Origin of the sequence: Brenneria sp. L3-3C-1, assembly GCF_016456245.1 — a bacterium.
In the GTDB taxonomy this organism is placed as follows: Bacteria; Pseudomonadota; Gammaproteobacteria; order Enterobacterales; family Enterobacteriaceae; genus Brenneria.
Genome location: NZ_JAEMHF010000002.1, coordinates 115,344 through 173,014 on the forward strand (window position 1 = coordinate 115,344; position 57,671 = coordinate 173,014).

The following is a 57,671-nucleotide window of genomic DNA, read 5'->3' on the forward strand; positions in this document are numbered from 1 at the left end:
CAGACACGCTACCGCCCTTGGCTTATAGCAACCAATGCGCTGTAAAAGTACGGAACGCCATCCTGCTGGCTGAGGCTTTGGATGCGTAAATCACGCCAATTACGCGACATCGCGATGCTTATCCAAAGCTGAATTATAATTAACAAAATTTTAACAATTATGTTTTATTAAAATAAGGTGACACTCATTACAAAAACCGAATTTTGTACCCTCATAGTATTGACGAGTAATTGCAGAGCACAAGGATAAGATGTTTTAAGCAGAGTTTTTCAGAATAAGACTACGCGTATCCATAACTGTGCTGCCTCCATTAGAACAAAACACTAACTTAAAGGATGAAATCAGTAGGTTTTGGTGAAAGTTTTATTAAAGATAACAGCATGTACAGCCGTAAAATCATGGTTACCATTCAGACACATTCTATGCACCGTTTGACAACACTTCAAACATTACGCGCTGGGGCAAAGCCATAAGGCTAAAAAATGTATAAATACGCGTTATTTTTAATCAGTTTTATAGCCACTGGTTAACATCACGGCTCAGATCGCGCTTATGTCCTGTTCTCCTGTTGAAATTAAGTGATACGAGTACAACTTGAGCACAACAGTTTTCATCACCGAAAAACCGACAACAAATCCTCACAAATTCTGGTTCATCGGTGTTTGCCCTGATACGCTAACAGACGTCATATGCAAATAAAGGTGAAATAAAAAGTATGGAGTGGATCGCAGATCCAACGATATGGGCCGGTCTGGCCACACTCGTCGTACTGGAACTGGTGCTGGGAATTGACAATCTCGTATTTATTGCCATTCTTGCCGAAAAATTACCCAAAGAACAAAGAGATAAGGCCAGAGTCGTTGGCCTGTTGCTGGCACTGGTAATGCGGCTGATTTTGTTATCGTCGATTTCCTGGCTGGTTTCTCTGACCACCCCACTCTTCACGCTCCTTGGGCATGCATTCAGCGCCCGTGATGTCATTATGCTGGTTGGCGGCGTGTTCCTGCTGTTTAAGGCCACGGTAGAACTCAACGAACGGCTGGAAGGCAAGGATCAGCAGCAGCAGGCACAGCGTAAAGGCGCGCGTTTCTGGCCTGTCGTGGCGCAAATCGTCGTACTGGATGCTATTTTCTCGCTCGATTCAGTTATTACCGCCGTCGGTATGACCGACCACTTGCTAGTGATGATGTCTGCGGTGACGATTGCCATCTTCCTGATGCTGTTAGCCAGCAAACCGTTGACCCGCTTTGTCAGCGCACATCCGACCATCGTCATCTTGTGTCTGAGCTTTTTGCTGATGATCGGTTTCAGCCTGGTCGCGGATGCATTCGGCTACCATATTCCCAAAGGCTACCTCTATGCCGCGATTGGTTTCTCGGTACTCATTGAGTTGTTGAATCAGGTATCGCAGTTTAACCGTCGCCGTTTTCTTTCCTCTTCCGTTCCCTTGCGTCAACGTACCGCTGAGGTCGTTCTGCGTATTCTGCGGGGAGATCATGATGAAGCGGAGTTGGACAACCAAACGTCAGCCATGATTGCGGATAATGCGCATACCGGCCAAGAGGTGTTCAACCGGCAGGAGCGCCGTATGATAGAGCGCGTGCTTGGCATGGCGCAGCGAACCATCAGCAGCATTATGACGTCCCGCCATGACATTGACCCGGTGGAGTTGAATACTTCTCAGGACCAACTGGCGCAGATATTAAAAACCAATCAGCACACCCGTCTGGTCCTAATCGACAGTAACACTTCAGATGAGCTGCTGGGGATAGTGAACGTCACAGACCTGTTGCAGCAACAGCTAAATCATGAACCTTTTGATCTGCGTATTCTGGTCCGCCAGCCACTGGTTTTTCCTGAACAGCTTTCGCTGTTGCTGGCCCTTGATCAATTCAGGGAAGCACGAACCCACTTTGCGTTTGTCGTTGATGAGTTTGGTTCGGTGGAGGGCATTGTCACACTCAGCGATGTGATGGAAACCATTGCCGGCAACCTGCCATTGGCCGGGGAAGAACTGGATGCCCGCCATGATATTCAACAGAATGAGGACGGCAGTTGGACGGCGAATGGTTATATGCCCCTGGAAGATCTGACCATGTACATCCCGCTCACGCTGGATGAGAAGCGTGAATACTACACGCTGGCGGGATTATTGATGGAGCATTCTCAGCGTATCCCGCAGGCCGGCGACACCCTGTCTATTGATGGCTACCAGTTCACCATTCTCTCCGTAGAAAGCCATCGTATTGTGAAGGTGCTGATCACCCCGAGCGGCGGGCCGCAATCTGATTTCGAGGTCTGATGATATAGCCGCCATCGTTCCCATTTCCTCTACGTTGGCGGCGCAGGCCTGAATCATTTCTCCCGACAGGTTTGTCATCAGTGGATTGAAAACCTCCATTTCTCAATCTGTCTTAAAAATCTCAGCGTTATCCCCGATGAGAAAATCATGACCATCGCGCAACAGTTGGAACAGATTGGTTTTAAGAAAGGGATGGAACTAGGGATAGAAAAAGGCATCAAAAACCAGTGTACGGCAAATTACCGGCCTTACCCACGACGACGTGGCGCAGTTAGCGAAAGAAGCGCATCAATCGTAAAACCTATGCTTACAGCCGATCGAGTAATTGTTTCAGATCCTTACCTTTCTGACTTTGCTGATTTTCGTCGGCCCAGTCATTCAGCCGTTTTTTCAGTTCGTTTTGCAGACGCTTACGCAGCAGTTGATCCACCTGCAACTGATAATTCAGCTTGTCCCACGAACCGTACAGCCGTAACGGAATCGCCGTATCCCGCAATACCTCAATCAACTGCTCATCGCCCTGCCAGCCAGCGGTAACCCGCACGTTCAGGTTGGTATCGCAGGTTCTCGCCAGAAGGTTAATCTGCCCGGCCCCGGTCAATGCCAGAAATTCAGAGCTGCCGCTCAGTTCATTTATCTTCAATTTGCCTGCGTTCAACTGCACGTTTGCCGTCAACTGCCGCACCTCGGTATAACGTTCGTAGCGTTCCTGACCTCGCACACTGTTGCTACTGCGCACGACGGCCATCTGCACCATCTGCTGAATGTTCAATCCGTGGAAACGCAGATTGCTGGCTTGCAGCGCCGCGCTCCCCCGCCACTGCTGCATCAAGGCCGGCAGAGTAAAGGAATCGCCGCCGAACTCGCCGCGCATGGAGAGCTTACCGCTCAGGCTTTCCGGCAAGGCAAATGCCGCCGTCAGCGGTGCGATATCGATATTATCCAGTTCCGGCTGAATAGTGATGACGGGAGATGCGGTGATATCCATCTTGCCAGGCAGAGAAAAATGTCCCGCTCCCAATTTTCCACTCAGCGTGGCGATATCCAATAGCCCCTGCTGATTGGTTGCCTGAAGAGTGAACTGACTGACATCAAGGCCACGGTAAATCAGCGAGTCGGCTTGCAATGACAGTCGAGCGGTAAATCCTTGCAGGTCGCCCGCCCCCTTATTTGGCAGCGCTTCTTCAGCAGAGATTACCGGTTTTCCCGCTTTAATCTGACCGGCAGAGGCGCCGCGATCGGCGGCAAGTGTGATACCAAGCAGTGAATCCAAATCAAGCTTGTCAGATTTCAAATCCGCCACATACTCGGGAATATCCCCAAACGTCGCGCTGCCGCTGCCCGTCAGTTGACTTTCATTGGCGCTCAGCGCCAGTTGGTCGACGGTGATTTTTTCAGGCTGTCGCTGATAGCCGGCTTGTAAACTGCCGCTGCCGCTAATCCCGCCTTCGGGAATACCCGCACCTTGAATTTGGTAGTCCAGCTTGCTGATAGTCGCATTAACCTGCTGTGGGAAGTGCTGCATATCCATATCCGCGGACAGAGAAAAAGCCACATCCCGCTGATCGCGATTAACCCGGCTGGCGAGAGTAATACTCACCTGGCGGTTATCATGCCGTTCCATCAATAAATTGATATCGCGGACGTTTAGTTGTTCATGGTCATTACGTTGCAGAATCAACAGACTGTCGGCGATCCTGAGTTTATCGATATCTAGTCGCCAGCCTTGTTCTTCGGCGGGCGCGGGCGAACCTGACGGGGCAATGGGCGCATTGCTGGGCTTTTTCGCTTCGCTTTCCGGCGTCAGTTGGATCACCGCGCCTTTCAGCATCACCTGCTTGACCGCCAGCCGGTGGGACAACAGCGGCAGGAGCTGTACATCAAGCCGCATATTTTCCGCGCTAACCACCGGCGCCGTCGAACCCGGCGCGCTTAACGACATACCGCCGGACAGAATGCTCAACTGCGGCCAGACATGCCAGCGCAAGTCGCCATCCAGCCGTAGCTGATAACCGCTACGCTCCTCGACTTGCCTAACCATATAAGCGCGAAAGTCATTGGGATTCACCAGCACTACCAGCGCCGTCATTCCTGCCACCAGCACAACAAGCAGAATTGCCAGCGTTGTCAGAAATCGTTTCATGCCATCCTCATTGTCATTCGCCTTAAGCCATAGTCAGTCTTTGTCGATCCGGCTCGCCACCGCGCCCTGCTGATCCCTATATTTGGCATCCTGACGACGGTTGTAGGGACGCGCCGCCGGCCCCGATAGCGGCTCAAAACTCAGCGCGCCAATCATCATGCCGGGACGTAGCGCCAGCGGCAACTTACCTGAATTATAGAACTCCAGCACAATTCTTCCTTGCCAACCTGGATCGATGCGGTGCGCGGTGACGTGAACCATCAGCCCTAAACGCGCCAGCGAAGAACGCCCGTCGAGCCAGCCGACCAGGTTATCCGGCAAAGTCACCGACTCCAGCGTGACCGCCAGCGCCAATTCCCCCGGATGCAGAAAGAAGGCTTCGCCTTCCGGCAGATTGATTTCATCGCTCATTACGCGATCCAACGCCGCGCTGACTTCATCTTTCGGACCGCTTAAATCAATAAAGGCCGCCGTATGCCCGCGGAATACCCGGAACTGATTGCCCAAACGGACATCAACGGTCGCGCCATTAATTCTTTCTGTTGGCGGGCGGGGCGTAATTGACAACCGGCCATCATCCAGCCAGGCCTCGATATCACGATCACACAGTCTCATCTTCTTCTCCACTCGACATCGGTATTAGGTAACAAAACCCCAAAAGATTACTCAAAGAACTGGCTTATCTTGGCTTTCAGAATATCAATCGCAATGCGGTTTTTCCCGCCGCGCGGCACGATAATATCGGCGTATTGTTTTGACGGCTCGATGAATTGCAGGAACATGGGACGCACCGTTTTTTGATACTGCTCCATCACCGAATCCATTGAACGGCCCCGTTCGTTGACATCCCGGCGCATGCGGCGCATCAGGCAGATATCCAGCGGCGTATCGACAAAAATGGAAAAGTTCATCTCGTCACGCAGACGGGCTTCCGTCAGCAGCAGAATGCCTTCCAGAATAATCACCTTCTTCGGCTCAAGGTGCACGGTTTCCTGCATACGGGTATGTTCAACATAGCTGTACAAGGGAAGTTCTATCGCCTGACCGGCTTTTAACATTTGCAGATGCATCAGCAGCAGGCTGTGGTCCATCGCGTTCGGGTGGTCGTAGTTTGTCTTGACCCGCTCTTCCATCGTCAGGTGGCTTTGATCTTTGTAGTAGCTGTCTTCGGGTATCACACCAATATGTTCGTCACCCACCTGGTCACGCAATTCACGGTACAACGTGCTGGAAATAAGACTTTTACCGGAAGCAGACGCACCCGCTATCCCGATAATGACACACTGATGAGACTGATCAGTCATGGTATTAACGACCTGATTAACATAAATAAAGAGAGGGATACACCAACGGTGCTGTGACGCGGCAATTATAGGGAGTTAGCGCTGTTCACGCCAGCCTTTAGGCCGACGTCGACGTAAACAGCGCAACTCGGGTGGATAATGCCGCTACTGCATACCTGTTTCGTAGCGGCAGGCAACGGCTTACACCGCGCGAAAAGCGATCTCCGTCGGAATAACCTCGCCCTGCCAGTAAAGCTGTGCGGCGACCTGGCCGGCCAGTTCACGGTATAATGAGGTAAATTCGCTCTCAGGATGGCTGACCACCGTCGGTTCCCCGCGATCCAGATCTTCACGCAAAGAGATATGCAGCGGCAGTTGCCCCAATAGCGCGCAGTGGTATTTTTCCGCCAGTTTTTGCGCGCCGCCAGTCCCGAAAATGGGTTCCAGATGACCGCAGTGGCTGCAAATATGCACGCTCATGTTTTCAACGATGCCCAGAACCGGCACGCTGACTTTCTCAAACATGGCGATCCCTTTCATGGCATCCATCAACGCGATATCCTGCGGCGTGGTCACCACCACCGCGCCGGTGACCGGAATACTTTGCGCCAGCGTCAGTTGGATATCCCCGGTTCCCGGCGGCATGTCCAGCACCAGATAATCCAGATCCGGCCACAGGGTGTCTTGCAACAGTTGCAGCAGCGCTTTGCTGGCCATCGGCCCGCGCCACACCATGGCGTTATCATCGGTAACCAGATAGCCAATCGAATTGGTCGCCAGTCCGTGCGCCATAATCGGCGCCATATGCTGGCCGTCCGGCGAGGTCGGACGTTCGCTCGCCGCCCCCAGCATGGTCGGAATCGACGGCCCGTAAATATCGGCATCCAGAATACCGACATTGGCTCCTTCCGCCGCCAGCGCCAGCGCCATATTCACCGCGGTGCTGGACTTGCCGACGCCGCCTTTGCCGGAGCTGACCGCGATAATGTTCTTCACGCCTTTCACGCCGGCCTGATCGTTCACCCGGCGCAGCGTGGCGATATTATGCGTCAAACGCCACTCTACCGCGTTGGCGCCTGACAGGCGCAGCAGCTCATCACTCACCGTCTCTTTCAACGCTTCCAGACCGCTCAGCCAGGCAAACGGCATCGTCAATTCAATATGCAGCACATCATCCAGCAGCGCGCAGTGGTGCAGCGCATTCAGCGTCGTCAGATTATTTTTCAACGTCGGGTGCTGAAACGTCGACAGTACCCCGGTAACCATGGCGCGCAGCGCTTCCGGACGCTGTTCGGGGAAGTTAGGGTTCATTCCGGCTCCTTGAAATTCTCATTATTTAACCGATAAAAAACGGTTATAGCATACCAGAAGCACAGCGCGACTTGCGCGATCGGGCGTAAAAAACCCTGACGGAGGTACTGAATCATCCGTTCGGGCCGGTCAGACTTCCCTATAGCGACAGGTTTAGACGCGGCAGCGGTTTACGCCGCAAGCCGCTATCGGTTAACATCGGTTTCCCTCTATCACAAAAGAAAGCAAGTTCCTCATGACTCAAGTCGCAAAGAAAATATTGGTAACGTGCGCGCTGCCTTACGCTAATGGTTCGATCCACCTCGGTCATATGCTTGAACACATTCAGGCGGATATCTGGGTTCGTTACCAGCGAATGCGCGGCAACCAGGTTTATTTTATCTGTGCGGACGATGCCCACGGCACGCCGATCATGCTGAAAGCTCAGCAGATGGGAATCGCGCCAGAGCAGATGATTGCGGCGATGAGTCAGGAACATCAACAAGATTTCGCCGGTTTCAACATCAGCTATGACAACTATCACTCGACCCACAGTGAAGAGAACCGCGAGTTGTCCGGTCTGATTTACCGTCGGCTGAAAGAGAACGGTTTTATTAAAAACCGCACTATTTCTCAGCTTTACGATCCGGAAAAAGGCATGTTTCTGCCCGACCGTTTCGTGAAAGGCACCTGTCCAAAATGTAAAGCCGCCGATCAGTACGGCGATAACTGCGAAGTTTGCGGCGCGACCTACAGTCCGACTGAATTGATCGACCCGAAATCCGCGGTATCCGGCGCCACGCCGGTGATGCGCGAATCAGAGCATTTCTTCTTTGATTTGCCGGCTTTCAGCGACATGCTGCACGCCTGGACGCGATCCGGCGCGCTACAGGAACAGGTCGCCAACAAAATGCAGGAGTGGTTTGACGCCGGCCTGCAACAGTGGGATATCTCCCGCGATGCGCCCTACTTCGGTTTCGAAGTGCCTGACGCGCCGGGCAAATATTTCTACGTCTGGCTGGACGCGCCCATCGGCTACATGGGTTCATTCAAAAACCTGTGCGACAAACGCGGCGATATGGATTTCGACGAGTTCTGGCGCAAAGACTCCAGCGCCGATCTGTATCATTTCATCGGCAAAGACATCGTCTATTTCCACAGCCTGTTCTGGCCGGCCATGCTGGAAGGCAGCGGTTTCCGTAAGCCCACCAACCTGTTTGTGCACGGTTATGTAACGGTCAACGGCGCCAAGATGTCCAAGTCACGCGGCACGTTCATCAAGGCCGATACCTATCTGCAACATCTGGATGCCGACTGCCTGCGCTATTACTACGCGGCGAAGCTCTCTTCGCGCATTGACGATATCGACCTCAATCTGGAAGATTTCGTTCAGCGTGTGAACGCGGATATCGTCAACAAACTGGTGAATCTGGCCTCGCGCAACGCCGGGTTTATCAGCAAGCGTTTTGACGGCAAGCTAGCGGATAAGCTGGCTGACGCCGCGCTGTACCGCACCTTTACCGATGCCGCGGAAACTATCGCCGAATCCTACGCCAGCCGCGAATCCGGCAAGGCAATCCGTGAAATCATGGCGCTGGCCGATCTGGCAAACCGTTATGTGGACGAGCAGGCGCCGTGGGTGGTGGCAAAAGCAGAAGGCCGCGATGCCGATCTTCAGGCGATCTGTTCCATGGGCATCAATCTGTTCCGGGTATTGATGACCTATCTGAAGCCGGTGCTGCCGGCGCTGGCGGAGCGTGCGGAAGCGTTCCTGAATCAGGAACTGAAGTGGGATGAAATCACCACGCCGTTGCTTAATCATCAGGTGAACACCTTTAAAGCCCTTTTCAACCGTATCGATCTGGATAAGGTTAACGCCATGGTGGATGCGTCCAAAGAGGATATGGCGACGGCAAAAGTCGTGACCGGCCCGTTGGCGGACAACCCGATTCAGGAAACCATCAAGTTTGACGATTTTGATAAGGTGGATATGCGCATCGCCCTGATCAAACAGGCTGAGTTGGTTGACGGTTCCGACAAGCTGCTGCGCTTAACGCTGGATCTGGGCGGCGAAACCCGTCAGGTGTTCTCCGGTATCCGCACGGCTTATCCCGAACCGTCCGTACTGGAAGGCCGTCTGACGGTAATGGTCGCCAATCTTGCGCCGCGCAAAATGCGTTTTGGCGTATCGGAGGGCATGGTGATGGCCGCCGGCCCGGGCGGGAAAGATATTTTCCTGCTCAGCCCGGATAGCGGCGCTCAACCGGGTATGCAGGTCAAATAATCCCCACTCAGGCCGAACATCTGTTCGGCCTGTTATTTTCCCCACTTTTCCTCATTTCGCCGCGCTGATTTTTGTTCATCATTCCGTTACACGCCATATCCCAAATTAAACACATATTTAACTCGCCACCCCAATAAATGTGATTCAAATCACATAAACCATTCCCACGAATAAGTAATCAACGACTTTAAATAGTTAAATTTTGATTTCGCGCAAAACCCACAAATTGTGTGTTGATAAATTGCCTGCAATAAAAACGACACATAATAAAACAGGGAAACTAATGCAACTGAATCGAAGAGGTTTCTTTAAAGTTTGCGCGGGAGGGATGGCCGGCACCACGCTCGCGGTATTGGGTTTCACACCAACGGAAGCAATGGCATCAGTACGTCAATACAAGCTGTTACGAGCCAAAGAAACGCGCAACAACTGCACTTATTGTTCCGTTGGCTGCGGCATTCTCATGTACAGCCTGGGCGACGGGGCAAAAAACGCCAAACCCTCTATTTTCCATATTGAAGGCGATGCCGACCATCCGGTCAGCCGCGGTTCGCTATGTCCCAAAGGCGCCGGTCTAGTGGACTATATTCACAGTGAAAACCGCCTGCAATACCCGGAATATCGCGCGCCGGGCGCCGACAAATGGCAGCGCATCAGTTGGGATGAGGCCATCGACCGCATTGCCCGGCTGATGAAGGCCGACCGCGACGCCAACTTTGAACGCACCAACGCCCACGGCGCCACCGTCAACCGCTGGCTGACGACCGGAATGCTGTGCTCCTCCGCCGCTAGTAATGAAACCGGCGTTCTCGACCAGAAATTTACCCGTGCGCTGGGTATGGTCGCCATCGACTGTCAGGCGCGCCTGTGTCACGGCCCTACCGTCGCCGCGCTGGCGCCGACCTTTGGTCGCGGAGCCATGACCAACAACTGGGTCGATATCAAAAACGCCAACGTGGTGATCGTCATGGGCGGCAACCCGGCGGAAGCCCACCCCGTCGGTTTTAAATGGGCTGTGGAAGCCAAAACCCATAACGATGCGAAACTGATCGTCGTTGACCCGCGCTTTAACCGCTCGGCCGCCGTGGCGGATCTGTACGCGCCGATCCGCGCCGGCTCAGACGCCGCGTTTCTGCTCGGTATCGTCAACTACCTCATCACCCACGATAAGATTCACCGCGAGTACGTCGTCTCTTACACCAGCGCCAGCCTGATCGTGCGCGACGATTTCAGTTTCGATGAGGGGCTGTTCAGCGGTTACGATGAGCAAACCCGCCAATATGATAAATCCAGTTGGCAGTATGAACTGGATGCATCCGGCTTCGCCAAACGCGACGTCACCCTGTCGCATCCGCGCTGCGTGTGGAATCTGCTGAAGAAACACGTGGAACGCTATACCCCGGAGATGGTGACCTCCCTGTGCGGCACCTCCGCGAAAGATTATGCGGAAATCTGCCGTACGCTGGCGGAAACCTGCGTCCCCGACAAAACCGCCACTTTCATGTACGCGCTGGGCTGGACGCACCACACCAACGGCGCCCAGATTATCCGCGCGGCGGCGATTATCCAACTGCTGCTGGGCAACATCGGCATGGCGGGCGGCGGTATTAACGCCCTGCGCGGCCACTCCAATATTCAGGGGTATACCGACCTCGGTTTGCTGACCACCAACCTGCCCGGCTATATGCCGTTGCCGTCCGAAAAACAGGTTGACCTGAAGACCTATCTGGGACAAATCACGCCGACCGCCCTGCTGCCCGAACAGGTTAACTTCTGGAAAAACACCCCAAAATTCTTTATCAGCATGATGAAGAGTTTCTACGGCGAACATGCCCAACCCGCAAACAACTGGGGCTATGACTGGTTGCCCAAGTGGGATCGCAGCTACGACGTCATGGCGCAGACCGAACTGATGATGGAAGGCAAAATGAACGGTTATATCGTTCAGGGCTTTAATCCTGTCGCCGCCTTTTCCAACAAAAATAAAGCCACGCAAGCGCTGTCCAAACTCAAGTTCATGGTGACCATTGACCCGCTGGCGACGGAAACCTCCACCTTCTGGCAAAACCACGGCGAGTTTAACGACGTCGATACGCAGTCCATCCAGACAGAAGTGTTTCGCCTGCCATCATCCTGCTTTGCCGAAGAAAACGGCTCTATCGCCAACTCGGGACGCTGGCTGCAATGGCACTGGGCGGCGGCCGAGCCGCCGGGAGAAGCGCTGCACGACAGCAAGATCCTCGGCAAATTACTGATGCGCCTGCGGGAGCTTTATCAGGAAGAAGGCGGCGCGTTTCCGGAGCCGTTGATGAATATCAACTGGAATTATCAGGATCCGCAAGACCCGACGCCGGAAGAAGTCGCGCGCGAAGCCAACGGCATGGCGCTGACGGATCTCTATGACGACAGCGGCGAACTGATGCTGAAAAAAGGCCAGCAAATCGCGGACTTCTCGCAGTTGCGCGATGACGGCACCACCGCCAGTTTCTGCTGGATTTACGCCGGTAGCTGGACCGAAGCCGGCAATCAGATGGACAAACGCGACAACGCCGATGCCGGTCTGGGCTGTACGCCAAACTGGTCATGGGCCTGGCCGCAAAACCGCCGCATTCTGTACAACCGCGCCTCGGCCGATCTGCAAGGCAAGCCGTGGGACAGCAAACGCAAGCTGCTGGAATGGAACGGCCGGAAGTGGCAGGGGATTGATGTGCCGGACTTTGCCAGCGCCGTTCCGCCGGGTAAAGATACCGGGCCGTTTATCATGCTGCCGGAAGGTCTGGCGCGGCTGTTCTCCGTGGATAAACTGGTGGATGGCCCGTTCCCTGAACACTATGAACCGATTGAAACCCCAATCGGCACCAACCCGCTGCACCCGTCCGTGGTGTCAAGCCCGGCGGCGCGTCTGTTTGCCCGCGATGCGAAAACCATGGGGTCAGCCAAAGACTTCCCTTACGTTGCAACAACCTACTCGATTACCGAACTGTTCCGTCACTGGACAAAACACGCACGGCTGAATGCCATTGTACAACCAGAGCAATTTATCGAAATCGGTGAAAATCTGGCGCACAGCAAAGGCATCAAAGCGGGCGATGAGGTCAAAATCTCCTGTCAGCGCGGCTACATCAAGGCCAAAGCGGTGGTGACCAAGCGCATCAAAACGCTGCACATCGCCGGTCGTAGCGTGGAAACCATTGGCATTCCGTGCCACTGGGGTTTTGAGGGCGCCACCCGTAAGGGGTTCCTGGCTAACACGCTCACCCCCAGCGTCGGCGACGCGAATACACAAACGCCTGAGTACAAAGCGTTTTTGGTTAATGTAGAGAAGGTGTAAGGGTAGCCAACCATGTCAATGCAATCTCAAGATATTATTAAACGTTCGGCCACCAATGCCTTCACGCCGCCGCCGCAGGTGCGTAGTGATAAAAGCGAAGTGGCGAAACTTATCGACGTCACCACCTGTATTGGCTGTAAAGCCTGTCAGGTCGCCTGCTCTGAATGGAACGATATTCGTGATGAAGTCGGTCACAATGCCGGGGTTTACGATAACCCGGCCGACCTCAGCGCCAAGTCCTGGACGCTGATGCGTTTTTCCGAGATCGAAGAAAATGACCGCCTGGAGTGGCTGATCCGCAAAGACGGCTGTATGCACTGTAGCGATCCCGGCTGCCTGAAAGCCTGTCCGTCCGCCGGCGCAGTGATTCAATATGCCAACGGCATCGTGGATTTTCAGTCCGAACACTGTATCGGCTGCGGCTACTGCATCGCCGGTTGCCCGTTCAATATTCCACGGCTGAATAAAGACGATAACCGGGTTTACAAATGTACGCTGTGCGTTGACCGGGTCAGCGTCGGGCAGGAGCCTGCCTGTGTGAAAACCTGCCCGACCGGGGCGATCCGTTTCGGCACCAAAGAAGAGATGAAACACCTGGCGCAGGAACGCCTGGTCGACCTGAAAAAACGCGGTTATTCACACGCCGGTCTTTACGATCCGCAAGGCGTCGGCGGCACGCACGTGATGTATGTGCTGCACCACGCCGACAGACCATCGCTGTATCACCATCTGCCGGATAATCCGCAAATCTCCACCCCGGTCAATCTGTGGAAAGGCATTCTCAAACCGCTGTCGGCGCTCGGGTTTGTCGCCACCTTTGCCGGACTGATGTTCCACTACGTCGGCATTGGCCCCAATACGGAAGAAATGGAGCACGACAATGAAGGGGAGAACAAACATGAGTAAGCAGAAAATGATTTTGCGCACCAAATTCATCGATCGCATCTGTCACTGGATCGTGGTGATCAGCTTTTTTCTGGTTGCGCTGTCCGGTATCGCCCTGTTCTTTCCCACCTTGCAGTGGCTGACGCAAACATTTGGCACGCCGCAGATGGGGCGGATCATGCATCCTGTTTTCGGGGTATTGATTGTTATCTGCCTGATCCCGATGTTTATCCGTTTTGTCGGCCACAATATTCCGAAACGCGGCGACCTGCCCTGGTTTCTCCATATCGTTGAGGTATTGAAAGGCAACGAGCATGAAGTGTCCGATGTGGGCAAATATAACCCCGGGCAGAAAATGATGTTCTGGAGCATCATGGGCTTAACGCTGGTATTGCTGATTACCGGCATCATCATGTGGCGCCCGTACTTCGCGCATCTATTTCCCATTGACGTGGTGCGTTATGCCATTCTGATTCATGCGACAGCGGCTATCGTGCTGATCCATGCCATTCTGATCCATATGTATATGGCATTCTGGGTCAAAGGGTCGATTAAAGGCATGATCGAGGGCAAGGTTTCCGAACAGTGGGCGAAGAAGCACCATCCCCGCTGGGCGCGCAGCCTGAAAGAAAAATCCCAGGTGAAAAAATAACCCCGTTACGCTCCCCGCCAACGCCCGGCATAAATATTCGGCGTGCCTCGGCGTAAGCCATTACGCCGAGGCGGGCGTTCCCGCGAATGCGCCGCAGGACGTGGAGTCGGCGAATAGGCAAACTAAAGGTTATAACTTACGCCCAAAAGTCATAACGTTACCCCATTCCTCCATTATCGCTTAGCAGTTATGATGCGCTATCGTCTTAAAATAGACATCCAGACATAAAGATAGCCATAAATTGTGTATAACACACAACATTGCTGAGACACCATGGAGCTGATAATGAAGAAATTCACCCCCGCCCTGCTGGCATTAAGCCTGATCGCGTCGTTACCTGCGTTTGCCGGCCAGACAACCGCAATTGCCCCTATTCCTGCCAGTCTGGCTCAGCACGACGGCCCGGTACGGATCGCGGTTATCCGCAATCTGGGTTCTGACGACAACACCACCCAGTTTATCTCCGGCGTACTCGAAGAAGGCAAAAAGCTGGGCTTTAAGGTCAGCACCTTTCTGAGCAACGGCGACGATGCCCGCTTTCAGGACTTCGTGAATCAGGCTATCAGCCAGAAATACGACGGCATCATTCTGTCACAGGGACGCGATCCCTATTCGACCGAGCTAATCAAACGCATCGTCGACAGCGGTATTGCGGTATCGGTGTTTGATACCGCCGTTAACGGCGAGATCCCGGGTGTTACCGTCACCCAGCAGGATGATGCCTCCCTGACCGATGAGTCATTCGGTCAACTGGTTAAAGATTTCAACGGTAAAGCCAATATCATCAAACTGTGGGTCGCCGGCTTTCCGCCAATGGAGCGTCGTCAGGCCGCCTATCAGCAAATCCTGAAGGCCAACCCCGGCATCAAAGAGCTGGAATCCATCGGCGCCGTCTCTTCCGATGTGCAGGGCGATACCGCCAACAAAGTCGGCGCGGTGCTGGCCAAATATCCGAAAGGCAAAATCGACGCCATCTGGGGCACGTGGGACGCGTTCAGTCAGGGGGCTTATAAGGCATTGAAAGAAAACGGCCGTACTGAAATCAAACTCTACAGCATCGATATTTCCAATCAGGATCTGCAACTGATGCGGGAAGCCAATAGCCCGTGGAAAGTGAGTGTGGCCGTCGATCCTAAGCTGATTGGCAAAGTAAACCTGCGTCTGGTCGCCAACAAAATCGCCGGCGAACCGACTCCCGCCACTTATGAATTCCGCGGCGCATCCATTCCTCAGGCGCTATTAGCCAGTCAGCCTGGCCCGGTAAACGTTGCCGGTCTGAGTAAAATTATTCCCGGCTGGGGCCAAACCGATGATTTTATTGCGCCCTGGTTTGCTACATTGGAAGCCAAACAGGCTAAATAACAGGGAGATAACCTATGGCATCCACGCCTCTGCCAACGCCGGAATACAGCCGCAATATGCGGTTAATCGGACACAGCGATCAGGGAGGCCGACCTGATGGCGTACAGGTGATGGTTCATCGCGGTTATGCCTATATCGGGCATATGGTTTCACAGGGGGTATCGATTGTTGACGTGTGCGATCCTAAAAACCCGAAGCCCGCCGGGTTTATCGCCGCGCCGCCGGGAACCTGGAATATCCACCTTCAGACGCACGACGATCTGCTGCTGGTCGTCAATGCCCGGGATCTGTTCGCCGATGCCAGCTTTGCCGAAGAAAAAGTCTACTACACCCGCGCCGTCGCCGAGACGATAAGCACCCGGCAGCAGGGAAAAAGCTGGAGCGCCGGGCTGCGTATTTTCGATATTTCGACGCCGGATAAGCCGCGCGAAATCAGCTTCCTGTCGCTGGACGGTATTGGCGTTCACCGTATCTGGTACGTCGGCGGCCGCTGGGCCTATGTTTCCGCCCTACTGGACGGATACAGCGATTACATTTTTCTGACTATCGATTTGGCCGATCCGCAACGCCCTCAGGTCGCCGGGCGCTACTGGCTGCCGGGGATGCATAGCGCCGGCGGCGAGCAGCCGACCTGGCCGGAAGGTAAACGATATGCGCTGCATCACGCCATTATCAGCGGCGATACGGCTTACGCCAGCTGGCGCGACGGCGGCTTAACGCTGCTGGACGTCCGCGATCGCCACAAGCCTCAGCTTATTAGCCATCGTAACTGGAGCCCGCCTTTCGGCGGAGGAACACATACCGCGCTTCCGCTGCCCGATCGTGATTTGTTAATCGTTCTGGATGAAGCGGTGCTGGATAATCAGGAAGATGGCGAGAAGCTTATCTGGGTGTTTGATATTCGCGAACCGGCCAATCCGGTCAGTATCGCCACCTTTCCACAGCCGACCGAAACGGATTATGTGAAAAAAGGCGCGCACTTCGGCCCGCATAACCTGCACGAAAACCGCCCGGGCAGCTTTATCAGCTCAACGCTGATTTTCGCCACCTATCAGAACGCCGGCGTCAGGGCTTACGATATCAGCAACCCCTATCGGCCGAAAGAAACCGGCGCGCTGGTGCCCGCCGCGCCGCAACGCATGATAGACAAGCGCCCCGGCCGGCCGTCGGTGATTCAATCCTGTGATGTGTTTGTAGATGCCGAAGGCATTATCTACAGCACCGACTACAACGCGGGCCTGTCGATCATAGAGTATCGCGGTTAAGTCATGCGCTCAGCCCCGTTGCACACCTGTCTCTTATACACAAATGCAGGGACTCATGACGGTTTTTCCGTTACCCGGCGTAAGAAATTATGCTGAGGCGAACTTGGGCGCCGAGTGAGCAGCATGGATGCTGCGAAAACCAGTGCCGCGTCGGGAACGCGTCACTGGTGGCTCGAATAGCGGTCATGGGCGCCGAGGGAACCGCGTCAGTGGCATAATTTCAGCCGGAAGCCAGAGGTCAAGGAGCTGCGGCGCTGAGCGCTCCTTGTCGGGCGCGTGCTTCGACGCGGCATGAAAATACCTTTCTTTTCGCGCACGAAATAGCTCTGAACTCACAGGGACTATTATCGGTAAATTTGTGACTAATAGACAGTGCACGAGGTGCTGAACGCCAGGCTCCCGCTGAAACTCAATCCAGCGCCAACACGCTCACCCACATCGGCCCCTGCCCCACCGCATAACGCGCCAGCGGCTGTAATCCGCCATCAGCCCCGTTAATACGATACACCTCGATATGATCCGATTTCTGTCCGGCGGAAATCAGGAACTCGCCGTTATGATCGATATTGAAGCCGCGCGGCTGTGTTTCCGTCGGCTGATGGCCGGTCAGAGACAGCGTGCTGCCATCTTCGGATACCTGGAAAATGCTCAGCAGGCTGGCGGTGCGATCGCTGATATACAGAAAACGGCCATCGGGCGTGATGTGAATATCCGCCGCCCAGCGCGTATCGGCAAAATCGGCGGGCATGGCGTCCAACGTCTGGACTTTCTGCAATTGGACGTTCGGCGCGTCGAGCTGATAAACGTCCACCGAACTGTTCAGTTCATTGACGCAATAGGCAAAGCGTTGGTTGGGGTGGAATGCCATATGGCGCGGCCCCGCCCCTGCAACGGCGGCCATGGCCGGCTGACGATGTACGCTCAGTTCGCCCGTTTCCCCCAGATCGTATAAACGAATGCGATCTTCTTTCAGGCAAGGCGCCCAGATCACCGCATTGTGCGGGTCGATATTGGTTGAGTGGCCCCCCTCCAAACCGTCCAACTGCTGGATCGGCTCGCCAACAATGCCATTCGCGTCAATCGGGCTGACGCTGACGCAAGCGCCGCTATAGGAGGCGCTGAACAGGAAACGGCCGTCCCGATCGGTAGAAAGATGGGTCGGGCTGCCGGGCAAGGATGCGGCGCCCGCGTCCGTCAGCAGACCCCGATCGTCAATGCGGTAGTTGATGACGCGAAACTCGGGGCGAACCCCCACATACAGATGGCGTTTATCAGGCGCAATCACCATCGGTTGTACCTGCCCGGGCACATCAACAACCTGTAATAATGTCAGTCCGCCTTGCGCGCCGAGTTGCCACACATGGATCTGCTGACTTTCCGGGCTGGCGACATAAACTACTTGCTGCATCGTATTCTCCTCATTCATGCGACGTTCACTGCTCAAGCATAGGCAGAGTTTTTTATCAAAAACAGAGATAAGTCATACGACTCATATTTTCGCAACCTGACTTCCAGTGTAACATCATCGTTAATAGCGTTATTCTACAGACACTTTGCGAGACTACTATGACCTATCGCGTAATTGCACTCGATCTCGACGGAACCTTATTGGATCGACAGAAAAAAATCCTGCCGGAATCACTTACTGCATTAGCGCTGGCACGTCAGCAAGGTATAAAAATCGTGATCGTTACCGGACGTCATCACTCAGCCATTCACCCTTTTTATCAGGCGTTGCAACTTGATACCCCGGCCATCTGCTGTAATGGGACTTATGTGTATGATTATCGGTCAGGTCAGGCGTCTCATGCCAATCCGCTGACCGCCGATCAAGCCAAACGCGTGCTCAGCCTGCTGCAAGAGTTTGATATCCACGGCCTGATGTATGCCGACGACGCGATGTATTATCAGAATCCTACCGGGCATGTTATCCGTACTCAGGCATGGGCCTCGACATTACCGGAATTGCAGCGTCCGCTGTTCAAACAGGTTGAAGATCTGGTTTTGCAAACGGATGACGCATTGTCTATCTGGAAATTCGCCACCTCTCACGCCGATATCCCTACCTTAAACAATTTCTCCCGCGTCGTGGAGCAACAGCTCGGTTTGGCATGCGAATGGTCGTGGCAGGATCAAGTCGATATCGCCCAAACCGGCAACAGTAAAGGCAAGCTGCTGCAACAATGGGTTGAAGAACAAGGCATTAGCATGAAAGAAGTGGTCGCCTTTGGGGATAACTTCAATGACCTCAGCATGCTTGAAGGCGCCGGACTCGGCGTGGCGATGGGCAACAGCGCCGATGAAATCAAAGCCCGCGCCGATCTGGTTATCGGCCACCATGAACAGCCCGGCATTGCCGAGGTGATCCGCACCCGAGTCTTGTCGTAACGGCTTATACCTCGCTCCACCTCAACGCCGGACAAAGCGCTCAGGGCCTTGCCCGGCACGTCGCACCTTATGGTTAGAGTACGCTGCCGAACGTTTGCCGCAAATGCGCTCCCGCGCCCAACAACCCCGGCTGTTGATGCGTAATCAGAAAAACCGGAATATCGGCAAGGTAGTCTTTAAAACGCCCTTTGTCCTCAAAGGCGGCGCGAAAACCGGAAGCCTGAAAAAAAGACAGAAAGCGCGGCACAATCCCACCGGCGATATACACGCCGCCAAAAGTTCCCAACGTGAGCGCCAAATTACCGCCAAACCGCCCCATCATCGAACAAAACAGCGACAGCGCCCGATGGCAGTCAACATCATACTCCGCCGCCAGCGCGCGCTCGGACACCGCCCGAGGCAGCAGATTTTGCGGCTCGCGCCCATCGGCCAGCACCAACGCGCGATAAAGATTGACCAGTCCCTGCCCGGAGAGCAACCGCTCTGCGGAAACATGCCCCCACTGCCGACGCAAGACTTGCAATATGCGATCTTCTTCATCGCTGCCGGCGGCGAAGTCTACGTGTCCGCCTTCCCCCGGCAGGCTGATCCAACGGTTATCCACCCGGAGCAAATGCGCGACCCCAAGCCCGGTTCCCGCCCCATAGACGGCAACGGGCTGGTTGGCGACCGGCTCCCCGCCTCCGATCTGGATAAGCGAGGTTTTCTCCAGCACCGGAACCGCCATGGATACTGCGGTAAAGTCATTGATGACCTCAAGGTGCTGCAATCCAAGCCCGGCCTTCATCTGCGCAATAGAAAACTCCCAACTATGATTGGTCATGGCGACCCAATCGCCGGTAATCGGACAGGCAATCGCCAGGCATGCCGCCTCGACGGTGACGGCCTGATCGCCCAGATAGTCGCGGATAAGCGTCTCAAGGCTGGGAAATTGCCGCACCGAATACGTCGCCAACTGTGATAACGAGCCTGTTGTCATGTCGCACAGGGCCAAACGGGTATTTGTCCCCCCCACATCGCCAACCAGCGCATAATGCGTCATTGTGTTACTTCCCCAAATTGAAAAGATAATGTGGTTACGATAACGCGACCTTATTCAAATCGCGACAACACAGCACACAATATTCAGGGAAGAAATCAAAGCGGATTTTTTCAGACAGGATTTTAAAAAAAATAATCAGTATGTTAAGCCGTTATCGAAACGCTTTTTACCTGCGCATAAAGTTGCTGCTGCGGATGCAAGGCCAGATCGTCGCGCGCCCACGGCGAGATCCTTGCCCATAGAATCTGGTTGCCGACAACCAGCTTAACTTCTACCTGGTCGTCAACCTCAATGCACTCCACCACATCGGCAGGGAGAATATTACGGATACTGCTCACTTCGGGCGGCGCGAGCACCAGCGATACATCGGCGGCGTTAATGCGGATACGCAACGGCGTGTCCGTAGGCGCGTCCACCTTTCCCACCCACAGATGCCGATCGCCCAGCGACAGCGCGGTCATCGCGTAACGGTCGTGGTGCGCAAGCACACGGACGTTCAATATGCTGCTTTGCTCTTCCCGCGGCAGCCAGGGGCGTAACGCACTGCTGACCCAGACTTCCTCCAGCCCCCCCAGCGCCTTTACTTTGCCCTGATCCAATACCAAAACACGATCCGCCAGCCGAAGAATTTCTTCCATACTGTGGCTGACATACAGGATGGGAATGTTCACTTCTTTCGCCAGCCGCTCCAGATAGGGCAACAGTTCCCGTTTGCGCGGTAAATCGAGGGAGGCCAACGGCTCATCCATCAGCAGCAGTTCCGGCGCGGTCAATAATGCGCGACCAATCGCCACGCGCTGCTTTTCCCCACCCGATAACGTTAGCGGATAGCGATGCAGTAAATGTTCAATCCCCAACAGCGCGACAATATCATCAAACTGTTGCGACATATGCGCCGCCATGCCATAGCGCAGATTGCCGCGCACCCGATAATGCGGGAACAGGCGGGCATCCTGAAACACATAGCCGACATGACGCTTTTCCGGCGGCAGGGAAATACGCCGCCGGGTATCCACCAACACCCGATCGTTGAGAACGATGCGCCCTGACCTGGGCTGGGTCAATCCCACAATGGCGTTGATTAACGATGTTTTCCCCGCGCCGGAGACGCCAAAAACGGCGGTAATGCCGCTGGCGGGCAAATCCGCCTTAACGCTGAGGTCCAGTTCGCCAAGCTGCTGGTTAAAATCGAGTTGTAGCATTATCCCCCCAGCCGCTTACGGCTCCAGCGCGTCAACCATTCCGACAGTAACAGCGACACCAGCGAGAGCGCAATCGCAATGATGCACAGCCGCGCGGCGGCGGACTCCGCGCCGGGGGTTTCGATCAGCGTATACATCGCCAGCGGGATGGTTCTGGTCTCTCCGGGAATATTGGAAACAAAAGTGATGGTGGCGCCGAATTCCCCCAACGAGCGGGCAAAGGCCAACACCGTGCCGACAACGATGCCGGGAAAGGAAAGCGGTAAGGTAACGGTAAAAAATACCCGCCAGGGCGCCGCCCCTAACGTACGGGCAGCCTGTTCAAGACGCGTATCCACCGCTTCCAGCGACAAACGAATCGCTCTGACCATCAGGGGAAAAGCGACAATCGCCGACGCCAGCGCCGCGCCGCGCCAACTGAAACTGAAGCTAAAACCAAACCACTCATACAGCCAGACGCCAATAATCCCGCGACGCCCCATCGCAATCAGCAACACATAGCCAATGACGACCGGCGGCAACACCAGCGGCAGATGGATAATACTATCAAGCAGTGATTTACCGGGGAACCGACAGCGCACCAAAACCCACGCCATCAGTATCCCCAGCGGCAGGCTGCAAATCACAGCCACAATAGAAACTTTGAGGCTCAGCTCAACGGCCTGCCACTCATAGTCACTTAGCATCATTAACGGGGAGTGAATCCATAGCGTTTAAAGATCGCCGCGGCTTCCGGTGTTTTCAATTGCGCGTAAAAAGCGGTCACCGCCGGATTTGTACGATCTTTTACTATCGCCATCGGATATTCCACCGGTTTATGGCTGTTGGCGGGAAATAATCCGACCACCTTGACCTTATCGCTGGCGACGACATCCGAACCATACACAATACCCAGCGGCGCTTCTTCACGCTCAACCAACGCCATGGCGGCGCGGACGCTATTCGCGCGCGCCATCAAGGGGGAAAGGGCATCCCAGGCTTTTAAGTTTTGCAGCGCTTCTTTGGCATAGATACCGGCGGGAACATGGTCCGGGTCGCCCACGGCCAATCGTCCCTCTTTCAGCAGACTTTTCCAGTCGGTATTTTCATTGATGGCGAGATCTTTCAGCGGGCTGGTGCTGGGGGCAATCACCACCAGTTCATTGCCTAACAGCGTATAACGGCTATCCGTTTCTATCAGATTTTTATCCTGGACGTAATTCATCCACTGCTGATCGGCGGAAATAAACATATCGGCAGGCGCCCCCTGCTCAATCTGGCGCGCCAGCGTCGACGATGATGCGAAGGAAGCGACAATCATGACGTTTTTCTCTTTCTGGTACTGTGTGGCAATCTCTTGCAATGCATTCGTCAGTGAAGCGGCGGCGAAGACCGTCACCTTTTCTTCCGCCGCCATTGCCGGAACCGCCATCCCTACGCTGAGCGCCAGCGCAGCAAACCCTTTCAACCATTGCCGTTTCATCTTCGTCTCCCGACCGTTACCGTTATGTAATGAATCATATAACGAAAAATCAGCGACTGTCATGCAATTTATCGGGACGGTCGGCGCAAGCGGGAGGAAATGTCCGGCGGAACGCCGGACATCAAAATCAGGGGAGTAAAAAAGTCAATCAATGCTGCTTTTTAGCGGTGCGATCTTCTACATGACCTATGTTCGAAAGAACGTTAAACACCTCGCCCAGGCCATAAATGGCGCCCAGAATAATCGCCATCATGACCGGCACCATGGCTATAGCAAATAGCAGACTCGTTAATAATTCCAACATGCTTACCTCACTTATCGCAACGGTCAGCGTTAATCCCGTGGCTAACGCAATAAACTGTTTCTATCATAGTCATAGAGACTTCCCCACAGTTTAACCCAATCAAAGAAAATAAGGCGGCCATTCGTGCGATTTGCCCCGGATGGAAAAAATGACGACAATACAGACTGATAAAATGAAACATCATCAGGCCCTTAGCCATGCAAGCTGAAATCCTTCTTACCCTGAAACTCCAGCAGCGGTTGTTTGCCGACCCGCGGCGCATCGACTTACTGAAACAAGTCCGTCATACCGGTTCAATCAGTCAGGGAGCCAAGCTGGCAGGGATCAGTTATAAAAGCGCCTGGGATGCCATCAACGAAATGAATCAGTTAGCTGAGCAAACATTGGTCGAGCGCATGACCGGCGGCAAAGGCGGCGGCGGCGCCCGGCTCACCCGCTATGGCGAACGGTTGATTCAGCTTTATGACCTGATGGCGCAAATCCAGCAAAAGGCTTTTGATGTATTGCAGGAAGACGATTTACCGCTGGACAGCCTGTTGGCGGCCATTGCGCGTTTTTCGCTACAAACCAGCGCGCGTAACCAATTTTTTGGAACCGTGCTCGCACGCGACGATGGGCAAGTGCAACAGCATGTGGATATTTTGCTCGCCGATGGTAAAACCTCCATCAGCGCATTGATAACCCAACACAGCGCCGAGCGGTTACAACTCAAATCGGGAAAGGAAGTGTTGGTGCTGATTAAGGCGCCCTGGGTGAACGTATGCGCGGCGTCCTCCCCGGCAACGAAAGCGGATAACCGCCTTCAGGGGCGGATCAGCAGCATTCAGCCCGGCGCTGAAAACAGCGAGGTGTTGATCGCACTGGCCGGCGGGGAGACGCTGTGCGCCACCGTTCCCAATGATGTTGTTTCACAACAGCAGCTCAGGCGCGATCAGGACGTCAGCGCGTATTTTAATGCCGACAGAGTCATTATCGCGACGCTCTGCTAAACATTAACCCGATCGAATAGACCGCCTGGGTGGGTTTATTTCCGACAAACAAATAGCATGCGCAAAAACCGCCATCGCTAAATTTTACACCCCGATGCAGGAAGGTAGAAAAATGTCGTTGTTGAAAATATCGCAAGGGTTATTCCGGCTAAGTGATACCCGTATGTTGCGTCTGGATGAACTGACCCTCGCGCAACATCAAAGCTGGGCGTTCGTCGGCGCAAACGGCAGCGGAAAATCGGCGCTGGCGCGGGCCTTGTCCGGCGAGTTGTCGCTGCTGAGCGGCGAACGCCGGTGCGATTTTCAGCGCATCGTCCGATTATCCTTTGAACAGTTGCAGCAGTTGGTCAGTGCGGAATGGCAGCGCAACAATACCGACATGCTAAGCGCCGATGAAGACGACACCGGTCGCACCACCGCAGACGTGATCCAGGATACGGTAAACGATCCGGTTCGCTGCCGGCAGCTCGCACAACAGTTTGGTATCGAGCCTCTGCTGGATCGCCGCTTCAAGTATCTTTCCACCGGCGAGACACGTAAAACCATGCTGTGTCAGGCGTTGATGCCGCAGCCCGACCTGCTTATTCTGGACGAGCCTTTCGACGGACTTGACGTGTCCTCGCGCGCTCAACTTGCCGCGCGACTGCCGGAGCTTGCCGGCCAGGGATATACGCTGGTGCTGATCCTCAATCGCTTTGACGATATTCCTGATTTCATCAATCACGTCGGTATCCTTGCCGACTGCACGTTGACCCGTAACGGAGACCGTAAGGATATCCTGTCGGAAGCTCTCATCGCTCAGTTGGCCTACAGTGAAAAGCTGTCAGGCACCGCGCTCCCTGAACCGGAAGATCCCCGGCAGTCTGCCGCGCTGCCCGCCGACCAACCGCGCATCACGCTGCGCAACGGCATCGTGAAGTACAACGATCGCCCGATCCTGCACGGATTAACCTGGGAAGTGCTGCCCGACCAACACTGGCAGATTGTCGGCCCGAACGGCGCAGGCAAATCCACCCTGCTGAGCCTGATTACCGGCGACCACCCGCAAGGCTACAGCAACGATCTCACGCTGTTTGGCCGTCGACGAGGAAGCGGAGAAACCATCTGGGATATCAAACGGCATATCGGCTACGTCAGCAGCAGCCTGCATCTTGATTACCGCGTCAGCGTCAGCGTGCGCAACGTTATTTTGTCCGGTTTTTTTGATTCTATCGGCATTTATCAGGCGGTTTCCGACCGCCAGCGCCAATTAACCGACCAGTGGCTGGCGTTGCTGGGTCTTGACGGCGCTATCGCCGATACGCCGTTTCAATCGCTGTCCTGGGGCCAACAGCGGCTGACGCTGATCGCCAGAGCATTGGTCAAACACCCCGCTTTGCTGATCCTCGACGAACCGTTGCAGGGATTAGATCCCCTTAACCGTCAGTTGGTGCGGCGCTGGCTGGATGTTTTAATCAGCGAAGGCGATACGCAATTGCTCTTCGTCTCTCATCATGCGGAGGATGCGCCGCTGTGCATTACGCACCGGCTAACGTTCGTTGCCAGAGACGATGTCTATGACTACCAGACGGAAGAGGTTCGCCCCGCTTCTGGTTAACTAACAAAAAGTAAAATCCCTCTGGATTCCGATTGATTTTCTCAAGCCAAATCAGAATTCTATACCATCGATAATAACCGGCGCTGTTTTCGCCGTGGATCACCTTTCCCGGCAGCAAGCCATGTTATTTTTTGCCAAATCGTCACAACAGAGGTCATTATGAACGTTCTGGTTACGGGGGGATGCGGTTACATAGGAAGCCATACCTGTGTACAACTGCTGGCCGCCGGGCATCACCCGATCATTCTCGACAATTTATGCAATAGCAAAGCCAGCGTGGTTAAAACCATAACGCAATTGACTGGGAAAACCCCCGTTTTTTATCAGGGCGATATCCGTGACGGCGCGTTGCTGAATGACATTTTTTCCCGCCATGCCATTGGCTCAGTGATCCACTTTGCAGGCCTGAAAGCCGTCGGGGAATCCGTTCGGCAGCCGCTCGATTATTATGGCAATAATGTCTATGGCACGCTGACGCTGGTTGAGGCGATGAAAAAAGCCGGCGTGAAGAACCTGATTTTCAGCTCCTCCGCCACGGTTTATGGCGATCAGCCCCAAATCCCGTATCAGGAAAGCTTCCCGACGGGCCATCCCGCCAGCCCTTACGGCCGCAGCAAGCTGATGGTCGAGCAAATTTTACAAGATTTGCAACATGCACAACCGGAGTGGAGCATCGCCCTGCTGCGCTATTTCAATCCGGTGGGCGCGCACCCTTCAGGCGAAATGGGCGAGGATCCCCAGGGAACGCCCAACAACCTGATGCCTTATATCGCCCAGGTTGCGGTTGGCCGCCGTGAATCACTGGCTATTTTCGGCAATGACTATCCGACGGCGGACGGCACGGGCGTACGTGATTATATCCATGTCGTCGATCTGGCCGATGGACACGTCGCGGCGATGAATAGGCTGCAAGACCGCGCCGGAGTTCACATTTACAATCTGGGCGCCGGAGTCGGCTACAGCGTATTACAGGTGGTTGACGCTTTCAGCGAGGCTTGCGGCAAACCTGTTGCCTACCACTTCGCGCCACGCCGGCAGGGCGACCTGGCCGCCTATTGGGCCGATGCGGAAAAAGCCGCCGCCGACCTGAACTGGCGGGTCACACGCTCGCTGGAAGAAATGGCTCAGGATACCTGGCGCTGGCAATCCGCCCACCCTGAGGGCTATCCGGACTAACGTCGTGCATCACAGGAGCAACGTATGTTGGATGAAAAAACCGCGGCGCTGGCGCCGGACGGTCAGCCGTTTCAGTTAACCACGCTACAGAACCTGGCTGGCATGCGCGTTTGCTTTATGGACTGGGGCGCAACCTGGCTTTCCTGTCAGCTTCCGGTACAGGACGGGATTCGGGAAGTACTGCTGGGCTGCACATCGCCTGAGCAATATCCGCAACAAAACGCCTATCTCGGCGCATCGATTGGACGTTATGCCAACCGCATCGCCAATGCCACGATCCGTCGCGGAAATGACATTTTTCATCTGACCGCCAATCAGGGCCGGAACCAGCTACATGGCGGACCGGAGGGGTTTCACACCCGGCGCTGGCGCATGCTCAGTCAGGATGCGTCACAGATCACCTACCAACTGTATTCGCCGGATGGCGATCAAGGGTATCCGGGGCAGCTTAACGTTCAGGTATGTTATCGTCTGACTGAACATAACGCGCTGGAAATCTCGTATCGGGCCACCGCCGAGAAACCCTGCCCGGTGTGCTTAACCAATCATGCCTATTTTAATCTTGACGGCAGCCCGACCGACGTACGCCGACACCGGCTGCAACTGTTCGCCGATTATTACCTGCCGGTAAACCAGACGGGTATTCCCAACGGCGATCTGGCTCAGGTGCAAAACACCGGAATGGATTTCCGTCAACCCAAAACGCTGGAACAGGACTTCCTGCGGGACCAGGATCAGATTGCCGTCGGCGGCTACGATCATGCCTATCTGTTGCACCGAGTCTGTGGCTCCAGCGAAAGTCCGGCGGCCAATCTGTGGTCGTCGGATGGCCGCGTGCTCATGAGCGTATTTACCAGCGCGCCGGCATTGCAGCTCTATAGCGGAAACGTTCTGGCCGGTACGCCATCGCGCGAAGGCGGCGTCTATGAAAATTGCGCCGGGCTGGCGCTGGAAAGCGAATTTCTGCCCGACAGCCCCAATCATCCTAACTGGCCGCAGCCCGATTGTTGGTTAAGACCGGGGAACGTTTATCGTTCTGATACGACGTACCAGTTTTTTTTCAGTAACGGTTAAACAATCAACAATTAACCTATTGATAACATTGACGGCGGCATCTTCCGCCAATTTACAAAACTCTTCAATTCGCCGCTTGCTGAGGTTAGATTCGGACGATTACACTGCCATGACTTTCTGCAAGGAAACGTTATGTCAGCATCCGGTTTATCGCCATCGTTCATTCATCATCTGCGCCACAAAGGCAGGTGGGGATGGCTATTAGCGTTATGCTGGCTATTTCTGAATGCGCAACTGGCCATCGCCGGACATCAATGCGACCTGACCGTCAGCCATGTCTCTCCATCCATACAGCACCAAGCGCACCTGCAACAAACAACGTCGCATTTTTCTCACCATGATGCGATGGCGAAACCTTCGGCCGACCAGCAGACGCCGCTGTGTGAAAAACACTGTGTGCCAGACACCATCAAGCAAGACAATGCCTCTCTGATATCATTGGCTCTCCCGGTCAACAATGACCTGGTCCTGGCGGCTCAGCCGCACGAGGCGAACGGCGCCAATCATGTCTGGTTCTCTCCCCCTGTCGCCGGCCCGCCGGCTGAAATCCGTTTCTGCCGCTTTAGAGAATAGCTCTTTGATGATGACACGCTTGCGCCGATTGGCGTAATCAACCGTTATTCATCGTTTTTATGGAGCTATTATTATGCGCACCGCTTATGTGGCGTTTATCGCCAGCCTGCTTTTTTCTTCCCCGTTGTGGGCGAATGGACACCAACATCACGCCATGACGCCGCCGGATACCGCCGCCAGAGTGTATCAGGCCACCGGTACGATAAAACAATGGAATGCCGACAGCGTCACCATTTCCCACCGTCCGATCGCCGATTTGCAGTGGCCGGCCATGACCATGGCGTTCAGGCTGCCCGGCGTCTCCGGCGAATTTAATCCCTTACCGGCGGATACCCTCGTGGCGTTCAGTTTTATTCAAAGCGACAGTGGTTATACCTTGACCGCGATTACGCCACAGCAACCATAACCGGGGGATAAAATATGAACACCTCCAGGCACCTCTCGGTAAGAGCGTGGTTGGCGATGTTGCTGTGGCTGCCGGCCGTGCCATTTGCGGCAGATCTGGACCTTGATCAGGCTTTACAGGCAGCGGAACGCTATTCCGCCGATCTGTCGGCCAATCAGCACCAGATTCGCGCGCTGCAAAACATGGCCGACTCCGCCACACAGCTTCCCGATCCGCAACTCAGGTTCGGCGTGGAAAACCTGCCATTAGGGGGCAATAGCGGTAGCCGACTGACGCGTGAAGGCATGACGATGCAACGTATCGGCGTCATGCAAACCTATGTCAGCAGCACCAAACGCGAAAACAAGGCGCAAACATTCCGGGTGGAAGCCGATAGTCTGCGCAGCAACAGCGAAACCATCCGCGCCCGTCTGCAACGGGAGACCGCGCAGGCCTGGCTGGAACTGGCGCTGTCCCAACAGACGCTGAAAGCAGCGCGGTCGCTGGTTAACGAAAGCCAACGGCAGATTGCCTTGCAAAAAGCCGGCGTAGCCGCGGGCGTCGAAGCCAGCAGCGTGCTGGATGCCCGTCTGACGCTGGCGGCAATGCAGGATACGCTGGCCGATGCCGAACGGGATGTTCTGATAGCAAAGGCCAGAATGGCGCAGCTTACCGGCCTGCCTGATATCAACGTTCGCGGCGATCTCCCCCGCTTTGAGCGGTTACCCGCCTCGCCCGATGAACTGAGAAAAATCATTCATCTGCACCCGGAAATGCAGTTGGCGCAGCGTGAAGCCGAACTTGCACAGGCGCGATCGGCGCAATCGGCCGTCGCGGCCATTCCCGATGTCGGCGTCGAAATTTACTATGCCAAGCGCGGAAATGACTACGACGATATGGCCGGTGTGATGGTAACGGTCGATCTGCCGCTGTTCAAATCCAAACGGCAGGATAAAGACTACGCCGCCGATGTGGCCCGCAGCCAGGAGGCCCGCGACAGGGTGTTATTGGCGGGCCGGGAGCATCAGGCGCAGCTCGACACGCTGATAGCGCAATATCAGGCCGCCCAGTCGCGCTGGCAGCGCCAGAAAAACCAGGTGCTTCCTCTCCAGCATCAGCGCATCGGGCTGATTCAGGCCCAGTATCAGTCCGGCAGCAGCAACCTTGCCGACGTGCTGGAAGCCCGCCGTTCAATGCTCGAAAGCCAGATCGCCACACTGAACGCCACGCGGGAAATGGCTCGGCTTTGGGCGGACATTCGCTATCTGACGCCACAGGGAAACCCACGATCATGAATAAACCACTCGCTATCAGTCTGCTCGCGCTGGCGCTCGCCGGCGCTATCGGCGCCGGTTATTTCTGGGGCAGTCTGCAACACAGGGCGGCTACGCCCGACACGCCGGCGGCGGCCGATCGCCCGGTACTGTATTGGTATGATCCGATGGTGCCCGATAAACGTTTCGATAAGCCGGGTAAATCGCCGTTTATGGACATGCAGTTAATTCCCCGTTATGCCGATGAGGCACAAGATGACGGCGGCGTAACGATTAGCGCCCGTCAGCAGCAGAATCTCGGGGTTCGCATCGCGCAGGCGGAGATTCGCAGCGTCAACCTGCAAACCTCGGGCTATGGTTCCGTCGCACTTAACGAACGCGCGCTGCGCACGCTGGTCGCTCCCAGCGGCGGCATTGTCGAACAGCTTAATGTCAACGCGCCGCAACAACAGGTTAAGAAAGGGGAAACGCTGGCTATGCTGTGGAACCCCGCCTGGGCCGCGGCACAACAGGAATATCTGGCGGTACGGCAGTTGGGCGACCGTTCGCTGACACAGGCGGCGCGTCAAAAACTGTCGCTGCTGTTTATGCCGGAAGCGGTGATCCGTCAGGTGGAGCGCAGCGGACAGCCGCAGCCGAGAATGACGATTACCGCCCCCGAGGCCGGTTATGTGAATAAGCTCGAAGTCCGTGCCGGCATGCAGCTAACCCCGGCGCAACCGCTATTCGAGTTGGCAAGCCTGGATCCGGTATGGGTGGAAATCGATTACCCGGAAGCGCAGGCGGCGCAGTTGACGGTTGGCGGCGAGATGATCGCCAGCAGCCCCGCCTGGCCGGGAAAAACCTTCCATGGAACCGTCAGCGAGCTGCTCCCGGTGCTGGACAGCACCACCCGCACGCTGAAAGCCCGGGTCATCGTGGAAAATGCCGGACAACAGTTGAAACCGGGAATGTATCTGTCCGTACGGCTCGCCAACGCCAAACCACAGCGGCTGTTGATGATCCCTCAGCAGGCACTGCTGGTTAGCGGCAGTCAAAACCGGGTATTACTGAGCGAAGGCGACGGCCATTTTGTTCCGCGCAACGTTACCGTTGGGGTCGCCCACGACGACTGGGTTGAAATCTCCGCCGGGCTTAATCAAGGCGACAACGTCGTGACTTCCGGTCAGTTCCTGATTGACTCCGAAGCCAGCCTGCGCAGTTCGCTGTCTCAGTTTGGCGATGCGCAGCCGGAGACATCACCGCAGGCGCAGACCGGCGACGGCTCAACAACCGGCTATCGGACGCAAGGGGTCATTAAGGCGATTAACGGCAATCAGCTCACCATTGAACATGACGCCGTTCCGGCGCTTAACTGGTCGCCAATGACCATGGATTTCGCGCTGCCGCCAGACGGCTTGCCGCAAGGTATCGGCATCGGCAGCAAAGTCAGCTTTGGCTTCACTATGGATGACAGCGGCATTCATATTCAGGACATCTCACCGCTCAACGATCCTCATGCCGGACATGGAGGCCACCCATGATTGCCTATGTCATTCGCTGGTCGCTGAAAAACCGGCTGCTGGTACTGCTGGCCGCATTACTGATGGCCGCCTGGGGGATCGTCTCGTTGCAGAAAACGCCGCTGGATGCCCTGCCCGATCTGTCTGACGTGCAGGTCATTATCCGCGTCAGCTATCCGGGCCAGGCGCCGCAGGTGGTGGAAAATCAGGTCACTTACCCGCTGACGACCACCATGCTGTCGGTGCCGGGAGCGAAAACGGTACGTGGCTTTTCCATGTTTGGCGATGCTTATGTCTATATTCTGTTCGAGGATGGCACCGATCCTTACTGGGCGCGTTCCCGCGTACTGGAATATCTCAGTCAGGTGCAGTCCAGTCTGCCGGCGGAGGCAAAAACCGCCCTTGGGCCGGATGCCACCGGCGTCGGTTGGATCTATGAATATGCCCTGGTCGATCGCAGCGGCAAGCATAGTCTGGCCGAGCTGCGCGGCTTGCAGGACTGGCTGCTCAGGTTCGAACTGAAAACCGTTCCCAACGTCGCTGAGGTCGCCAGCGTCGGCGGCATGGTGAAACAGTATCAGGTGGTGGTCGATCCGGAGAGGATGCGCACGCAGAATATTAGCCATCAGCAGATTATTAGCGCCATTCAGGCCGCCAATCAGGAAAGCGGCGGTTCGGTACTGGAGTTGGGGGAGGCGGAATACATGGTGCGCACCGCCGGCTATCTGAAAAACGCGCAGGATTTCAACCATGTGGTCATCACCACCCGCAATGGCATTCCGGTGTTGCTGCAAGATGTCGCTTCCCTGCGGGAAGGCCCGGAAATGCGCCGGGGCATCGCCGAACTGAACGGCGAAGGCGAAGTGGCGGGCGGCATCATTGTGCTGCGCTACGGTAAAAACGCGCTAGAGACGTTACATGCGGTTAAGGCGCGGCTACAGGAAATTCAGAAAAGCCTGCCCGCGGGCGTAGAAATCGTCCCCACCTACGATCGCTCGCAGCTGATTGAACACGCTATCGAAACGCTGAGTCACAAACTGCTGGAAGAGTTTGCGGTGGTGGCGGTGATTTGCGTCCTGTTTCTGTTTCATTTCCGTTCGGCGCTGGTGGCGATTATCAGCCTGCCGCTGGGGATACTCGGGGCGTTTATTATCATGCGCTATCAGGGGGTTAACGCCAACATCATGTCGCTGGGCGGGATTGCGATTGCGATTGGCGCCATGGTGGATGCGGCCATCGTGATGATAGAAAACATGCACAAAGTGGTGGAGCAATGGCGTCATGACCATCCTGGGAAAAACCCGCAGGAAAAGGAGTGGTGGCAACTGGCGGAGCGCGCCGCGACCGAGGTGGGTCCGGCGCTGTTTTGCAGTCTGTTGATCATCACGCTCTCCTTTGTGCCGGTTTTCTCGCTGGAAGCGCAGGAAGGCCGCATGTTTTCGCCGCTGGCGTTCACCAAAACCTATGCCATGGCGGTTGCCGCCGGATTAGGCATCACCCTGATCCCGGTGCTGATGGGCTATTTCGTGCGCGGGAAAATTCCCGATGAGCAGGCCAATCCACTGAACCGCTGGCTGATCGCCGGCTATCAGCCGGTACTCCAGAAAGTGCTGAGCTACCCCAAAACCACCTTGCTGGTTTCCGGCGCCTTATTGCTGCTCACGCTATTCCCGCTCAGCCGTCTCGGCAGCGAATTTATGCCGCCGCTGGATGAAGGCGATCTGCTGTATATGCCTTCCACCCTGCCCGGTATTTCCGCCCGGGAAGCGGCCCGACTGTTGCAGTTGACAGACCGGCTGATCAAAACCGTTCCTGAGGTTGAGTCGGTTTTTGGTAAAGCCGGCCGGGCCGAAACCGCCACCGACCCCGCGCCGTTAACCATGCTGGAAAGCACTATTCGCCTGAAGCCTCGTGACCAGTGGCGTCCGGGCATGACGATGGATAAATTGATCGCCGAACTGGATAGCACCGTCAACCTGCCGGGGATCGCCAACGTTTGGGTGCCGCCGATCCGTAACCGCCTGGATATGCTGGCGACCGGCATCAAAAGCCCGGTGGGCATCAAGGTGAATGGCAATAATCTGGCGGATATCGAGCGGATTGCGGCGCAAATCGAACGGGTGGTGAAGAACGTGCCGGGCGTGACATCGGCACTGGCCGAACGCCTGGCCGGCGGCCGCTATATCGATATTGACATCGATCGCCTGCGGGCCGCCCGCTACGGCGTTTCGGTAGCGGAGTTGCAGTCGCTGGTATCGACCTTGATCGGCGGACAGAACATCGGTGAAACCATTGAGGGGCGCCGGCGCTATCCCATCAATATCCGTTATCCGCGCGAACTCCGCGACTCACTGGAAAAACTGCGCGCTCTGCCGGTGGTAACGGCTGACGGCGCCCGCGTCACGCTGGCCGAACTGGCCGATATTCGCGTCAGCGAAGGCCCGCCGATGTTGAAAAGCGAGAACGGCCGCCTGTCCGACTGGATATATGTCGATCTGCGCGGCCGGGATCTCAAATCCGCCGTAGAGGAAATGCAGCAGACCGTCGCACAACAGGTGACGCTGCCGGAGGGCGTTTCACTCAGTTGGTCGGGACAATTCGAGTATCTGGAGCGCGCGACGGAAAAAATGAAAATTGTCGTTCCCTTTACGTTGATCATCATTTTCGTGCTGCTGTACGTCACCTTTAACCGGATCAGAGATGCCTTGCTGATTATGGCCACGCTGCCCTTTGCGCTGATCGGCGGGGTCTGGCTGCTCTATATTCTGGGTTATAATCTGTCCGTCGCCGGGGCGGTAGGGTTTATCGCGCTGGCAGGCGTCTCGGCCGAATTCGGCGTCATTATGTTGCTCTATCTCAATCATGCGGTGGAAAAACACCGCATTCCGGGGCAGTCGTTATCGCGGCAGCAGTTAATGGATGCCATTCACGAAGGGGCGGTGTTGCGTGTACGGCCTAAAATGATGACCGTCGCGACGATTATGGCCGGTCTGCTGCCGATCATGTGGGGCGGCGGCAGCGGTTCGGAGATTATGCAACGCATCGCCGCGCCAATGATTGGCGGCATGGTCAGCGCTCCGCTGCTTTCCATGCTGGTGATCCCGGCGGTTTATCTGTTATTGCATAAGAATGATCCCGATCCGCTGAAACGATAAAGCTGAGCGTGATTTTGAACAAACATAGCGCGGATAAATGACGTTGATGGGCGACTATCGATTGCCGATAGCCGCTCTCCGCCCCTATAATGGAACGAGTTATCACAGAAATCTTAGGATATGAAGGAGTTTAGCTATGGCTGTAACTAAGCTGGTACTGGTAAGACACGGTGAGAGCCAGTGGAACAACGAAAACCGCTTCACCGGCTGGTACGATGTTGACCTGTCCGAAAAAGGCCGTGCAGAAGCGAAAGCCGCCGGTAAGCTGCTTAAAGACGAAGGTTTTGCTTTCGACTTTGCTTACACCTCGGTGCTGAAACGCGCTATTCACACACTGTGGAATGTACTGGACGAGTTGGACCAAGCCTGGCTGCCGGTGGAAAAATGCTGGAAACTGAATGAACGTCATTACGGTGCTCTGCAAGGTCTGAACAAGGCCGAAACCGCTGAGAAATACGGCGACGAGCAAGTAAAACAGTGGCGTCGCGGCTTTGCTGTTACCCCGCCGGAACTGACTCGCGATGACGAACGTTTCCCGGGGCACGATCCGCGTTACGCGTCGCTGAGCGACAAAGAGCTGCCGCTGACTGAAAGCCTGGCGCTGACCATTGAACGTGTTGTTCCTTACTGGAATGAAACCATCCTGCCGCGCATCAAAAGCGGTGAGCGCGTCATTATCGCCGCTCACGGCAACTCGCTGCGTGCGCTGGTTAAATACCTGGACAACATGGGTGAAGATGAAATCCTTGAACTGAATATCCCAACCGGCGTGCCGTTGGTTTATGAGTTTGATGAAAACTTCAAGCCGATCAAACATTACTACTTGGGTAATGCTGATGAAATCGCCGCAAAAGCCGCGGCGGTAGCGAATCAGGGTAAAGCCAAGTAAAATTACTTGGTTTAAAAAAACCCGGCCGATAAAGCCGGGTTTTTTATTGACCGTTATTCCGCCATTATCTGCTGCGGCGCTCACGCACCGCCGACGCCAACTGACGCAACAGCGCTTGCGTATCTTCCCATCCGATACAGGCATCCGTGACGCTGCGGCCATAGACCAGCGGTTCATTACTCTCCAGATCCTGATTGCCTTCAACCAGATGGCTTTCCACCATCACCCCTATAATCGCTTTTTCGCCCTGTGCAATCTGGCCGCTGACGTCTTCACATACGTCCATCTGCTTTTTAAACTGCTTGCAGCTGTTCGCATGGCTGAAGTCAATCATCACCTGTGGCGACAACCCGGCTTTCTCCAGCCCCGCCTTCACCTCTTTAACATGTTGCGCACTGTAATTCGGCGTTTTGCCGCCACGCAGAATAATGTGGCAGTCGCTGTTGCCGCTGGTATTAACGATGGCCGAATGCCCCCACTTGGTGACGGACAGGAAGCAGTGCGGCGCGCTGGCCGCATTTATTGCGTCAATGGCAACCTTGATGGTGCCGTCAGTGCCGTTCTTAAAACCGACCGGGCAGGACAGGCCGGAGGCCAACTCACGATGCACCTGAGATTCGGTCGTCCGGGCGCCGATAGCACCCCAGCTCATCAGATCCGCAAGATATTGCGGTGTGATCATATCCAAAAACTCACCGGCGGCAGGCATACCGGAATCATTAATATCCAGCAGTAATTGACGTGCGATACGCAGACCGTCGTTGATCTGGAAACTATGATCCATATGAGGATCGTTAATCAGCCCTTTCCATCCCACCGTCGTGCGCGGTTTTTCAAAATAAACCCGCATCACCACTTCCAGATCGTCATTCAGTTCATGACGTAACTCAAGCAGGCGGGCAGCATATTCCTTGGCGGCTTTAGGATCGTGAATCGAACATGGGCCAATAACCACCAGCAAACGATCATCATTGCCGTTCAGAATTTTGTGAATGGCAGTTCGCGCGAACGAGACGGTTTCCGCGGCACGATCGGTCGCCGGGAATTTCTCCAACAGGGCGACGGGTGGCAAAAGTTCTTTAATCTCTTTAATCCTTAAATCATCATTCTGGTAATTCATAATAATTCCATCGATTCCAAAGCGGTATTTTTGACCCATATCCAACGCACGATATACAAGATAGCGGATAGATTGAAAAACTGAGCTGCCATAATGCAAGTTGACTATTATATGCCAAGCAGGCGACTTCATCGCGCTGAAATAGGCTATGTTTACATGATCAAATGCTTTCAGATGCGGAATAAGGTGTATTTTCACCATACGGAGCGCGCACGGCCTACGTAATATACACAGACAGGCGCTTTTGATATCGCGTCAAAGCGCACAACATTGATAATCAGCAGAATATTTTTTCACCGCCGATTGCAGTACAGTGACAGGGTAATCGGCTTATACACCACTCAGGATGGACTATGGCGCATTCCCACCACCACGCAGAATCGGGCAACAGTAAACGTCTGCTCGCCGCATTTATTGTTACCGCGACGTTTATGGTGGCGGAAGTTATCGGCGGCCTGCTTTCCGGCTCGCTGGCGCTGCTTGCCGACGCCGGTCACATGCTGACCGATGCCGCGGCGCTGTTTGTCGCTCTGCTGGCCGTGCGTTTCGCGCAGCGTAAGCCCAACGCGAATCATACGTTTGGCTATCTGCGCCTGACCACTCTCGCGGCTTTTGTTAATGCGCTGACGCTGGTGGTTATTACCGCGTTTATATTCTGGGAAGCCATTCGGCGCTTCTATGATCCTCAGCCGGTGGCCAGTGTGCCGATGCTGATTATTGCCGTCGCCGGTTTGCTGGCGAATATTGCCGCGTTCTGGTTATTGCATCACGGGAGCGAAGAAAAAAACATTAATGTCCGGGCGGCGGCGCTGCACGTACTGGGCGATTTGCTAGGTTCAGTGGGGGCGATTATCGCCGCGTTGGTTATTCTGTTTACCGACTGGACGCCGATTGACCCCATACTGTCGATATTGGTGTCCTGCCTGGTGTTGCGTAGCGCATGGGCGCTGATGAAAGAGAGTATTCACGAGTTACTGGAAGGGACGCCCGGCCAGATAAGCGTTGATGCGTTGAAGAAAGATCTGACGCTGAATATCCCGGAAGTACGCAATATTCATCATGTGCATCTGTGGCAGGTGGGCGAAAAGCCGTTAATGACGCTGCATGCGCAGGTGATCCCGCCTTACGATCATGACGCGTTGCTGAAACGTATTCAGGAATATCTGTTGAAAAATTATCAAATCGGTCATGCCACGATTCAGATGGAGTATCACCACTGTGATGATGACCACTGCGACATTCATCACGCAGCAGGCCATCATCATTGAGGCCATTACGGCCTGGCGTGTGATAACGGACTGGAGCGGTTTTCCTGCGCGCTTTTAATCCACAGCCAGGAACCGTTCAGCGCAATCAGCGTCAGAATAGCGTATTCCACCGCCATGGCGTACACCCCCTGATAGGCGAAAATCACCACGCAGATAACATCAATGACCACCCACAGCAGCCAGTTTTCAACGTACTTACGCGTCATCAGGATCATCGCGACAATCGACAAGACCATCATCGTGGAATCCCAGAACGGAAAAGCATCCGGCTGGAGTTCCGGCATCTGTACACCTAATCCGAGCGCTTGCATGCCTGAAACCGCCATGCGCGTCAGAACGGCGAAAACGGCGTCGATATAAAACGTCATTAACCCGATGGCGACCACACTCACGGCAGACCAGCCGATCAGCTTCGGCAAGGGAAGCCAGCGAATTTTAAGCTCCACTTCGTGAGACTCGGTTTTGCGCGTCCAGGCGTACCAACCATAAATATTGGCGGCAAAAAAGAAAATTTGCAGCAGCAGGCTGGCATAGAGTTGGATCTGGAAAAAAATCACCGCAAACAGCGTGACGTTAATCAAACCAAACAGGTAGTTAATGGTTTTTTCCAGACTTGCCAACCAGATACAAAGTAACCCAAACAGCGTGCCTATCGCTTCGATCCAGGAAAGATCGTATCCCCCCGTCCCCAAAGGAATATGAACCAAAATATTACTGGTACTGAAAAAGTCCATCTCGCCATCCTGTCTGAGTAATAATGCGCTAATTTATTTTTTACGTTGCCTACGCATAAATGAAAATCACGATCTATCAGGCATTTCCGCGTACACGTAGTTTCAGTGTAGCAGCGAATTCGAGCATTCTGTTTAACGGGATCAACGCGCCTTCCCTCAGCGCGGCATCGACGTGAATTTCATGCGCCTCCCCGCCCTGTTCCAGGCCCTGAGCAATCGCTTGCAAACCGTTCATCGCCATCCAGGGGCAATGCGCGCAGCTGCGGCAGGTTGCGCCCTCGCCGGCGGTCGGCGCTTCCAGTAAGGTTTTACCCGGACATGCCTGCTGCATTTTATAAAAAATGCCGCGATCGGTAGCCACAATCAGTTCCCGCTGAGGCAAGGTTTGGGCGGCCTGAATAAGCTGGCTGGTGGAACCGACGGCATCGGCCATCTCCACGACGCTCTGCGGTGATTCCGGATGCACTAAAATAGCGGCGTCGGGATACAGCGCTTTCATGCGCCTTAATGCCTGAGTTTTAAATTCATCATGCACAATACAGGCGCCCTGCCAGCACAGCACATCGGCGCCGGTTTGCTTTTGCACATAACTGCCCAGATGACGATCGGGCGCCCAGATAATCTTTTCGCCCAGGCTATCCAGATGTTCAATCAACTCCACCGCGATGCTGGAGGTCACTACCCAATCCGCACGCGCTTTTACCGCCGCTGACGTATTGGCGTACACCACGACGGTGCGATCGGGATGACTGTCGCAAAAACGATTGAACGCTTCAATGGGGCAACCGAGATCGAGCGAACATTCAGCCTCAAGCGTTGGCATCAGCACGGTTTTTTCCGGGTTAAGGATTTTTGCCGTTTCCCCCATAAAGCGAACCCCCGCGACCAACAGCGTCGATGCGGGGTGCGTACTGCCAAAGCGCGCCATCTCCAGCGAGTCGGCGACACAGCCGCCGGTTTCCTCGGCCAGGGATTGAATTTCCGGATCGGTGTAATAATGCGCCACCATCACCGCATTTCGCTGCTGCAATAAGACTTTTATCCTGCTACGGTAATGTTGCTTTGCTTCAGCCGATAACGGCTTAGGCTTCGCAGGAAAGGGGTAAATCGTTTCATTGCTATCAAAAAGGATGCTCATTATGGGTTTCCATGATGACAACGCTGAGACCTGAAACAGCAAAAGCCGCCTAACTCAGATCGTAATGTTTTTTATCCTAAACAAAATACCGAAAAAAAAGCCTTGAGTCGCCATTTTTTGTCTAAAAATCGATAATTTGTTTATTTAACTTAAAATGAAACGATAACGTCGGCTTTATTCTTCAACCAAAGAGCCGCTGCCAATACAGCGAGATGGGAATAACCAGCAACAACGCCGGCAGAAAATTCACCACGGCAAATAACTTAATCTGGGCAATCCGCAATCCTACCGCGATCATAATAATGCCGCCGCAGGCAGAAAAATCGCCTGTCGAGACCACCGTCATAAACGGCATTATCAACTTGGCGGAGAAAAACAGTAACGATTGGATAACAAGCTGGGGAATGACGATCGACATGACCGCAAAGCCAAGCGTAATAGAGAAAATCAACGCGGTAAAAACATCCAGCGCCGACTTGATGATCAGTAATTGATAATCGCCAGTGAGCCCTTCGGTCAAGGCCCCGACTACCCCTGTCCCGCTGGCGCAAAACAGCACGATCAGCGCCGTAAAGTTCTGCGCGTAAACATCCTGCGGCAAGCGGTGTTCAGGCGCTGGCAGTACGCGGCTAAGCACGCGTTGGATCGCCATACCCGCCTGCTGAACGCCATATTCCATACGGCACAACTCACCAACCGCAACGCCGATGATGACCGCCAGCGCCACCGCCGGCAGTTGCTGGACTTTAATCACCAGCGTCACGCCCATTGCTATCGACACCATGGCAAATGCAGGAGGCAGACCATCTTGTAAACGTTGCGGGATAAAACGCCGCAATGCGATACCCAACCCGCCACCAATGAGGATTGCGGCACCATTAATCAAAGGACCTATCATCAAAACTCCCTAACCACTGCGATACGAGCTTATTACGCGACAACCGAGACCAACTTCACCGGAGTTGAAACAAACCGACTGGCTGGCTTTAGCGGGCCATTGCGCCAGGCCAAGGGAACGTAATATACCGTAAACCATCAGGTAACGCTGAGCAGGTCGTGCCGAAAAGACCTAAAAGTCAGGTTTGATTCAAGATTAGAAATTGATTTTTGTCTGGGCAGGAAAATCAGGAAGTGGTGGGTCGTGCAGGATTCGAACCTGCGACCAATTGATTAAAAGTCAACTGCTCTACCAACTGAGCTAACGACCCGCTGTGCGGAACTGCTAATAAAACTGACTGCCGTAATGGGTGGGTCGTGCAGGATTATTCGGCCTAAGGCCTCACCCTTCGGGTCAACGCTTGCGCGTTGTTCAAAATCGACGATATCGATTTTGTCGAACCTTACGGTTCTCATCCTTCACGATTCTAAACCGCTTTTCTTAATTTGAAATTGGTGGGTCGTGCAGGATTCGAACCTGCGACCAATTGATTAAAAGTCAACTGCTCTACCAACTGAGCTAACGACCCCAATTCATGCTGCTTTAGCGTTTCGTTCTTGCCTTGGCAACGGCGGCATATATTACTAATTTAAATTTTCAGCGCAACCTATTTTCCATAAAAACGGTTCGACTGCTTATTCTTCAAACGTTAAGGCACAAAAATCACTCATAACGAGCAACTTTTGTGCCTGTGAAAAGCGATCACGATGCAGATAGGCGTTTTTGAGCCTGTTTGGCGCTTTCAGTATTGGGGTACAATTTTACGACCTGCTGGTAAACGGCTTTGGCTTTATCGGCCTGCCCTTTTTCCTGCATGATCACCCCGACTTTCAGCAAGGCTTCCGCACTTTTTGGGGATTTAGGATAGTTTTTTACTACATTGGCAAAGTAGTAGGCGGCGTCGTCTTTATTGCCCTTGTTGTAATTCAACTGCCCGAGCCAGTAATTGGCATTGGGCTGATAGGTCGAATCCGGGTATTTTTTGACGAAAGCCTGAAATGCGCTGATGGCCTGATCGTACTGTTTTTTCTCCAGCACCAGGGCGACAGCCTCATTGTAATCCGTGTTGACATCACCGGTACTGGCCGGCGCCGCACTCGTTGCGGCACCGGTATTCGACCCCGCAGCAGGCGCGTTATCTGACGGCGCAGTTGATGATGTCTGCGAGTTCAATCCATCAATTTGCTGATAGATCTGTTTTTGCCGTTCAACAACCTGATTCAGTTGATACTGACTTTCCTGAATCTGCCCGCGTAAATTATCAATATCACGCTGCGTATCAGAAAGCTGTTGCTGAAGTTGAGTTAAAAGCTGGCTGTGAGCGTTGGAAATACGCTCCAGTTGCGTGACTCGATCTTCCACCGAGCCAGAGCCGACATTACTGATTGGCGCAGCCAGGACAGTAGCGGCCCAGGGGGCCGCTACGCCAACCAGTAACGACAGACCCAACAAGTGACGTCTGAAGTTACTGCTCATGCGATTCTCTTAATAGACCAGAACAGCACGACGGTTTTTGGCATAAGCCGCTTCGTCATGACCCAGAACGGCTGGTTTTTCTTTACCGTAAGATACGATAGAGATTTGATCGGAAGAAACGCCTTTACCTTGCAGATACATTTGTACCGCGTTGGCGCGACGTTCACCCAGAGCGATGTTGTATTCCGGCGTACCGCGTTCATCCGCGTGACCTTCGATAGTCACTTTGTAAGACGGGTTGCTACGCAGGAATGACGCGTGCGCGTCCAGCATTTGAGCGAAATCGGAACGAATATCGTACTTGTCCAGATCGAAGTAAACGATATTGTTACGCTGTAATTCCTGCATCTGTAGACGAGCCTGCTCAGAAGAAGACGCATTGCCGTCCATCATACCGTTATTGCCGCCAGCGGCGCCGATTGAAGACTGATCATTGTCCGCATTTTTGTTAGAGCTACATGCGGCAACTGCCAGTACCGGCAGAGCCAACATCAGGCCTTTCAGCACTTTATTGAATTGCATCTCGTTATGTCCTTTAAATGGTTTATTGTACATATCTGCACTTATAGATACGGCGACCAGGCAGGGAATTTAACCTGTCCATCCGTCGCCGGAAGACGCGCTTTGAAACGCCCATCTGTCGAGACTAGCTGTAACACGGAACCCAGCCCTTGTTTGGAGCTATAGATAACCATGGTGCCATTAGGCGCGATGCTTGGCGTTTCGTCCAGGAACGTGTCCGTTAATACTTGTACGGCGCCCGTTACCAGATCCTGTTTGGCAATATGCTGAACGCCGCTATTGGAGCCAACCATTACCAGAAATTTACCATCGGCGCTCACTTCAGAATCCTGATTTTGGGCGCCTTCCCAAGTCAGACGTTGAGGTGAACCGCCGTTCACATTCATTTTATAAACCTGAGGACGACCGGCCTGATCCGAAGTATAGGCCAGAGTCTGGCTATCCGGGAACCAGCTCGGTTCCGTGTTATTGCTGCGTCCGTCGGTTACCTGACTCATTTGGCCGGAGCTGAGATTCATGACGTACAGATTCAGGCTGCCGCTCTTGGACAGGGCAAACGCCAGTTTGCTGCCGTCAGGAGAAAAAGAAGGCGCTCCGTTATGACGCGGGAAAGAAGCGACCTGACGAATCGCGCCGTTTGCCAGCGTCTGGATAACCAGCGCCGAACGTCCGCTTTCAAAGGTAACGTAAGCCAGTTTGCTGCCGTCCGGCGACCAGGCGGGAGACATCAAAGGTTCGGGAGAACGGTGCACCACAAACTGGTTGTAGCCGTCATAGTCCGCAACGCGCAGTTCATAAGGGAACTGACCGCCGTTGGTCTGCACGACATAAGCGATGCGGGTACGGAACGCGCCTTTGATGCCGCTCAGTTTTTCAAATACTTCATCACTGGCGGTATGCGCGGCATAACGCAACCATTGTTTGGTCACTTTGAACTGATTCTGCGCCAATACGCTGCCGGGATTGCCGGAGGTATCAACCAGTTGATAAGAGATAACGTAGCTGCCGTCGGCGCTGGGCTGTACCTGACCGACAACCACGGCGTCGATACCCAGCGCAGTCCAGGCGGCAGGCGTCACTTCGGATGCCGTTGCGGGTTGCTGGGGCATACGGCTGGCATCGATCGGATTGAACTTACCGCTGTTACGCAAATCGGCGCCCACGATACCGCCGATATCCTCAGGCGCGGCGCCCGGCCCCGCCCATTTGAACGGCACAACGCCGATCGGACGCGCGGAGTCTACCCCCTGGGTAATCTCGATACGAACTTCCGCGTGCGCTACCGCGGCAAACAGCATCAAAAAGCTTAATGCAACTTTAAATACCTGCTTCATTTGATCTCCCTTATCCAGACGCGAAGTCTACGATAAATATACCCTTCATCTTTCAAGTTGCAGGCGCGTTGGCTGCTCGAATTATTCGGCCCTTCTCTGGGCCTCAGCCGCCGCAAGCAGCGTTCAAATCTGCTCCAGCAGAGTTGTCACCCGAGTTACTTACTGATGTAAGCTCCTAGGATTCGTTCGATTGCCGTATTCCTGCACCTTGAAATATATTGGCTACAGCAGAATTTTAACAAAAACAAACCAATGTTAACAAAACACCATAACCTGGTTTGCTTACCATAGTAATAATCTTAAACCCATATCGGTAAACAGCCCGGATTACTGCGGTTTAAAGTCTATCGGTGCATTTTTGAAAGCCTCATAAACATCCGTACTTGGCGGTTTCGGAATTCTGGCTTGCCTTGCCGCAGCAATCGCCGCCTGACACAATGCGGGATCGCCGCCTTCAGCATTCACATCGATCAACAAGCCATCTGGCGCAAGTTTGATACGTAATGTGCAGGTTCGTCCTTTATAGAGCTGCCAGTCATAAAACTTGCTTTGGATAGCCGCCCGAACCTGACTGCCGTAGCTGTCCAGCGCCGCGCCGGACGCGCCGCTTTGTTTGTTGTTTCCAACGCCGGCCGGCGCGCCGCCGCCTGATCTGGGGGCATTTTTTGATGATGCCAGTCCGCCCAGCAAATCATCAATGGCGCTTTCCTGTTTAGCCGCTTCCGCGGCCGCCCTCTTTTTCTCATCCGCCGCTTTTTTTGCCGCTGCGGCGGCTTCAGCTTTCTTTGCGGCCTCAGCCGCGGCTTTCTGTTTTGCCAATTCAGCGGCTTTGGCCGCCTCTGCTTTGGCGGCTTCCGCCGCTTTCTGCTTCGCCGCCTCGGCAGCGGCTTTGGCTTCCTCTTCCGCTTTTTTCTTCGCGGCCGCCGCTGCGGCTTGCTGTTGAATTTCTTGTTCGGCTTTTCTCTTCGCATCAGCGGCGGCTTTCGCCTGTTGTTCCGCATCGGCTTTCGCTTTCGCCGCGGCGGCCTCGGCCTGCTTCTGCTGCTCTCTCGCCTGTTGCGCGGCGGCTTCCGCCTGCTTACGCTGCTGCTCCTGTTCCTGCGCCTGCTGTTTAGCCTCTTCCTGCGCCTGCAAACGCTCTCTTTCCAGCTCTTTCAGCCGCTGTTGCTCTGCCGCCTGCTTCTGCTGTAGTTCTTCCGCCTGTTGCTCAGCCTGTTTTTTACGCAACTGTTCGGAACGCTGAGCATCGGTCTGCTGTTGCTGCTGGCGGTTGTATTGCTCGGCAACGGCGCTGGGATCGACCATGACGGCATCAATTGACGAGCCGCCTCCGCCTCCGCTGGCTTCCATCGTTTGCGTAAACGAGCTCCAGATCAGCAAAGCAATCAGTAGGACATGCAGAACCACCGAAATAATAACGGCGCGTTTCAACTTGTCGTTTTGTTCGGTTGCTTTTAGCACAATCGATTCCCAAAAACAGTGTTGCCAGAAATATGCTCAATGTACATCGCGCTGATTCAGATTGGTTGCGTCATCAGCCCAACGGATTTGACCCCAGCCTGATGCAGCAGGTTCAGTGCTTTAATAATTTCATCATAAGGAACATCTTTTGCACCGCCAATCAAAAACACCGCTTTGGGGTTTGCCGCCAGACGCGTCTGCGCTTCAGCAATAATCTGTTCCGCCGGAAGCTGCTCCATCCGGTTCTGCTCCACCACCAGGCTATACTGCCCGACGCCGGAAACCTCGACGATGATCGGCGGGTTATCATTACTGGAAACCGTTTTTGAATCCGTCGCGTCCGGTAAATCAACCTCGACGCTCTGCGTGATAATCGGTGCGGTGGCCATGAAAATCAGCAACAACACCAGCAGGACGTCCAGTAATGGAACAATGTTGATCTCGGACTTCAGTTCACGACGCCCTCTGCGTACTCGTGCCATGCTGCCCCCTGATTATTTGCCGCTATCGCTGGAGAAAGCTTGACGGTGCAGGATGGCGATGAACTCTTCCATAAAGTTGTCATAGTTCTGCTCCAGCTTGTTGACGCGTTGATTAAGACGGTTATACGCCATAACCGCGGGGATAGCGGCGAACAGACCGATCGCCGTGGCAATCAAGGCTTCAGCGATACCCGGCGCCACCATCTGCAAGGTTGCCTGCTTCACCGCGCCCAGCGCGATAAAGGCATGCATGATCCCCCAGACGGTGCCAAACAGGCCGATATACGGACTGATGGAACCTACCGTACCCAGAAACGGAATATGCGTTTCCAGCGTTTCCAGCTCACGGTTCATGGAAATACGCATCGCGCGCGATGCCCCTTCCACCACGGCTTCCGGCGCATGATTGTTGGCGCGGTGCAAACGGGCAAATTCTTTGAAACCGGAATAGAAGATTTGTTCCGTGCCCGTCAGGCTATCGCGGCGGGTCTGGCTTTCCTGATACAGTCGGGACAGCTCGATGCCGGACCAGAACTTATCCTCAAACGCTTCCGCATCACGCGTCGCCGCATTCAGAATTCGGGTTCGCTGAATGATAATCGCCCAGGAAGCAATGGAAAAACAGATTAAAATCAGCATGATTAGTTTGACCAGAAGGCTTGCCTTCAGGAACAAATCAAGAATGTTCATGTCAGTCACTGCTTAAACTCCGCGACAATAGACTTAGGAAGCGCAATCGGCTTCATTTGAGATGGATCGATACATGCGATCAAAACTTCGGCATGGCTCAATAAGGTACCATGTGAATTGAGAATGCGCTGTGCGAACGTCAGCGAAGCGCCGCGGATCGAAACGATCTCGCTTTGCACTTCCAACAGGTCGTCAAGGCGCGCCGGGGCAAGATACTCCACCGTCATCCGGCGAACAGCAAAAGCAACATGCTCACTCATTAAAGCTTGCTGGTGAAAATTGCGCTCACGCAACATTTCGGTTCTCGCCCTTTCATAAAAGGCGACATACCGCGCGTGATAGACAACACCACCCGCATCAGTGTCTTCAAAATAGACCCTAACTGGCCAGCGGAACAACGTATTACTCACTCTATATCCCGGTAATGCACTAAACATCGTTACTATACGCAAGAGAAATGAGGTTTGGAATGGATTGTAACAGCGGAAAGAAAATAATTATGGGTTGCAGGCAACCCATAACAAAATGGAATAGAGGGCTATTTTAGCGAAAGAAGTAATACAAACCTGCGGCCAGGATCACAAAGGCCGGAAGGGGCGCGAAAAACGCGCGCCAGCGCAGCCGCCGAGGACGAAAACCAACGCCGTGAACCACGCCGGCGCACACCGCCCAAATCAGCAAAAACCCCTGCCATACCGCCAGTTCGCTGGTACGCGCGGCAAAGCGCGACGGATCCCAGAAAACGCAGCCGGCCACCAGCAGCGCCATGATCAGGGAAAGAGCCCGTAACGGGCTCTTATCCATCAGGCGATAGAGTCTATCGACCAAATCACTCATTGTGTTTTATCTTCACTCTCTTTGCTTGCCTCGCTCTGCTCAAGCGCCAGGGCGGTAATAATCCCCAGTGAACAAGCAAGAAGCGTTCCGAGTATCCAAGCGAAATACCACATAAATTAAGCTCCTTACTTAGTACATCGAATGAGTGTTTTGCTCAATATGTTCTTTGGTGATGCGTCCGAACATTTTGTAGTAACACCACGCGGTATAAGAAAGCACAATCGGGACGAAAATGATCGCGACGATGGTCATGACTTTCAGGGTCAACAGGCTTGAGGTCGCATCCCACATGGTCAGGCTGACATTCGGCACCGTAACAGACGGCATGATGAACGGGAACATCGCAACGCCGGCCGTCAGAATCACACAGGCAATGGTCAATGAGGAGAACAGGAATGCCCACGCGCCTTTCTCGGCCCGCGCCATGGCGATAGTCAGCAAAGGCAGCACCACGCCCAACGCCGGAATAGCCCACAGCACAGGATGATTGTTGAAGTTAATCAGCCAGGCGCCAGCCTGATGCGCGACTTCTTTATGCAGCGGGTTGGACTCGGCCGCCGTGTTCATAACCGACGTCACCACATAACCATCAATGCCGTAAACTACCCACACGCCCGCCAGCGCGAACGTCACCATCATCACCAGCGCAGAAATCTGCGCCGCCGATTTTGTACGCACGTGCAGATCGCCCGTCGTACGCATCATCAGATAGGTCGCCCCCTGCGCCACAATCATCGTCAGGCTGACAATACCCGTCAGCAGGCCGAACGGATTGAGAAGCTGGAAGAAGTTTCCGGTGTAGTACAGACGCAGATATTCATCCACATGGAACGGCACGCCCTGCAACAGGTTACCGAACGCCACACCGATCACCACCGGCGGAACGAAGCTACCGATGAAGATGCCCCAATCCCACATGCCGCGCCAGCGCGGATTTTCGATTTTTGAACGATAGTCAAAACCGACGGGACGGAAGAACAACGATGCCAATACCAGAATCATCGCAATGTAAAAACCGGAAAACGCAGCGGCATACACCATCGGCCAGGCGGCAAATAGCGCGCCGCCCGCGGTGATCAGCCACACCTGGTTTCCATCCCAATGCGGCGCGATACTGTTGATCATCACCCGGCGTTCCGTGTCGCCACGGCCCATCAGTCGAACCAACACCCCCACGCCCATGTCAAAACCATCGGTGATGGCGAAACCAATCAGCAGAATGCCAATCAACAGCCACCAGATAAAACGCAATACTTCATATTCGAACATAGTGGACTCCTGTTTACCGTGCTTCCTGCGCAACCGCTATGGGCTGTTCAAAGTGGTAACGCCCTGTTTTCAGGCTGCTTGGCCCCAGACGCGCGTACTTGAACATCAGATACATTTCCGCGACCAGGAACAGCGTATACAGGCCGCAAATCAGCGCCATAGAGAACAGGATATCCCCTGCCGTCAATGATGAGGTGGCGACCGCGGTCGGCAGTATTTCACCAATCGCCCAGGGTTGACGGCCATACTCAGCGACGAACCAGCCCGCTTCTACGGCAATCCACGGCAGAGGGATGCCATACAGCGCGGCGCGATGCAGCCATTTTTTCTCGCCGATTTTTCCACGCAGCACAGTCCAGAAAGACAGGCCGATGATAATCAGCATCAAAATGCCGCACGCCACCATGATACGGAAAGAGAAATACAGCGGCGCAACGCGTGGAATGGAATCTTTGGTCGCCTGCTGAATCTGCGCTTCCGTCGCATCGGACACGGTTGGCGTATAGCGTTTCAGCAGCATACCGTAACCCAGATCCTGCTTGGACTGGTTGAAGGCTTCTTTAACGGCGGGATCGGTGTTGCCCGCACGCAGTTCTTCCAGCAATTGATAAGCCTTCATACCATTACGGATACGCACCTGATGCATTTCCATCAGTTCTTTCAGGCCGGTCACTTGTTTATCGGTGGAACGTGTGGCAATCAGCCCCAGCACATACGGGATCCTGATGGCATAGTTGTTTTCCATATTATCCTGATTCGGCAAACCAATCAGGGTAAAGGAGGCCGGCGCAGGCTGGGTTTCCCATTCAGCTTCGATGGCGGCGAGTTTGGTTTTCTGCACGTCCCCCATTTCATAACCGGATTCATCGCCGAGGACGATAACGGATAAAACGGAAGCCATGCCGAAGCTGGCGGCAATGGCAAAAGAACGTTTGGCGAAAGCGATATCACGGCCTTTCAGCAGATAGTAAGAGCTGATACCCAGAATGAACATCGCGCCGGTACAGTAACCCGCGGCGACCGTATGAACGAATTTCACCTGAGCAACCGGGTTCAACACCAGATCGGCAAAGCTCACCATTTCCATACGCATGGTTTCAAAGTTGAAATCAGAGGCGATAGGGTTTTGCATCCAGCCGTTGGCCACCAGGATCCATAGCGCAGAGAAGTTGGAGCCGAGCGCGACGAGCCAGGTAACCGCCATGTGTTGTACTTTTCCCAATCGGTCCCAGCCGAAGAAGAACAGACCAACAAAGGTAGATTCGAGGAAGAATGCCATCAGGCCTTCAATGGCCAGCGGCGCGCCAAAAATATCCCCGACGTAATGCGAGAAATATGACCAGTTAGTACCAAACTGAAACTCCATCGTCAGCCCGGTCGCGACGCCCAGAGCAAAGTTAATTGCAAATAACTTGCCCCAGAACTTAGTCATATCTTTATAGATTTGTTTGCCGGACAGCACATATACCGTTTCCATAATCGCCAGCAAAAACGCCATTCCCAGCGTTAATGGCACGAATAGAAAATGGTACATCGCGGTTAAGGCAAACTGTAAGCGTGACAGTTCGACTATATCAAACATCTTGACTCCTTGCTCCTCGCAGGAAGGTTTTAGCTTGCAGGATCTCGCAAGCCGCTAAACACCCGTCAGTGAACACCCAAAAAGAACACAACATTAAATTACTTCAGCCCAGGCTTTAGCAAACGCCGGTAAATTGGCGAATCCAACAGCAAGCCAAAGAAAAATCACAAATATTGCCAGTATCGTATCCTACAGAGTATCAGTATATTACGCCTGTAATCCCCTACAATAAATAGGTTTTTACGTGACATGGATTGGGTTTTTGGTTGCAAATCATTTTACCGGCAAACCCGGTGTTTCTGAATAATTGATTTGGCGCAATTTAAGCTTATTTTTTAAAATATATCCATAGGTGAATTTTGATCTAAAACAAATTAACTCCTTTTTGTTAATTAATGGTTTGCGTTAATTTCACACTTACCTGCATTGTTAAATATATGTGATTTTATAGTTTAAATTAAAATCAAGCCGGTAATATATTTTTCACTTTAATTTCGATTATTCATCCTGAATGCGTTTCCGTTCCATTCCTGCACTTTTTAGTCATGTGCTTTGTTTATAGACCATAATTAAGTATTTTTATTGTTAGCGTATTGTTATATGAAATTAACAAAAATCATTACTCATTAGAACTGGCTGAATACATTAATTTTTCTCTATAAAAAAAGCCACCCTGAGGTGGCTAAACATGTCGAACGTTAACAGCATTACATTAATAACGATTGTGTTATTCGCTCATCAGCGGGAAAGCACGGATTTTACCGCCTCGCCGATATCGGCCAGACTGCGCACCGTTTTTACCCCGGCCGCTTCCAGCGCGGCAAACTTATCGTCAGCGGTGCCCTTACCGCCGGCGATAATCGCCCCGGCGTGCCCCATGCGCTTGCCTTTCGGCGCGGTTACGCCCGCAATGTAGCTGACCACCGGTTTCGTCACGTGATCTTTGATATAGGCCGCGGCTTCTTCTTCCGCCGTCCCGCCTATTTCACCGATCATCACAATCGCTTCAGTCTGCGGATCCTGCTCAAACAGTTTCAGGATATCAATGAAGTTGGAACCGGGGATCGGATCGCCGCCGATGCCCACACAGCTCGATTGCCCCAAACCGGTATCGGTGGTCTGTTTTACCGCTTCATACGTCAGGGTGCCGGAACGGGAAACAATACCCACTTTCCCCGGCAGATGGATGTGGCCGGGCATGATGCCTATCTTGCACTCGCCGGGCGTAATAACCCCCGGACAGTTCGGGCCGATCATCCGTACGCCGTTCTGATCCAGCCTGACCTTGACCGTCAGCATATCCAGCGTCGGGATGCCTTCCGTAATACAAATAATCAGCTCGATACCGGCGTCAATCGCTTCCAGAATAGAGTCTTTACAAAACGGCGCCGGCACATAGATCACCGAAGCCGTCGCCCCGGTGGCTTCAACGGCTTCACGCACCGTATTGAAAACCGGCAGACCGAGATGTTCCGTACCGCCTTTACCCGGCGTTACGCCTCCCACCATCTGCGTACCGTAAGCAATCGCCTGCTCGGAGTGAAAAGTCCCCTGACTACCGGTAAAACCCTGGCAGATAACTTTGGTGTTTTTATCGATCAGAATGGACATTATTTACCCCCCGCTGCCGCAACAACTTGCTGGGCCGCATCCGTCAGGCTGGTCGCCGCGATAATATTCAGGCCGCTCTCCGCCAGCTTTCTGGCACCCAGTTCGGCGTTATTCCCTTCCAGGCGAACGACTACCGGTACATTGACGCCGACTTCGGAAACCGCGCCGATGATACCGTCGGCGATTAAATCGCAGCGCACGATGCCGCCGAAAATATTGACCAACACCGCGTTGACTTTGTCGTCGGACAGGATGATTTTGAACGCTTCCGTCACCCGCTCTTTGGTTGCGCCGCCCCCCACATCAAGGAAGTTGGCCGGCGCGCCGCCGTGTAGTTTGACGATATCCATGGTGCCCATTGCCAGACCAGCGCCGTTCACCATGCAGCCAATGTTGCCGTCCAGCGCCACATAGTTGAGTTCCCATTGGGCGGCATGCGCTTCACGGGAATCTTCCTGACTCGGATCACGCATTTCACGCAGTTCAGGCTGGCGGAACAAGGCGTTGCCGTCGGCCGCCAATTTACCGTCCAGACAAATCAAATCGCCCTGTTTGGTAATCACCAGCGGATTGATCTCGACCAGCGCCAAATCACGCTCCAGGAACATCGTCGCCAGCCCCATGAAGATTTTGGTGAACTGCGCCACCTGCTTGCCGCTTAAGCCTAATTTAAAGGCCAGTTCGCGCCCCTGATAGGGCTGCGGCCCGGTCAGCGGATCCAGCGCGGCTTTATAAATCAGCTCGGGCGTTTCTTCCGCGACTTTCTCAATCTCTACGCCGCCTTCCGTTGACGCCATGAACACCACCCGGCGACTGCCGCGGTCAACCACCGCGCCCAGATAGAGTTCTTTGTCAATGTCGGTGGCCGCCTCCACCAGAATCTGATGAACGGGCTGCCCTTGCGCATCCGTTTGATACGTCACCAGGTTTTTACCCAGCCAGCTTTCTGCGAATGCGCGGATATCCTCTTTATTGCCGACGACTTTTACCCCGCCGGCTTTACCGCGTCCGCCCGCGTGAACCTGGCATTTCACCACCCACGGGCCGACACCGATTTTCGATGCGGCTTCTTCCGCCTCGCGAGGTGTCGTACAGGCAAAGCCGACCGGCGCCGGTAACCCATATCGAGCAAATAATTGTTTTGCCTGATACTCATGTAGATTCATGATGTTCTATCCATTCAGGTTTAAAGATATGCCTATCTTATATTTATTGATAACGCCGCCGACAAGGCGGCCTGCATAGCACATACATAGATAAAGGGCGGTAAGCATTCGATGGCTTACCGCCCAATGGATCAGATATCCAACAGCAAACGCGTGGGATCTTCCAGCAGTTCTTTTATCGTCACCAGGAAGCCCACGGACTCACGGCCGTCAATCAGACGATGATCGTAGGACAGCGCCAGATACATCATCGGCAGAATGACCACCTGGCCTTCCACCGCCATCGGACGATCTTTAATCGCATGCATACCCAGAATGGCGCTTTGCGGTGGGTTAATGATCGGGGTGGACATCAGCGAACCAAAGACGCCGCCGTTGGTAATAGTGAAATTCCCCCCGGTCAGTTCTTCCACGGTCAACTTACCATCACGACCTTTCAGCGCCAACTCTTTGATCTTCTTCTCGATCTCGGCCATGCCCAGTCTATCTGCATCTTGCAGAACCGGCGTAACCAGACCGCGCGGCGTCGACACCGCAATACTGACATCAAAATAGCTGTGGTAAACCACGTCTTCGCCATCAATGGAAGCATTCACTTCCGGGAAGCGCTTCAGCGCCTCAACCACCGCCTTGATATAGAAAGACATGAAGCCTAACCGGATGCCGTGGCGCTTCTCAAACACTTCGCCGTACTGCTTGCGCAAATCCATGATGGGTTTCATGTTGACTTCATTAAACGTCGTCAGCATCGCGGTGCTGTTTTTCGCTTCCAGCAAGCGCTCCGCCACGCGTTTACGCAAGCGCGTCATCGGTACGCGTTTTTCGCTGCGGCCGCCAGGGGCAGCAGGGGCAGACTCGGTAGCCGGAGCGGGAGACGCGGCGGGCTTTTCCTCTTTCCCGGCATCTTTCTTGCGCGCCGCCAGATGTTTCTCGACGTCTTCGCGGGTAATTCGCCCGCCGACGCCGCTGCCTTTAATCGCGGAAGCATCCAGGTCGTGTTCCGCAATCAGGCGGCGGATCGCCGGGCTGAGCGCATCGTTATTTTCCTCTTCCAGCGCGGCCGTATGACGCTGTGCCGGCGTGGACTCCTTACTCTGAGACTTCTCGCTGGTTTCTTTGCCGGAACTGTCGCCCGGACGCAGGCGGGCCAGCACCTGGCGAGAGGTTACCGTGGCGCCTTCATCTTCCAAAATCGCATCCAGAATACCGGCTTCAGACGCCGGTACTTCCAGGATGACTTTGTCGGTTTCAATCTCGACCAGCACTTCATCACGCTGGACGCTATCGCCCGGTTTTTTATGCCAGGTAGCCACGGTTGCATCGGCTACCGATTCAGGCAGGTCAGGGACGAGAATATCTACGCTACTCATTATCTATCCTTTTATTTAATCAACGTTCAGCGCGTCATTAACCAGAGCTTGCTGCTGTTTCTGGTGTACGGACAAATAGCCAACGGCGGGTGAAGCGGAGGCTGGACGTCCGGCGTAACGTAAAGAAGCCCCGAATGGTATGACTTCACGGAAGTGGTGCTGGCTGCAATACCAGGCCCCCTGGTTCAGCGGCTCTTCCTGACACCACACGAAATCATGTACGTGGGAGAACGGCTCCAGCGCTGCCTGCACCGCCTGGTGCGGGAAAGGATAGAGTTGTTCGATACGCACCACGGCCACATCTTTTTGATCATTTTTACGACGCTGTTCCACCAGATCATAATAAACCTTACCGGAACAGAGAACGACGCGCTTGATCGCCTTGGGATCCAGGTCGTCAACCTCGCCGATCGCCGGCTGGAAATGACCGTTGGCCAGTTCATCCAAAGAGGAAATAGCCAGCGGGTGACGCAACAGCGATTTCGGCGACATCACAATCAACGGACGACGCATGCCGCGCAACGCCTGACGGCGCAGCATGTGATAAACCTGGGCCGGCGTGGACGGAATACAAACCTGCATATTCTGTTCGGCGCACAATTGCAGATAACGTTCAAGCCTGGCCGAGGAGTGCTCAGGCCCCTGTCCTTCATACCCGTGCGGCAACAGCATCACCAGCCCACACATCCGGCCCCACTTCTGCTCGCCGGAACTGATGAACTGATCGATGACCACCTGGGCGCCGTTGGCAAAATCGCCAAACTGCGCTTCCCAAATGGTCAGCGTGCGCGGCTCCGCCGTCGCATAGCCGTATTCAAACGCCAATACCGCTTCCTCGGAAAGCACGGAGTCCCAGACTTTGAATTCGCCCTGCGCATTATGCACATGTTCGAGCGGCGTATACCCCGAACCATTCTTCTGATTATGCACCACCGCATGGCGATGGAAGAACGTGCCGCGGCCGGTGTCTTCGCCTGACAGGCGCACCGAAATCCCGTCATCAACCAGCGTGGCATAGGCCAGCATTTCCGCCCCGCCCCAGTCAAACGGCTTATTGCCGTTGGCCATTTCCGCCCGATCGCGATACACCTTGGCCACCCGCGGCTGCATATCTATCGCCTCGGGAATTTCGCTGATGCGTTTGGCAAGCTCCTGCAAGCGCTTCATTTCAACCTTGTTCGGGTAGGGTTCGTCCCATTCGTGATTCAGATAGGGCGACCAGGTGAAGGACTGCATGTCCATCTCGCGCCACTCGTCCACCACGCATTCCCCGTCATCCAGCGCATCGCGATACAGATTGACCATCTCGGTGGCGTCTTCCAACGTGACCACCTGTTGCTGTTCCAGGCGATCCGCATACACTTTACGCGGCGTCGGATGCTTTTTGATTTTCTGGTACATCATCGGCTGAGTGGCGCTCGGCTCATCCGCTTCGTTATGGCCGTGCCGACGGTAGCAAATCAGATCGATAAACACATCGCGCTTAAAGGTATTACGGAAATCCAGCGCCAGACGGGTAACAAAGGCCACCGCTTCCGGATCGTCCGAATTAACGTGGAAAATAGGCGCCTGAACCATTTTACCGATATCCGTACAGTATTCCGTGGAACGGATATCCAGCAGGTTCGAGGTGGTGAAACCGATGCGGTTGTTAATCACGATACGCAACGTTCCGCCCACTTCATAACCGCGCACTTTGGACATGTTCAGCGTTTCCTGCACCACGCCCTGTCCGCTGATGGCCGCGTCCCCATGAATGGTAACCGGCAGAACCAGCGTACCGACCGGATTATCCAGCCGGTCGAGCCGCGCGCGCACCGAACCGGTCACCACCGGACTGACAATCTCCAGATGCGAAGGGTTGAAGGCCAGCGCCAGATGCACCAGCCCGCCCTCCGTTTCCAGATCCGAGGAGAACCCCTGATGGTATTTCACATCACCGGTGCCCAAATGCTCTTTATGCTTGCCGGCGAACTCATCAAACAAATCCTGCGGCTTTTTCCCCAACACGTTAATCAGCACATTCAGACGGCCCCGGTGCGCCATGCCCAGCACCACTTCACGCGTGCCGTTATTGCCCGCATGATGAACCATCTCTTTCAGCATCGGCACTAATGCATCGCCCCCTTCCAGCGAGAAACGCTTGGCGCCGGGGAATTTCGCGCCGAGATAACGCTCCAGCCCTTCCGCCGCGGTCAGCTCTTTCAGGAAACGTTTTTTCTCATCGGCGCTAAAGGACGGCTGCCCCATCACGGACTCAATACGGTGCTGGATCCAGCGTTTTTCTTCCGTATTGGTGATGTGCATGTATTCCGCCCCGATCGGCCCACAGTAGGTCTGTTTCAGCGCTTGATACAGTTCACCCAGTTGCATGGTGTCCTTGCCGATGGCAAACGACCCCACGTTAAAGGTTTCCTGCAAATCATCCTGCGTCAGATTGTGATAATCGAGATCCAGTTCGGGCACCGGGATCTGAGTGCGTAAATTCAAGGGATCGAGATTGGCCTGCTGGTGACCGCGGAAACGGAAGGCATTGATCAACTGCAATACCTTAACCTGCTTCGCATCGCTATCAGGATCGGTAATCGACGAGGTGTGACGTGAAGAATCTTTCGCCAGACGGCGAAAATATTCCCGTGTCTTGGAATGAAATTGATCCGGTTTGATCCCAGCCGTTGGCAACTGCTGGAAGATCGAGCGCCAGCTGAGATCGATAGAATCCGGGTCGGTTAAAAAATCTTCATAGAGCTGCTCTATGTAGGACTGGTTCGCGCCCGCCAGATAGGAGGAATCCAGCCAGGCCTTCATTGCGCCGTTCTGCATTATGATCCCTTAAGCTAATAAGCTTCAGTTTTCGCCGTGGTT

Annotated in this window: 48 protein-coding genes, 2 tRNA genes and 1 other RNA gene; 19 read left to right on the top strand and 32 right to left on the bottom strand. The window is 54.3% G+C overall.

Annotation, left to right across the window (positions count from 1 at the left end; genetic code table 11):
* Positions 1-715 precede the first annotated feature (715 nt).
* Positions 716-2,302, top strand: a complete 1,587-nt coding sequence (locus JG725_RS06970) for a TerC family protein (protein WP_199377375.1) — start codon at positions 716-718, stop codon at positions 2,300-2,302.
* 307 nt (positions 2,303-2,609) lie between these two features.
* Here JG725_RS06970 and asmA read toward each other — a convergent pair whose 3' ends face one another.
* From asmA to apbC, 4 genes are all read right to left on the bottom strand, one after another.
* Positions 2,610-4,445 carry an outer membrane assembly protein AsmA gene (gene asmA, locus JG725_RS06975; RefSeq protein WP_199377377.1) on the bottom strand — a complete coding sequence of 612 codons (1,836 nt, stop codon included), beginning with the start codon at positions 4,443-4,445 and terminating at the stop codon, positions 2,610-2,612.
* A gap of 33 nt (positions 4,446-4,478) precedes the next feature.
* Positions 4,479-5,060 carry a dCTP deaminase gene (dcd, locus tag JG725_RS06980; RefSeq protein WP_172289897.1) on the bottom strand — a complete coding sequence of 194 codons (582 nt, stop codon included), beginning with the start codon at positions 5,058-5,060 and terminating at the stop codon, positions 4,479-4,481.
* A gap of 47 nt (positions 5,061-5,107) precedes the next feature.
* Entirely contained in the window at positions 5,108-5,749 is a 642-nt protein-coding gene (udk, locus tag JG725_RS06985; protein ID WP_172289896.1) for a uridine kinase, read from the bottom strand.
* 180 nt (positions 5,750-5,929) lie between these two features.
* Positions 5,930-7,039: an iron-sulfur cluster carrier protein ApbC gene (gene apbC, locus JG725_RS06990; protein WP_172289895.1), complete on the bottom strand. Its 1,110-nt coding sequence runs from the start codon at positions 7,037-7,039 to the stop codon at positions 5,930-5,932.
* Positions 7,040-7,274: 235 nt separating this feature from the next.
* Between apbC and metG the strand changes: the two genes are divergently transcribed.
* The 6 genes from metG (at position 7,275) to JG725_RS07020 (ending at position 16,797) form a co-directional block, all read left to right on the top strand.
* The gene (gene metG / locus JG725_RS06995) at positions 7,275-9,302 is read left to right on the top strand and encodes a methionine--tRNA ligase (RefSeq protein WP_172289894.1); all 2,028 of its coding nucleotides are present in this window, start codon (positions 7,275-7,277) and stop codon (positions 9,300-9,302) included.
* A 283-nt stretch (positions 9,303-9,585) separates the two neighbouring features.
* On the top strand, positions 9,586-12,633 hold the full coding sequence (fdnG, locus tag JG725_RS07000) for a formate dehydrogenase-N subunit alpha (protein ID WP_199377379.1): 3,048 nt from the start codon (positions 9,586-9,588) through the stop codon (positions 12,631-12,633).
* Between the two features lie 12 nt (positions 12,634-12,645).
* Positions 12,646-13,539 carry a formate dehydrogenase subunit beta gene (fdxH, locus tag JG725_RS07005; RefSeq protein WP_172289892.1) on the top strand — a complete coding sequence of 298 codons (894 nt, stop codon included), beginning with the start codon at positions 12,646-12,648 and terminating at the stop codon, positions 13,537-13,539.
* A complete protein-coding gene (gene fdnI, locus JG725_RS07010) occupies positions 13,532-14,170 on the top strand; it encodes a formate dehydrogenase-N subunit gamma (RefSeq protein ID WP_172289891.1) in 639 nt (212 codons plus the stop codon). The genes fdxH and fdnI overlap by 8 nt, the downstream gene beginning before the upstream one ends.
* A gap of 285 nt (positions 14,171-14,455) precedes the next feature.
* A complete protein-coding gene (locus JG725_RS07015) occupies positions 14,456-15,532 on the top strand; it encodes a sugar ABC transporter substrate-binding protein (RefSeq protein ID WP_172289890.1) in 1,077 nt (358 codons plus the stop codon).
* Between the two features lie 14 nt (positions 15,533-15,546).
* Complete coding sequence (locus JG725_RS07020; RefSeq protein WP_172289889.1) at positions 15,547-16,797, top strand: LVIVD repeat-containing protein; 1,251 nt, start codon at positions 15,547-15,549, stop codon at positions 16,795-16,797.
* 409 nt (positions 16,798-17,206) lie between these two features.
* Here JG725_RS07020 and pgl read toward each other — a convergent pair whose 3' ends face one another.
* The gene (gene pgl / locus JG725_RS07025; RefSeq protein ID WP_199377381.1) at positions 17,207-18,205 is read right to left on the bottom strand and encodes a 6-phosphogluconolactonase; all 999 of its coding nucleotides are present in this window, start codon (positions 18,203-18,205) and stop codon (positions 17,207-17,209) included.
* A 158-nt stretch (positions 18,206-18,363) separates the two neighbouring features.
* Here pgl and JG725_RS07030 point away from each other — a divergent pair, with 158 nt between their 5' ends.
* On the top strand, positions 18,364-19,185 hold the full coding sequence (locus tag JG725_RS07030) for a pyridoxal phosphatase (RefSeq protein WP_199377383.1): 822 nt from the start codon (positions 18,364-18,366) through the stop codon (positions 19,183-19,185).
* Between the two features lie 73 nt (positions 19,186-19,258).
* Here the strand turns inward: JG725_RS07030 and glk are convergent, their stop codons facing one another.
* The 5 genes from glk to JG725_RS07055 all read right to left on the bottom strand — a co-directional run bounded on the left by glk (position 19,259) and on the right by JG725_RS07055 (position 23,195).
* A complete protein-coding gene (gene glk / locus JG725_RS07035; protein WP_199377385.1) occupies positions 19,259-20,227 on the bottom strand; it encodes a glucokinase in 969 nt (322 codons plus the stop codon).
* 143 nt (positions 20,228-20,370) lie between these two features.
* Positions 20,371-21,429: a molybdenum ABC transporter ATP-binding protein ModC gene (gene modC, locus JG725_RS07040; RefSeq protein ID WP_199377387.1), complete on the bottom strand. Its 1,059-nt coding sequence runs from the start codon at positions 21,427-21,429 to the stop codon at positions 20,371-20,373.
* Positions 21,429-22,118 carry a molybdate ABC transporter permease subunit gene (modB, locus tag JG725_RS07045; protein ID WP_199377389.1) on the bottom strand — a complete coding sequence of 230 codons (690 nt, stop codon included), beginning with the start codon at positions 22,116-22,118 and terminating at the stop codon, positions 21,429-21,431. The genes modC and modB overlap by 1 nt, the downstream gene beginning before the upstream one ends.
* Positions 22,118-22,891 (bottom strand): molybdate ABC transporter substrate-binding protein, encoded by a 774-nt coding sequence (modA, locus tag JG725_RS07050; protein WP_199377391.1) that lies wholly within the window; start codon positions 22,889-22,891, stop codon positions 22,118-22,120. Before modA ends, modB begins: the two co-directional genes overlap by 1 nt.
* 148 nt (positions 22,892-23,039) lie before the next feature.
* Positions 23,040-23,195: an AcrZ family multidrug efflux pump-associated protein gene (locus JG725_RS07055; RefSeq protein ID WP_199377393.1), complete on the bottom strand. Its 156-nt coding sequence runs from the start codon at positions 23,193-23,195 to the stop codon at positions 23,040-23,042.
* A 197-nt stretch (positions 23,196-23,392) separates the two neighbouring features.
* Between JG725_RS07055 and modE the strand changes: the two genes are divergently transcribed.
* The 10 genes from modE (at position 23,393) to gpmA (ending at position 35,809) form a co-directional block, all read left to right on the top strand.
* Positions 23,393-24,184 carry a molybdenum-dependent transcriptional regulator gene (gene modE, locus JG725_RS07060; RefSeq protein WP_172289881.1) on the top strand — a complete coding sequence of 264 codons (792 nt, stop codon included), beginning with the start codon at positions 23,393-23,395 and terminating at the stop codon, positions 24,182-24,184.
* 112 nt (positions 24,185-24,296) lie between these two features.
* Positions 24,297-25,781 (top strand): molybdate ABC transporter ATP-binding protein ModF, encoded by a 1,485-nt coding sequence (gene modF, locus JG725_RS07065; protein WP_199377395.1) that lies wholly within the window; start codon positions 24,297-24,299, stop codon positions 25,779-25,781.
* A 159-nt stretch (positions 25,782-25,940) separates the two neighbouring features.
* Positions 25,941-26,957 carry a UDP-glucose 4-epimerase GalE gene (galE, locus tag JG725_RS07070; protein WP_172289879.1) on the top strand — a complete coding sequence of 339 codons (1,017 nt, stop codon included), beginning with the start codon at positions 25,941-25,943 and terminating at the stop codon, positions 26,955-26,957.
* A gap of 24 nt (positions 26,958-26,981) precedes the next feature.
* Entirely contained in the window at positions 26,982-28,031 is a 1,050-nt protein-coding gene (gene galM, locus JG725_RS07075; RefSeq protein WP_199377397.1) for a galactose-1-epimerase, read from the top strand.
* Between the two features lie 132 nt (positions 28,032-28,163).
* On the top strand, positions 28,164-28,604 hold the full coding sequence (locus JG725_RS07080; protein WP_172289877.1) for a hypothetical protein: 441 nt from the start codon (positions 28,164-28,166) through the stop codon (positions 28,602-28,604).
* A gap of 73 nt (positions 28,605-28,677) precedes the next feature.
* A complete protein-coding gene (locus JG725_RS07085) occupies positions 28,678-29,010 on the top strand; it encodes a copper-binding protein (RefSeq protein WP_172289876.1) in 333 nt (110 codons plus the stop codon).
* A gap of 14 nt (positions 29,011-29,024) precedes the next feature.
* Positions 29,025-30,284: a TolC family protein gene (locus JG725_RS07090; RefSeq protein WP_199377399.1), complete on the top strand. Its 1,260-nt coding sequence runs from the start codon at positions 29,025-29,027 to the stop codon at positions 30,282-30,284.
* Positions 30,281-31,786 (top strand): efflux RND transporter periplasmic adaptor subunit, encoded by a 1,506-nt coding sequence (locus tag JG725_RS07095; RefSeq protein ID WP_199377401.1) that lies wholly within the window; start codon positions 30,281-30,283, stop codon positions 31,784-31,786. Before JG725_RS07090 ends, JG725_RS07095 begins: the two co-directional genes overlap by 4 nt.
* Complete coding sequence (locus JG725_RS07100; protein ID WP_199377403.1) at positions 31,783-34,920, top strand: efflux RND transporter permease subunit; 3,138 nt, start codon at positions 31,783-31,785, stop codon at positions 34,918-34,920. The genes JG725_RS07095 and JG725_RS07100 overlap by 4 nt, the downstream gene beginning before the upstream one ends.
* 136 nt (positions 34,921-35,056) lie before the next feature.
* Positions 35,057-35,809, top strand: a complete 753-nt coding sequence (gene gpmA, locus JG725_RS07105; protein ID WP_172289872.1) for a 2,3-diphosphoglycerate-dependent phosphoglycerate mutase — start codon at positions 35,057-35,059, stop codon at positions 35,807-35,809.
* Positions 35,810-35,873: 64 nt separating this feature from the next.
* Here the strand turns inward: gpmA and aroG are convergent, their stop codons facing one another.
* On the bottom strand, positions 35,874-36,929 hold the full coding sequence (gene aroG, locus JG725_RS07110) for a 3-deoxy-7-phosphoheptulonate synthase AroG (protein WP_172289871.1): 1,056 nt from the start codon (positions 36,927-36,929) through the stop codon (positions 35,874-35,876).
* A gap of 353 nt (positions 36,930-37,282) precedes the next feature.
* Between aroG and zitB the strand changes: the two genes are divergently transcribed.
* Positions 37,283-38,197 carry a CDF family zinc transporter ZitB gene (zitB, locus tag JG725_RS07115; protein ID WP_172289870.1) on the top strand — a complete coding sequence of 305 codons (915 nt, stop codon included), beginning with the start codon at positions 37,283-37,285 and terminating at the stop codon, positions 38,195-38,197.
* 5 nt (positions 38,198-38,202) lie between these two features.
* Here the strand turns inward: zitB and pnuC are convergent, their stop codons facing one another.
* The 21 genes from pnuC to sucA all read right to left on the bottom strand — a co-directional run bounded on the left by pnuC (position 38,203) and on the right by sucA (position 57,629).
* Complete coding sequence (gene pnuC, locus JG725_RS07120; RefSeq protein WP_172289869.1) at positions 38,203-38,931, bottom strand: nicotinamide riboside transporter PnuC; 729 nt, start codon at positions 38,929-38,931, stop codon at positions 38,203-38,205.
* Positions 38,932-39,007: 76 nt separating this feature from the next.
* Complete coding sequence (gene nadA / locus JG725_RS07125) at positions 39,008-40,069, bottom strand: quinolinate synthase NadA (RefSeq protein WP_172289868.1); 1,062 nt, start codon at positions 40,067-40,069, stop codon at positions 39,008-39,010.
* Between the two features lie 181 nt (positions 40,070-40,250).
* On the bottom strand, positions 40,251-40,967 hold the full coding sequence (locus JG725_RS07130) for a DUF554 domain-containing protein (RefSeq protein WP_199377405.1): 717 nt from the start codon (positions 40,965-40,967) through the stop codon (positions 40,251-40,253).
* A 234-nt stretch (positions 40,968-41,201) separates the two neighbouring features.
* Positions 41,202-41,277 (bottom strand) — tRNA-Lys (locus tag JG725_RS07135).
* 37 nt (positions 41,278-41,314) lie between these two features.
* A non-coding RNA gene (locus JG725_RS07140) (RtT sRNA) lies at positions 41,315-41,443 on the bottom strand.
* Positions 41,444-41,459: 16 nt separating this feature from the next.
* Positions 41,460-41,535: transfer RNA gene (locus tag JG725_RS07145), tRNA-Lys, on the bottom strand.
* 173 nt (positions 41,536-41,708) lie between these two features.
* Positions 41,709-42,482 carry a cell division protein CpoB gene (gene cpoB / locus JG725_RS07150; protein WP_172289866.1) on the bottom strand — a complete coding sequence of 258 codons (774 nt, stop codon included), beginning with the start codon at positions 42,480-42,482 and terminating at the stop codon, positions 41,709-41,711.
* Between the two features lie 9 nt (positions 42,483-42,491).
* Positions 42,492-43,004, bottom strand: a complete 513-nt coding sequence (pal, locus tag JG725_RS07155; RefSeq protein WP_199377407.1) for a peptidoglycan-associated lipoprotein Pal — start codon at positions 43,002-43,004, stop codon at positions 42,492-42,494.
* A 41-nt stretch (positions 43,005-43,045) separates the two neighbouring features.
* Positions 43,046-44,338 (bottom strand): Tol-Pal system beta propeller repeat protein TolB, encoded by a 1,293-nt coding sequence (tolB, locus tag JG725_RS07160; protein WP_172289864.1) that lies wholly within the window; start codon positions 44,336-44,338, stop codon positions 43,046-43,048.
* A 327-nt stretch (positions 44,339-44,665) separates the two neighbouring features.
* The gene (gene tolA / locus JG725_RS07165) at positions 44,666-45,799 is read right to left on the bottom strand and encodes a cell envelope integrity protein TolA (protein ID WP_199377409.1); all 1,134 of its coding nucleotides are present in this window, start codon (positions 45,797-45,799) and stop codon (positions 44,666-44,668) included.
* A gap of 56 nt (positions 45,800-45,855) precedes the next feature.
* Complete coding sequence (gene tolR, locus JG725_RS07170; protein WP_172289862.1) at positions 45,856-46,281, bottom strand: colicin uptake protein TolR; 426 nt, start codon at positions 46,279-46,281, stop codon at positions 45,856-45,858.
* Between the two features lie 12 nt (positions 46,282-46,293).
* A complete protein-coding gene (gene tolQ, locus JG725_RS07175) occupies positions 46,294-46,980 on the bottom strand; it encodes a Tol-Pal system protein TolQ (protein WP_172289861.1) in 687 nt (228 codons plus the stop codon).
* On the bottom strand, positions 46,977-47,381 hold the full coding sequence (gene ybgC / locus JG725_RS07180; RefSeq protein ID WP_172289860.1) for a tol-pal system-associated acyl-CoA thioesterase: 405 nt from the start codon (positions 47,379-47,381) through the stop codon (positions 46,977-46,979). The genes tolQ and ybgC overlap by 4 nt, the downstream gene beginning before the upstream one ends.
* Before the next feature lie 133 nt (positions 47,382-47,514).
* Positions 47,515-47,808 (bottom strand): cyd operon protein YbgE, encoded by a 294-nt coding sequence (ybgE, locus tag JG725_RS07185; protein ID WP_172289859.1) that lies wholly within the window; start codon positions 47,806-47,808, stop codon positions 47,515-47,517.
* Positions 47,805-47,921 (bottom strand): cytochrome bd-I oxidase subunit CydX, encoded by a 117-nt coding sequence (cydX, locus tag JG725_RS07190; protein ID WP_172289858.1) that lies wholly within the window; start codon positions 47,919-47,921, stop codon positions 47,805-47,807. Before cydX ends, ybgE begins: the two co-directional genes overlap by 4 nt.
* A gap of 16 nt (positions 47,922-47,937) precedes the next feature.
* Complete coding sequence (gene cydB, locus JG725_RS07195) at positions 47,938-49,077, bottom strand: cytochrome d ubiquinol oxidase subunit II (protein ID WP_172289857.1); 1,140 nt, start codon at positions 49,075-49,077, stop codon at positions 47,938-47,940.
* 13 nt (positions 49,078-49,090) lie between these two features.
* Positions 49,091-50,659, bottom strand: a complete 1,569-nt coding sequence (cydA, locus tag JG725_RS07200; RefSeq protein WP_172289856.1) for a cytochrome ubiquinol oxidase subunit I — start codon at positions 50,657-50,659, stop codon at positions 49,091-49,093.
* A 738-nt stretch (positions 50,660-51,397) separates the two neighbouring features.
* Positions 51,398-52,270 carry a succinate--CoA ligase subunit alpha gene (sucD, locus tag JG725_RS07205; RefSeq protein ID WP_199377411.1) on the bottom strand — a complete coding sequence of 291 codons (873 nt, stop codon included), beginning with the start codon at positions 52,268-52,270 and terminating at the stop codon, positions 51,398-51,400.
* Positions 52,270-53,436 carry an ADP-forming succinate--CoA ligase subunit beta gene (gene sucC, locus JG725_RS07210; protein ID WP_172289854.1) on the bottom strand — a complete coding sequence of 389 codons (1,167 nt, stop codon included), beginning with the start codon at positions 53,434-53,436 and terminating at the stop codon, positions 52,270-52,272. The genes sucD and sucC overlap by 1 nt, the downstream gene beginning before the upstream one ends.
* 131 nt (positions 53,437-53,567) lie before the next feature.
* A complete protein-coding gene (gene odhB / locus JG725_RS07215) occupies positions 53,568-54,806 on the bottom strand; it encodes a 2-oxoglutarate dehydrogenase complex dihydrolipoyllysine-residue succinyltransferase (protein ID WP_172289853.1) in 1,239 nt (412 codons plus the stop codon).
* 15 nt (positions 54,807-54,821) lie between these two features.
* Positions 54,822-57,629, bottom strand: coding sequence for a 2-oxoglutarate dehydrogenase E1 component (sucA, locus tag JG725_RS07220; protein WP_199377413.1), 2,808 nt, complete (start codon positions 57,627-57,629; stop codon positions 54,822-54,824).
* Positions 57,630-57,671 lie beyond the last annotated feature (42 nt).

Coding starts and splice junctions, on each gene's coding strand:
- JG725_RS07130 (WP_199377405.1), bottom strand. CDS start 40,967: ATGATAGGTCCTTTGATTAATGGTGCCGCAATCCTCATTGGTGGCGGG.
- cpoB (WP_172289866.1), bottom strand. CDS start 42,482: ATGAGCAGTAACTTCAGACGTCACTTGTTGGGTCTGTCGTTACTGGTT.
- JG725_RS06970 (WP_199377375.1), top strand. CDS start 716: ATGGAGTGGATCGCAGATCCAACGATATGGGCCGGTCTGGCCACACTC.
- sucA (WP_199377413.1), bottom strand. CDS start 57,629: ATGCAGAACGGCGCAATGAAGGCCTGGCTGGATTCCTCCTATCTGGCG.
- modA (WP_199377391.1), bottom strand. CDS start 22,891: ATGAAACGGCAATGGTTGAAAGGGTTTGCTGCGCTGGCGCTCAGCGTA.
- nadA (WP_172289868.1), bottom strand. CDS start 40,069: ATGAGCATCCTTTTTGATAGCAATGAAACGATTTACCCCTTTCCTGCG.
- pnuC (WP_172289869.1), bottom strand. CDS start 38,931: ATGGACTTTTTCAGTACCAGTAATATTTTGGTTCATATTCCTTTGGGG.
- JG725_RS07080 (WP_172289877.1), top strand. CDS start 28,164: ATGTCAGCATCCGGTTTATCGCCATCGTTCATTCATCATCTGCGCCAC.
- modF (WP_199377395.1), top strand. CDS start 24,297: ATGTCGTTGTTGAAAATATCGCAAGGGTTATTCCGGCTAAGTGATACC.
- JG725_RS07030 (WP_199377383.1), top strand. CDS start 18,364: ATGACCTATCGCGTAATTGCACTCGATCTCGACGGAACCTTATTGGAT.
- JG725_RS07090 (WP_199377399.1), top strand. CDS start 29,025: ATGAACACCTCCAGGCACCTCTCGGTAAGAGCGTGGTTGGCGATGTTG.
- asmA (WP_199377377.1), bottom strand. CDS start 4,445: ATGAAACGATTTCTGACAACGCTGGCAATTCTGCTTGTTGTGCTGGTG.
- cydX (WP_172289858.1), bottom strand. CDS start 47,921: ATGTGGTATTTCGCTTGGATACTCGGAACGCTTCTTGCTTGTTCACTG.
- tolB (WP_172289864.1), bottom strand. CDS start 44,338: ATGAAGCAGGTATTTAAAGTTGCATTAAGCTTTTTGATGCTGTTTGCC.
- gpmA (WP_172289872.1), top strand. CDS start 35,057: ATGGCTGTAACTAAGCTGGTACTGGTAAGACACGGTGAGAGCCAGTGG.
- galM (WP_199377397.1), top strand. CDS start 26,982: ATGTTGGATGAAAAAACCGCGGCGCTGGCGCCGGACGGTCAGCCGTTT.
- udk (WP_172289896.1), bottom strand. CDS start 5,749: ATGACTGATCAGTCTCATCAGTGTGTCATTATCGGGATAGCGGGTGCG.
- JG725_RS07085 (WP_172289876.1), top strand. CDS start 28,678: ATGCGCACCGCTTATGTGGCGTTTATCGCCAGCCTGCTTTTTTCTTCC.
- cydA (WP_172289856.1), bottom strand. CDS start 50,659: ATGTTTGATATAGTCGAACTGTCACGCTTACAGTTTGCCTTAACCGCG.
- fdnG (WP_199377379.1), top strand. CDS start 9,586: ATGCAACTGAATCGAAGAGGTTTCTTTAAAGTTTGCGCGGGAGGGATG.
- JG725_RS07055 (WP_199377393.1), bottom strand. CDS start 23,195: ATGTTGGAATTATTAACGAGTCTGCTATTTGCTATAGCCATGGTGCCG.
- JG725_RS07100 (WP_199377403.1), top strand. CDS start 31,783: ATGATTGCCTATGTCATTCGCTGGTCGCTGAAAAACCGGCTGCTGGTA.
- modE (WP_172289881.1), top strand. CDS start 23,393: ATGCAAGCTGAAATCCTTCTTACCCTGAAACTCCAGCAGCGGTTGTTT.
- apbC (WP_172289895.1), bottom strand. CDS start 7,039: ATGAACCCTAACTTCCCCGAACAGCGTCCGGAAGCGCTGCGCGCCATG.
- fdxH (WP_172289892.1), top strand. CDS start 12,646: ATGTCAATGCAATCTCAAGATATTATTAAACGTTCGGCCACCAATGCC.
- metG (WP_172289894.1), top strand. CDS start 7,275: ATGACTCAAGTCGCAAAGAAAATATTGGTAACGTGCGCGCTGCCTTAC.
- galE (WP_172289879.1), top strand. CDS start 25,941: ATGAACGTTCTGGTTACGGGGGGATGCGGTTACATAGGAAGCCATACC.
- JG725_RS07015 (WP_172289890.1), top strand. CDS start 14,456: ATGAAGAAATTCACCCCCGCCCTGCTGGCATTAAGCCTGATCGCGTCG.
- ybgE (WP_172289859.1), bottom strand. CDS start 47,808: ATGAGTGATTTGGTCGATAGACTCTATCGCCTGATGGATAAGAGCCCG.
- glk (WP_199377385.1), bottom strand. CDS start 20,227: ATGACGCATTATGCGCTGGTTGGCGATGTGGGGGGGACAAATACCCGT.
- tolR (WP_172289862.1), bottom strand. CDS start 46,281: ATGGCACGAGTACGCAGAGGGCGTCGTGAACTGAAGTCCGAGATCAAC.
- modB (WP_199377389.1), bottom strand. CDS start 22,118: ATGATGCTAAGTGACTATGAGTGGCAGGCCGTTGAGCTGAGCCTCAAA.
- sucD (WP_199377411.1), bottom strand. CDS start 52,270: ATGTCCATTCTGATCGATAAAAACACCAAAGTTATCTGCCAGGGTTTT.
- JG725_RS07095 (WP_199377401.1), top strand. CDS start 30,281: ATGAATAAACCACTCGCTATCAGTCTGCTCGCGCTGGCGCTCGCCGGC.
- dcd (WP_172289897.1), bottom strand. CDS start 5,060: ATGAGACTGTGTGATCGTGATATCGAGGCCTGGCTGGATGATGGCCGG.
- pal (WP_199377407.1), bottom strand. CDS start 43,004: ATGCAATTCAATAAAGTGCTGAAAGGCCTGATGTTGGCTCTGCCGGTA.
- zitB (WP_172289870.1), top strand. CDS start 37,283: ATGGCGCATTCCCACCACCACGCAGAATCGGGCAACAGTAAACGTCTG.
- fdnI (WP_172289891.1), top strand. CDS start 13,532: ATGAGTAAGCAGAAAATGATTTTGCGCACCAAATTCATCGATCGCATC.
- modC (WP_199377387.1), bottom strand. CDS start 21,429: ATGCTACAACTCGATTTTAACCAGCAGCTTGGCGAACTGGACCTCAGC.
- pgl (WP_199377381.1), bottom strand. CDS start 18,205: ATGCAGCAAGTAGTTTATGTCGCCAGCCCGGAAAGTCAGCAGATCCAT.
- aroG (WP_172289871.1), bottom strand. CDS start 36,929: ATGAATTACCAGAATGATGATTTAAGGATTAAAGAGATTAAAGAACTT.
- odhB (WP_172289853.1), bottom strand. CDS start 54,806: ATGAGTAGCGTAGATATTCTCGTCCCTGACCTGCCTGAATCGGTAGCC.
- sucC (WP_172289854.1), bottom strand. CDS start 53,436: ATGAATCTACATGAGTATCAGGCAAAACAATTATTTGCTCGATATGGG.
- cydB (WP_172289857.1), bottom strand. CDS start 49,077: ATGTTCGAATATGAAGTATTGCGTTTTATCTGGTGGCTGTTGATTGGC.
- JG725_RS07020 (WP_172289889.1), top strand. CDS start 15,547: ATGGCATCCACGCCTCTGCCAACGCCGGAATACAGCCGCAATATGCGG.